Origin of the sequence: Pseudomonas multiresinivorans (genome assembly GCF_012971725.1) — a bacterium.
Classification (GTDB): Bacteria; Pseudomonadota; Gammaproteobacteria; order Pseudomonadales; family Pseudomonadaceae; genus Pseudomonas; species Pseudomonas multiresinivorans.
Genome location: NZ_CP048833.1, coordinates 1,640,767 through 1,698,437 on the forward strand (window position 1 = coordinate 1,640,767; position 57,671 = coordinate 1,698,437).

The following is a 57,671-nucleotide window of genomic DNA, read 5'->3' on the forward strand; positions in this document are numbered from 1 at the left end:
GCGGCTTTCGATGAAGTGGATGTCTTCGGTGACGTAGCTTTCGCTGGCGGCCTTGTAGGGCAGGAAGGTTTCCACCATGTCCTGCGCCACGCTCGGGCCCATCAGGCCGGACAGGTTCGCCTCGATCCGGTCGCGCAGACGTCGCATGGCGTAGGGCCGGCGCTCGTCGAAGGGCAGGTGCAGGTCACGCAGGGCTTGTTCCACTTCACGTTGTGCGGTTTTCGCGCCCAGCGGCTTGGCCAATTGGCTGGCGAACTCCTGCGGGGAGTGGGCGAGCAGTTCGCGGCGCTGCGGGCGGCGGACGTTATCCACGGCGCAGGCTTCGGCGGCGCCTTTTTCTTCGTCGCTGGCCTCGGTGAACAGCGACACCAGGGTGAACACCAGCACGTTGGCGGCCAGCGAGGCGAGTGCGGCGAGGTGCCAGGTGGTGTCGTCCAGCACGTAGAGCGAGTTGAACAGCGGCAGATAGATGCTCTGCATGTTCGCCACCAGCGGGACGAGCATGGTCGCGCCCCACACCAGCATTCCCGCTACCAGACCGGCAATGAAGCCGCGGCGATTGGCGGTGGGCCAGTAGAGCACCGCCAGTGCGCCCGGCAGGAATTGCAGGGTGGCGACGAAGGAAACGATGCCCAGGTTCGACAGGTCCTGCTCGGCGCCCAGTAGCAGGTAGAAGGCATAGCCGGCCATGATGATCGCGGCGATCAGTGCGCGGCGTGTCCATTTCAGCCAGCGGTAGATGTTGCCCTCGGCCGGCGGCTGGTAGAGCGGCAGCACCAGGTGGTTGAGCACCATGCCCGAGAGCGCCAGGGTCATCACGATGATCAGGCCGCTGGCGGCGGAGATGCCACCGATGAAGGCGGTCAGCGCCAGCGCCGGGCTGTCCACCGAGATGCCCAGGCCGAGGGTGAAGTATTCCGGGTTGGTCGAGGCGCCCAGGTGCAGGCCTGCCCAGAGGATCGGTGGCACCGCCAGGCTCATCGGCAGCAGGAACAGTGGCAGGCCCCAGCTGGCGCTGAGCAGTGAGCGCGGGTTGAGGTTTTCGGTGAAGGTCATGTGGAACATGTGCGGCATGACGATGGCGGCGGCGAAGAACACCAGCAGCAGCGTGCGCCACGGCCCTTCGGCTAGCGGCGTGTGCAGAGTGCTCAGGGCTTCCTGGTTCTGCAGCAGCCAGACTTCCAGGCCGTCTGGGCCACCGAAGACGCCATACAGGGCGAACAGACCGATGGAGCAGAGTGCCACCAGCTTCACCAGCGACTCGAAGGCGATCGCCATCACCAGCCCTTCGTGGCGCTCGCGGGTGGCGATATGGCGCGCGCCGAAGAGAATGGCGAACAGCGTGATCAGCGCGCAGAACGCCAGCGCCGCGCGGTTGGGCTCCGACTCGCGGGTGAGGATGCTGATGGAGTCGGTGACCGCCTGGATCTGCAGCGCCAGCATTGGCAGCACGGCGATCAGCATGAACAGCGTGGTCAGCGCTCCGGCCCAGGTGCTTCGGAAGCGGAAGGCGAACAGGTCGGCCAGCGAGGACAGCTGGTACGCCCGCGTGATGCGCAGGATCGGATAGAGCAGCACCGGGGCGAGCAGGAAGGCACCGGAAACGCCCAGGTAGATCGCCAGGAAGCCGTAGCCGTACTGGTAGGCCAACCCGACCGTGCCATAGAAGGCCCACGCGCTGGCATACACGCCCAGCGACAGGGTGTAGATCAACGGGTGGCGCACCAGCCGGCGCGGGATGAAGCCGCGCTCGGTGATCCAGGCGACACCGAAAAGGACCATCAGGTAAGCGGCGCTGATCAGGATCAGCTGGGTGAGGCTAAAGCTCGTCAGCATCGCGCTGGCTCTGCAGGATGAAGGTGACGACGATCAGGATCAGCCACAGCAGATACGGGCGGTACCAGGCGCCGTGGGGATCGATCCACCAGTCCATGATGGCCGGTGAGAACAGGTAGATGCCCACGACCAGGAGCAACACCAGTCGGTAGATGTACATGTCGTCTCTCTCTTGGTTCGGCGGGCAGGCTACCTGTGCGCACAGTTGCCGGCAAGCCGGCCCGGCTCTTGCCGAAGGACTGGCAGTCCTTGTTGGAGCGAGCTTGCTCGCGAACCGCTTGATGCCGGCGCCGCCGGAAATCTTGTTCGCGAGCAAGCTCGCTCCTACAGAAAAGCTGTCGCCCGTGTGCCCTGTACGAGCAGTCTAGAGCTGCGCGTCTTCCAGCGTCAGGCTATGGGGGATGGCGTCGGCATTCCAGTGCGCGATGCCCCAGGCGAGGACTTCGCGCGGCGCGCTTTGCGCCAGCCCAGCGGGCGGGTTCTGACCCAGCGCCTTCAGCGCGCGCACCAGCAGCGGGGCAGCCTGTTCGGCCTCCAGCGGCGGCGAGCGGTAGGACTTGCCCAACTTGTGGCCATCGGGCTGGATGATCAGCGGGACGTGCAGGTAGCGCGGCGCGGCGATGCCCAGCAGTTCCTGCAGATAGAGCTGGCGCGGGGTGTTGTCCAGCAGGTCGGCGCCGCGGACGATATCGGTGACACCCTGCCAGGCATCGTCCAGCACCACCGCCAGTTGATAGGCGAACAGCCCGTCGCGGCGGCGGATGATGAAGTCACCCACTTCGCGGCCCAGGTGCTGGTGGAATTCGCCCTGCAGGCGGTCGGTGAAGCGATAGTCCAGTTCCGGCACGCGGATGCGGATGGCGACGTCGCCGTGCCAGTCATGTTGTGCGTCGCGGCAGGTGCCGGGATAGATGCCGTTGCTGCCTTCGAGCTGCTTGCGCGAGCAGGTGCAGGCGTAGGCCAGGCCGCTGCGCAGCCATTGTTCGACTTGCGCGGAGTAGGTTGCGTGGCGGGCGCTCTGGCGCTCCACCGGGCCGTCCCACTCGAAGCCGTAGCGTTCCAGGGTTTCCAGGATGGCCGCCTGGGCACCGGGCATTTCCCGTGGCGGGTCGAGGTCTTCCATGCGCACCAGCCACTTTCCACCCACCGAGCGCGCATCCAGGTAGGAAGCGACAGCGGCCACCAGCGAGCCGAAGTGCAGGTAGCCGCTGGGCGTGGGGGCGAAGCGTCCGATGTACTGGGTGGCGGGCATGGCGGCTCTTCAGATGGCAGCAGAAACGAAACGGGGCGCCGCAGCGCCCCGTTCGGGATCAACCAGGCTCAGGAGCCCAGCTGCTTTTCCTTGATTTCCGCCAGGGTCTTGCAGTCGATGCACAGGGTGGCGGTGGGGCGGGCTTCCAGACGGCGGATGCCGATCTCGACGCCGCAGGAATCGCACCAGCCGTAGTCGTTGTCTTCGATCAGTTGCAGGGTCTCGTCGATCTTCTTGATCAGCTTGCGCTCGCGGTCGCGGGCGCGCAGCTCGAGGCTGAACTCTTCTTCCTGGCTGGCCCGGTCGGCCGGGTCCGGGAAGTTCGCCGCTTCGTCCTGCATGTGGTGCACGGTGCGGTCCACTTCTTCCATCAGCTCAACTTTCCATTTGTTGAGGATGGAGGTGAAGTGCGCGCGCATGCGATCACTCATGTACTCCTCGCCCTTGGTTTCCTGGTAGGGCTCGAAGCCACGAATCAGTTGGCTGCTCTGTTGTTTTGCTTTGGTGGGCATGGATGACCGCCTCTCACTCTCGCTAATCCTCTCGCGGATGGTCCCTCTCCGGCACCGCCGGCCCCGCGCTCGCAGCGGGCGAACTTACCAGAACGATTACCGGGACGCTACTCCCGGTTGTCGAGCCTGACAGTGCCCGCACATACCTGACCGCCAGCTTGCCGACCCACTGGTCACGACCAGCGGGTTTCTCGGCAAACCTTTGCAGGATCGCTGGCGTTTGCCCGACGAAGCCTGCAAATTCCCAGGCGCCGCGCCATCTGTGCGCGGCCGCCCAGTATTTATCAGTGGCCTGTTAGAATCCCGGCTCTGTCGCAAAGTTCGGAATATTGCATGGCCACCACCTTCAGTGCGCGTAGCCGCGCCATCGAACCCTTCCACGTCATGGCGCTGCTGGCGCGGGCCAACGAGCTGCAGGCCGCGGGCCACGACGTCATCCACCTGGAAATCGGCGAGCCGGACTTCACTACCGCGGCGCCCATCGTCGAGGCCGGGCAGCAGGCCCTGGCAAATGGTCACACGCGCTATACCGCCGCACGTGGCCTGCCGGCGCTGCGCGAAGCCATCGCGGGCTTCTACGGCCAACGTTACGGTCTGTCGATCGACCCGCAACGCATTCTCGTCACGCCCGGCGGCTCCGGCGCCCTGTTGCTCGCCAGCAGCCTGCTGGTGGATCCGGGCAAGCACTGGTTGCTGGCCGATCCGGGTTACCCATGCAATCGCCACTTTCTGCGCCTGGTGGAAGGCGCCGCGCAACTGGTGCCGGTCGGCCCGGAGAGCCGTTACCAGCTCACCCCGGAGCTCGTCGAACGGCACTGGGATCAGGACAGTGTAGGCGCTCTGGCCGCATCGCCGGCGAATCCTACGGGCACCCTGTTGCACAAGGATGAACTCGCCGCGCTGTCGTCCACGCTCAAGGCGCGTGGCGGCCATCTGGTGGTGGACGAGATCTATCACGGCCTGACCTACGGCATCGACGCGTCCAGCGTCCTGGAGGTGGATGACGACGCCTTCGTCCTCAACAGTTTCTCCAAATATTTCGGCATGACCGGCTGGCGCCTGGGTTGGCTGGTGGCGCCGCCGGATGCAGTGGGGGAGCTCGAGAAGCTGGCGCAGAACCTTTACATCAGCGCGCCGAGCATGGCCCAGCACGCCGCGCTGGCCTGCTTCGAGCCGGCCACCCTGGCGATCCTCGAGGAGCGCCGCGAAGAGTTCCGCCGCCGCCGCGACTACCTGCTGCCGGCATTGCGCGAGCTGGGCTTTGGCATCGCCGTGGAACCGGAGGGTGCCTTCTACCTGTACGCGGACATCAGCGCTTTCGGCGGCGACGCCTTCGCCTTCTGCCAGCACTTCATCGAGACCGAGTACGTGGCCTTCACGCCCGGTGTCGACTTCGGGCGTTACCAGGCGTCGCACCATGTGCGTTTCGCCTATACGCAGAGCGTCGAGCGCCTGCAGCAGGCGGTGGAACGCATTGCCCGCGGCCTCAAGACCTGGCGCCCCTGATGCGCTTCGAGCCGGCGCTGGAGGAGGCGCGTCTGATCAAACGCTACAAGCGCTTCCTGGCGGACATCGAGACCGCCAGCGGCGAGTTGCTGACCATCCACTGCCCGAACACCGGCTCGATGCTCAACTGCATGAGCGAAGGTTGCCGCGTCTGGTTCAGCCGTTCCGATGATCCCAAGCGCAAGCTGCCCGGCACCTGGGAACTGGTGGAGACGCCGCAGGGCCGCCTGGCTTGCGTTAACACCGGGCGGGCCAATCGGCTGGTGGAAGAGGCGTTGCTGGCCGGCACGGTAACCGAGTTGGCCGGTTTCGATGAACTGCGTCGGGAGGTTGCCTACGGGCAGGAAAACAGCCGCGCCGACTTCCGCCTGATGTACGCCGGCAAGCCGGTGTTCGTGGAGGTGAAGAGCGTGACCCTGGGCTTCGAAGACACCACCGTCGCCGCCTTCCCCGATGCCGTCACCCAGCGCGGCGCCAAGCACCTGCGCGAACTCGCGGCCTTGGCGCGCGACGGTATGCGCGCGGTGCTGCTATATGCGGTGAGCCTGTCGGAGATCGAAGCGGTGCGCCCGGCGAAGGAGATTGATCCGGCCTATGCGGCGGCGCTGGCTGAGGCGCGTACTGCGGGGGTGGAAGTGCTGGCGTATGGGGCGCGGATTGATACCCGGGAGATTTGCCTCGATCGGCGGCTGAAGGTGTTGCTCTAGCCGCTCGGCTGCTGCTCTGGCGTTGGGCTGTTCGCGAGCAAGCTCGCTCCTACAATAAAGCGCGATGCCAGCCTGTAGGTGCGAGCCCGCCCGGAACCGTTCCTATTCCTGAGCGTTCTCGTCCAGCCAGATACCCTGCTCGTCTTCCCGGCAGGGCAGCGCTTCCAACACTTCACCCAGACACGGGCCCTGGATGCACTCACCGGTCTCGATCAGGAACAGTGCGCCATGATGGCCGCATTGCAGCAGGCGGCCGCTGGCATCGAGAAAATTCTCGGCATCGTAGCCCAAGGGGATTTCCCGGTGCGGGCAGCGGTTGCGGTAGGCGTACACGCGGCCTTCGCGGCGTACGGCGAAGAGGTTCAGGCCGGCGGCCTTGAAGCCCCGGCTCTGGCCTTCGGCCAGGTCATGCGGGGCGCAGAGCAGGATCATTCGACACGGTCTCCATCAGGGCGGCCATTATCCGCGCGTGGATGGCAGGACCGGAAGAGGGTGCACTTCCGTGTGCTGAAGTCTGTGCTCGCCGGGAGCCCCGGCGAAATCGGCGCCGACCTTAAGCCTCTCTGCAATCTAATGCAAATAATTATCAAATAGATTTCCTAATTTTCCTGTGGCAAGGTTCGTCCATGCTGCCGCACCGCGGCAGGCCACCTTTCGAACGAGGAACTCTGCAATGACGACCCTGACTGCGCCGGCCTCCGAGCTGTACCGCGCCTGGCAAGCCCTGCGCGCCGAGAAACCGCGCCTGCGCGCCCGCGATGCAGCGCACCACCTGGCCGTGAGCGAAGCCGAGCTGACGGCCAGCCGCCTGGGGGTGGACGCCGTGCGCCTGCGCACCGACTGGGCCGAGCTGCTGCCGGCACTGGGCGAGCTGGGGCAGATCATGGCGCTGACCCGCAACGAGCATTGTGTGCACGAGCGCAAGGGGCCGTACCGCGACGTGACCGTTTCCGCCAATGGCCAGATGGGTCTGGTGGTTTCCCCGGACATCGACCTGCGCCTGTTCCTCGGCGGCTGGGCCAGCGCCTTCGCCGTCAGCGAGGAGACCGCCCACGGTACCCAGCGCAGCATTCAGGTCTTCGACCGCCAGGGCACCGCTGTGCACAAGGTCTTCCTCACCGAGCAGAGCGACCTCGCCGCCTGGGACCCGCTGGTGCGCAGCTTCACTGCTGCCGAGCAGCGCGCCGACCTGGAGCTGGTACCGCTCGAGCCCAAGGCGGCTGCTCTGGTCGACGGCGAAATCGACGTTGCCGCTTTGCGTGAGGGCTGGGCGGCCCTGAAGGACACCCACCATTTCTTTGCCTTGCTGAAGAAGCACAAGGTCCAGCGCACCCAGGCGCTGCGCCTGGCCGGCCGTGAGTGGGCCGAGCCCCTGGACAATGCCGAGCTGCCGCGCCTGCTGGAGGCGGCCGGTGCAAGCCAGTTGCCGATCATGATCTTCGTCGGCAACGCCCATTGCATTCAGATCCACACCGGCACCGTGGAAAACCTCAAGTGGATGGACGACTGGTTCAACGTCCTCGATCCGCTATTCAACCTGCATCTGAAGACGCCGGGTGTGGTCGAGTTGTGGCGCGTGCGCAAGCCGAGCAGCGATGGCGTCATCACCAGCTGGGAAGCCTTCGATGCCCATGGGGAGTTGGTGCTGCAGGTGTTCGGCGCACGCAAGCCAGGAGTTCCGGAGTTGCAGGGCTGGCGCGAACTTGCCGAATCCTTCCCGGCACTCTGAGGGCCGACACGATGAAGAAAGCTTCCATGACTGCCCGTCCGCTGCTGGCCGGGCTGCTCACCGGCCTCTGCCTGACTGCCACCAGCGCGCTGGCCGATACGCTGCCGCAGCGTTGGGTGAGCGCTGGTGGTTCGCTCAGCGAATGGGTTGTTGCCCTGGGGGGCGAGGCCAAGCTGGTCGGCGTCGATACCACCAGCCTGCATCCGGCTTCGCTGCAGGCGTTGCCGAAGATCGGCTACCAGCGACAGCTCGCCGCCGAAGGCATCCTGGCGCTGAAGCCGGATATTCTGCTGGGCAGTGAGGAAATGGGCCCACCGCCGGTCCTGCAACAGTTGCGCGCCGCTGGCGTGCGGATCGAAACACTGTCGGCCAAGGCTGACGAAAAGACCGTGCACGACACCATCCAGCGCCTGGGCGAACTGCTCGGCGCGGTGGACAAGGCGAAGCGGGTCGAGTCGGACTTCGATGCACGCCTTGCCGCGCAGGACGCCTGGGTGAAGAAGGCCCAGGCCGCACAGGCCGCTCCCGGTGTCGTGCTGCTGGTCGGGCATGCCGGCGGCAACCTGCTGGTGGCCGGGCAGGACACCTCCGGCGACTGGCTGATCCAGCATGCTGGCGGCCGCAACCTCGCGACCCATACCGGCTACAAGACGCTCTCCACCGAGGCCCTCACCGCGCTGAACCCGCAAGTGGTGGTGCTCAGCGACCGCGCGCTGGACGGCGACAAGGCACGCGCCGCATTGACCCGGCAGAACCCCGGCCTTGCCGCGACCAGCGCAGTGCGCGACGGTCGCGTGCTGGTGCTCGACCCGACCCTGCTGGTCGGTGGCCTTGGTCCGCGCATCCCCGACGGGCTGGCTAGCCTCGCCCAGGCCTTTTATCCTTCGGCGCAGGCCCTGAACACGGAAAGTCGTCCTTGACCCGGATCGTTACCGCTCGACCGTTGTTCCTGTTCCTCGGTTTTCTCCTGCTGCTGGTCGTCTGGCTCTCACTGGCCCTCGGGCCGGTGAGCCTGCCGCTGGGCGATACCCTGCGCGCGCTGGCGCACATGCTCGGGCTGCCGGTGTCCGTCGACGGGCTCGGCCAGGCTGAACTGATCGTCGGGCAGATTCGCCTGCCGCGCACCTTGCTGGGCATCGCCACCGGCGGCGTGCTGGCGCTGGCCGGTGTGGCGATGCAGGGCTTGTTCCGCAACCCGCTGGCCGATCCGGGCCTGATCGGAGTTTCCAGCGGTGCCGCGCTGGGCGCCGCCATCGCCATTGTCTTCGGCGCTTCCATCGGTGGGCTGCCAGAAGCCTTTGCTCCTTATTTGTTGTCCGCCTGCGCCTTTGTCGGTGGCCTGCTGGTGACGGCGCTGGTGTATCGGCTGGGTCGCCACAACGGCCAGACCAGTGTGGCAACCATGTTGCTGGCCGGCATCGCGCTGACGGCATTGGCCGGCGCGCTGATCGGGCTGTTCACCTACCTCGCCGACGACGCCACGCTGCGCACGCTGACCTTCTGGAACCTCGGCAGCCTTAATGGCGCGAGCTACCCACGTCTGTGGCCATTGCTGCTGATCACACTGCTGGTAGCCTGCTGGTTGCCGCGTCGGGTGAACGCCTTGAATGCGCTGTTGCTGGGCGAGTCCGAGGCGCGCCACCTGGGCTTCGACGTCGAGCGACTGAAGGTCGAGTTGATCCTCTGCACTGCCCTCGGTGTGGGCGCGGCGGTGGCGGCGGCCGGGATGATCGGCTTCATCGGCCTGGTCGTGCCGCACCTGCTGCGGCTGATCGTCGGCCCGGATCACCGCGTGCTGCTGCCGGCATCGATGTTCGGCGGTGCGATCCTTCTACTATTGGCCGACCTGATCGCTCGCCTGGCGCTGGCGCCGGCGGAGCTCCCGATCGGCATCGTCACCGCGCTGATCGGCGCGCCGTTCTTCCTCTACCTGCTGATCCGGGGACGCTCCTGATGCTGTGCGCAGACAAGCTGCTGGTGAAGCGCGGCTCCCAGGTCGTCCTGCAGGATGTGAGCGTGACGCTGCAGCCGGGCGAAGTGCTCGGCGTGCTCGGCCCCAACGGCGCGGGCAAGAGCACGCTGCTCGGCGCCCTGAATGGTGAATTGCCTCTTACCAGCGGAGCGGTGAGCCTTGATGGTCGCCCGCTGGAGTCGTGGCAGGGCCCCGAGCGCGCGCGGCGGCTGGCTGTTCTGCCGCAATCGTCTTCGCTGAACTTCGCCTTCTCCGTCGAGGCGGTGGTGGGTTTCGGCCGGCTGCCTCACGACACAGGCCGCCAGCGCGATGAAACGATCATCCGCGAAGCGATGCGCGCCGCAGATGCCTCGCACCTTGCCGGGCGCAGTTACCTGGCGCTGTCCGGTGGCGAGCGCCAGCGCGTGCACCTGGCCCGAGTGCTGGCGCAGCTCTGGCCGGGTGGAGAGGAGCAGATCCTGCTGCTGGACGAACCGACGTCCGCCCTCGACCCGTTGCATCAGCACACCACGCTGCAGGCTGTGCGAGAGTTCGCTGGGCGCGGCGCGGCAGTGCTGGTCATCCTGCACGACCTGAACCTTGCGGCGCGCTACTGTGACCGCCTGTTGCTGCTCCACGAGACGCGCGCACATCTGCTCGGCACGCCGCGTGAGGTGCTTCAGGCCGAACCCCTGCGCACGGTCTTCGGCCTCGACGTGCTGGTGCAGGAGCACCCGGAGCGCGGCCATCCGCTGATCATCGCGCGCTGATAGGAGTCGCCATGAAGAAGGTCCTGCTCGTCCCACTGCTGGCGTTGCTCGCTGCCTGCCAGGGCCAGGTGGCTGCGCCGCCGCTGCCAACCTGGCAAAGCCCGGAAGGGCGCGACAGCGCCGAACTGGGGGTGATCCGCGATCTGCGCAGCGGCGAGCAGCTTTCCACCGCGCAGCTGCTTGATCGACTTGCAGCGGCACCGCGGGTAATCGTTGGTGAGCAGCACGACAATCCGGATCACCATGCCCTTGAGCTCTGGCTGGTGCGCGCCCTGGCCGAGCGCCGCCCGAGTGGCAGCGTGCTGCTGGAAATGCTCGGTCCCGAGCAGCAGAACGCCGTCAGCGCCGCCCAGGCATCCGCCGCGAAGGGCGACATGCCGAGCGACCTGATCGCTGCGCTGCGCTGGCAGCCAGGCTGGGACTGGTCGCAATACGGCCCGCTGGTGACCTGGCTGGTGAAGCAGCCGGCGCCATTACTGGCGGCCAACCTGGATCGTGACGAGATCATGGAGATCTACCGGACCAAGCCGCAGCTGCAAGGCTCGGCGTCCACAGCGGCGTCAGTGCGCAATGCATTGCTGGAGGACATCCGTGATTCCCATTGTGGCCTGCTGCCCGAGAGCCAGTACCCGGCGATGCTGGCGGTGCAGCAACAGCGCGACCGGCGCATGGCCGAAAGCTTCAAGGCAGCGCCCGAGCCCTCCGTGCTGATCGCCGGCGGCTTTCATGCGCGGCGCGATCTGGGAGCGCCGCTGCACCTGAAGGACATCGACGCGGCGCAAGGGCTGCAGGTGGTGATGCTGGCGGAAGTCGGCAAGCCCGTGGAGCCCGGCCAGGCGGATTACCTGTGGTACACGCCGGCCCGGCCACCCACGGATTACTGCGCGCAGATGCGCGGCAGCCTATGAGTCACACGACGGAGCCGGAAGGCTCCGTTTTTCATAGGCTCGCTGTCAGACCGACGCGCAAGAAATCGCGGGCAAAAAAAGACCCGGCAAAGTGCCGGGTCTAAAACCGTGATTAGCCTGATGAGGAGATAATCTGAAGAGTCCGACTGCGTGGTCTCTCTAGCTTATCCAACTGGCCTCGCAGCCAGTGGTTGTAATAATAACCATTATCATTTGAGAGTCAACAGCTTTTCTGCAACTGATGCGAAGTTTTTTCTGCGGATTGGCGATGGGGCGGAAAGGTAAAAACCGGGGCAAAAAAAAGACCCGGCAAAGTGCCGGGTCGAAACCGTGATTAGCCTGATGAGGAGATAATCTGAAGAGTCCGACCGCGTGGTCTCTTGAGGTTATCGATCTGGCCTCGCGACCAGATGACTCAATAATAATCATTATCATTTGAGAGTCAACCTCTTTTCTGCAGATTTTTTCTCATCGCCGAATTACCTGCCGCTGCAACGAAAAAGCCCGGCGCAGGGCCGGGCTTTCTATAGGGGTAGAGGCTCAGTCCGGCTGGCGCTGCAAGCGCAACTGGGTGACTTCCTTGTTCAGCAGGTCGATGCGGCGCGCCATGCCCTCGATGAGGCTGTGGGCGATGCGCGGGTTGCTCTGCATCAGGCTGAGGAACTGGTCCTTGGGGATCACCATCACGGTGCACGGCTCGCTGGCGATGACCGACGCGCTGCGCTTCTCGCGGGTGAACACGGCCATGGCGCCGAAGATTTCGTCCTTCTGCACGTCACCGACCTTCTGCCCATCGACGAAGGCCTCGGCGTGGCCTTCGATGATGATGAACACGTGCTCGGCGTCATCACCCTGCTGGATCAGCTGCGCGCCGGCAGCGAAGTGCTGGAAGCCGGTGGCCGGGCGGATTTCCGGTTGCTTGAGGTGCGCCAGCGCGTCGGACAGCAGCGCGGTGTGGCCGATCAGGTAGTGCAGGAACTGCTCCTGGCGCTGCTCGTCGCTGTGGATATGGCGGAACACTTCGCTGCGCGAATAGGGGATCAGGCACAGTGGTTCTTCGCTGACGTAACGGCACGGTGGCAGCTCGATACCCTGGCGCAGGCCGACCAGGTCGCCTTCCTGCAGGTAGAACAGCGGGCGCTCATCCACCAGCGCATGGACCAGGCCATTCTCGATGAGGAACAGATGCTTGCCGGGCAACTCGCCTTCCAGGTCGTCGGATCGCTCCAGGCGGATGGCTTCGCCAGCGGGTTCCAGGCCGGCGAGCAATTGCGCCGGAATGCCCTGCAGGCGATTGATCAGTCGATCGGCGTAGGCAGGTTGTTCACCGAGTAGGTACATGGCCGTAATTCCTTGATATGGCGACGGTCGAGGGCGCACGAAGGGCCCTGAGACCATAAGCGGACAGGCACCTTGCGTAAACATTTTCCCACAGAGCTTGTGAGCTAGCTCTTGTTACGTGCGGGAAATGTCTCAAGCTCGCCGAGAAGGGCTGCCTTGTGCGCGGGCGGCAGGTCGTTCCAGTGCACATCCAGCAGGGCGCCCTCGATGGCGTAAAGGAGCACCTTGGAGGCACGGAAGCCCCGGGCGCGCACGGCCCGGTAAGCGCCGACCGCCCCCAGACGGCGCAGGTCGCCAGCGTTGTGGATGCCCACGGCGTGGAGCCACTGGGCAGAGGTCTTGCCGAGGTTCTTCAGGTGCAGCAGTTCGTCGTTCATCGTCGGTCCTTGCGATGGGCACGATGGGTGTCAGGTCTTGAAAAGGCCGAGAACTGCTCGTAGCGGCCGGACACACCCTGGAAAGTGTAGCGGTGGATGAGAAAAGCGTGGCGTTGTGACATCGCCCTGAAAGCGGGGCAGGGCGATGTGGCGCAGGCAGGGCGCGCCGTGCGGCGCTGCCCGCCGGCCGGAGTCACCGCGCGGCGGCGATTCCGGCCGACAAACGGTGGATCAGAGGCCCGGCAGGCGCTGGCGGATGCTGGCGACCAGGGCGTCGAGGCTGGCGGCGTCGGGGGTGTCGACGCGCTTGCTGTGTTGCTGCTCCTCGGCGCTGAGGGCGTCGCGGCTGGCCTGCTGGGCCTGGATCACTTCCAGGGTCGCGTCGGAGGGGTCATTGCCTTCGGCCTGGCGCTGGCCGAGCCAGCCGGTGATCACGGCTTCCGGCGCGTGGCAGTCGAGGATCAGGAAGGGCACCCCGGTTTCCTCGGCAATTTCCCAGGCAGCGGCGCGTTGCTCTCGCTTGAGGAAAGTCGCATCCAGCACGACCGGGTAGCCGGCACGCAGGATATCCACGGCCAGTTCGTTGAGGCGCTGGTAGGTCGCAGCGGTGGCGTCGCCAGCATAGATGCCGCCCTTCAACTGGCCTTGCTGGTCGGCCTGCTGTTCGCCGAACAGGCGCTTGCGCTCCACGTCCGAACGCAGGCGAATGGCGCCCAGTGCTTCTACCAGCCGCAACGCGACCTGGCTCTTGCCGACGGCGGAAACGCCGACAGTTACCGCCAGGAAGCGCGAGGGAATGGCGCTGTAGCTCTCCGCCAGGTTGGCGTAGTTGCGGTACTGGCGCAGCGTCGCCGCCTTCTGCACGGCGTCGGTCTGGTGTGCCAGGCTGAACAGCGCGATCTTGGCGCGGACCAAGGCACGGTAGGCCTTGTAGAAGTTCAGCACGGCCAGCGACTGATAGTCCCCGGTGTATTCCAGGTACTGGCTGACGAAGCGCCGCGACAGGCACTTCAGGCCACGGTCTTCCAGGTCCATGGCAAGGAAGGCGTAGTCGGCGGTGACATCGGTGAAGCGGAACGGCTCGTTGAACTCGATGCAGTCGAACAGCACTACCTTGCCGTCGATGATCGCGGCGTTACCCAGGTGGATGTCGCCGTGGCATTCACGGATGAAGCCATTGGCCTTGCGCTGCTCGAACACGCCGTGCAGGCGCTCGAAGCTGGACTCCGCCCAGGCTTCCAGGGCATCCAGTTGCAGCAGGTCGGCCTTGTCCGAGAGCAGCGGGCGGATCTGTTCGAAGTTCTGCCGCACCGGTGCCATGCAGGCATCCGGCGTGCCCAGTGGATGCTCGGTGGGGACGACCGGGGTGCGCAGGTGGAAGTCGGCGATCTGGTGGGCCAGGCCGTCGATATGCTGGGCGCTCAGTTCGCCGCGGGCCTGCACTTCGCTGAGCAACTGGCTCTGCGGGAATTCGCGGCACTGGATCATGTATTCGATGGCCGGGCCGTCGCCGCCGATCTGCGGGGCGGATTCGCTGCCGGTAATCGCGATGACATCGAGGTACAGGCCCTCGGTCAGGCGCTGGTTCAGGCGCAGTTCTTCCTCGCAGAAGTGCTTGCGCTTGGCGAGGTCGGTGAAGTCGAGGAAGCCGAAGTTCACCGGCTTCTTGATCTTGTAGACATGGGAGCCAGTGAGCAGCACCCAGGAAATGTGGGTTTCGATGACCCGGAAACCGTCGACCGGATGGGGGAAGAGGGCGGGGTTCTGCAGGGCTGCGAGTAGGGTCTGGCTCACTTGATGTCCTTTCCGGTCGAATTTTCTAAAGGCAGGCATTATGGCGGCTGGGTCGGCAGGTGCAAACTCTGCAGCCGGCCGGCAACCAAATGGCCATCGCGGGGTCATAGCTCGGCCACTGCCACTCTCGTTGGATGCGCGGCAGTTCGCATCAAGCCCGGACGCCCGCTGGAGCGGCGTCTGTCTCCTGTGGACAAAGTACGTATAATGCGCCGCCATGACGCGTCCCCGATCTTCCAAACCTCGTAAAAAAAGCGGCAAATCGTCGCCTGCCATGCGCAAGTGGCTGGGCTGGGCTCTCAAGCTCGGCCTGGTTGGTGTCGTGGTGTTGGCCGGTTTTGCCGTGTACCTCGATGCGGTTGTCCAGGAGAAATTCTCCGGCAAGCGCTGGACCATTCCCGCCAAGGTCTATGCCCGGCCGCTGGAGCTGTTCGTCGGCCTGAAACTGGGCAAGGACGACTTCCTGCGCGAGCTGGATGCGCTGGGCTATCGCCGCGAGACCTCGGTCGCCGGTCCTGGCGCCGTGTCGGTGTCCGGCAACGCCGTCGACCTCAATACCCGTGGCTTCCAGTTCTATGAAGGCGCCGAGCCTGCACAGCGCATTCGCGTGCGCTTCTCCGGCGACTACGTGGCTGGCCTGAGTCGCTCCAATGGTGGCGATCTCGCTGTCGCGCGCATGGAGCCGCTGCTGATCGGTGGCCTGTACCCGGCGCATAACGAAGACCGCATCCTGATCAAACTGGACCAGGTGCCGCCGTACCTGATCGATACCCTGGTGGCCGTGGAAGATCGCGACTTCTGGACCCACCACGGGGTCTCGATCAAGTCCATCGCCCGGGCCGTCTGGGTCAACGCCAGCGCCGGCCAGTTGCGCCAGGGCGGCAGTACGCTGACCCAGCAGTTGGTGAAGAACTTCTTCCTGACCAACGAGCGCAGCCTGTCGCGCAAGCTCACCGAAGCCATGATGGCGGTGCTGCTGGAGCTGCATTACGACAAGCGCGAAATCCTCGAGGGCTACCTCAACGAGGTGTTCCTCGGCCAGGACGGGCAGCGCTCGGTGAACGGCTTCGGCCTCGCCAGCCAGTACTTCTTCAGCCAGCCGCTGTCCGAGCTGAAGCTGCCCCAGGTGGCTTTGCTCGTCGGCATGGTGAAAGGGCCTTCCTATTACAACCCGCGTCGGAATCCGGAGCGTGCGCTGGAGCGCCGCAACGTGGTGCTCGACGTGCTCGCCGAACAGGGTGTGATCACCGCTCAGGAAGCGGCTGCCGCCAAGCAGGCGCCGCTGGGTGTGACCACTCAGGGCAGCATGGCCAACAGCTCCTATCCGGCCTTCCTCGACCTAGTCAAACGCCAGCTGCGCGAGGATTACCGCGACGAGGACCTGACCGAAGAAGGCCTGCGGATCTTCACCAGCTTCGACCCCATCCTGCAGATGAAGGCCGAGTCCGCCGTCAGCGAAACCTTCAAGCGCCTGGAAGGCCGCAAGGGCGTCGCCGAGACCGAAACCGCGATGGTCGTGACCAATCCGGAAACCGGCGAGATCCAGGCGCTGCTCGGCAGCCGTGACCCGCGCTTCGCCGGCTTCAACCGTGCGGTGGATGCCGTGCGGCCGATCGGTTCGCTGGTCAAGCCGGCGGTCTACCTGACCGCGCTTGAGAAGCCGAGCCAGTACACCCTGACCAGTTACATCCAGGACCAGCCGTTCCAGGTGAAGGGCAAGGATGGCCAGGTGTGGACGCCGAAGAACTATGAAGGAACTGCCAACGGCACCATCTTCCTCTACCAGGGGCTGGCCCGTTCGCTGAACCTGTCCACTGCCAGGCTGGGTCTCGACCTGGGTGTGCCGAACGTTCTGAAGACGCTGGAGCGCCTGGGCGTTTCGCCGAACTGGCCGGCCTATCCGTCGATGCTGCTGGGCGCGGGCGCGCTGAGCCCCATGCAAGTGGCGACCATGTACCAGACCATTGCCAGTGGCGGCTTCAACACCCCGTTGCGCAGCATCCGCAGTGTGCTGGCGGCAGACGGGCAGCCGCTCAAGCGTTATCCGTTCCAGGTCCAGCAACGCTTCGATCCGGGCGCCATCTACCTGCTGCAGAGCGCCATGCAACGCGTGATGCGCGAAGGCACCGGGCGCTCGGTCTACAACCAGTTGCCGGCGTCCCTGACGCTGGCGGGCAAGACCGGCACCACCAACGATTCCCGCGACAGCTGGTTCTCCGGTTTCGGTCAGGACCTGCTGGCAGTGGTGTGGATCGGCCGCGACGACAACGGCAAGACGCCGCTCACCGGTGCTACTGGTGCGCTGCAGATCTGGACCAGCTTCATGCGCAAGGCCAATCCGGCGCCGCTGGACATGCCGATGCCGGATAATGTCGTGCAGGCCTGGGTCGATCCGCATACCGGGCAGGGCACTGACGCCAACTGCCCGGGTGCTGTGCAGATGCCTTATATTCGTGGAAGCGAGCCTGCGCTGGGCGCAGGTTGCGGAAACCAGACGCCGGCCGGCGAAGTCATGGACTGGGTGCGCGGCTGGTTGAACTGATGCAAGAGGATTGGAAGTGAGAAAAGCTTGGTTTGCAGCGTCGGCGACTCTGGCGCTTCTGTCCGGTTGTGCGTCCCCGCAGCAGGGTGCGATTCCCGTGCAGGACTCCGGTACCTCCGTCTCCAACTCGGAGCGCGTCGGCCGCGCCGGTGGCAACGCCCAGGCGCCGGTGCGTGCCGGTGCCGGCCAGAGCATCCCGCAAGGTGACTCCGGCGTTACCGTGATGGTCCCGCAGGACGCCGGCATGGCGCCGATCCAGACCTTCCCGGCGCAGAGCGGCGCCGCGCCGATCAGCACCTCGCCGATGACCACGGCGCCGGGAGCAACGGGATCGAGCTACTCGCAGCAGCCAATCTCCACCAGTGGTGGCATCACCTCCAATGGTGGTTTCCAGTCGCAGACCTACCAGCAGTCGATCAATCAGGCTCAGCAGGTTGCGCCGATCACGCAGAACTACCAGGGGCCTTCCGGCATCCCATCGAGCAACTCCGGCCTCTCGGCGGACGAGCAGCTGGATGGGCCGGTGCTGGCGCTGCTCACCTCCGCCTCGCAGCAGCAGGGTGGTGGTGATCTCAACGGCGCTGCCGCCAGCCTGGAGCGCGCTCAGCGCATTGCTCCGCGCGAGCCGCAGGTGCTCTACAAGCTGGCCCAGGTCCGCCTGGCCCAGGGCGATGCCGCGCAAGCCGAACAGGTGGCGTTGCGTGGCCTGTCGCTGGCCAACGGTCGCCCGACCATGCAGGCCAGCCTGTGGGATCTGATCGCCAAGTGCCGTGACCAGCAGGGCAATGCCGCTGGCGCCGCCGAGGCACGGCAGAAAGCCAAGGTGACTCTGTAATGGACGGGCGCGTGCTGGCCGTCGCCGATCAGTTGCTGCTGATCGAGCGGGAGCTGCGTGCAGTCGGTCTGTGGGGAAGCGAAAGCCCGTCGACGGACAGGCTTTCCAGCGTCGAACCCTTCTGCGTGGATACGCTGGCGCTGGAAGAGTGGCTGCAGTGGATATTTCTGCCACGGATGAAGCAGATCATCGAGAGCGGCGCGGACCTGCCCAATGCCTCGGGGATCCGTGCCATTGCGGAAATGGCTTATGCCAATGAGGGCGCGCGGGTGGCTGGTCTGCTCGATGCGCTCGGCGCGTTCGACCAGCTGATCAGCCCGACGCCCTGAGCGGGCGTCAGTTGCAGTTCTCGCGGATGTTCTTCTCGCTGGCTGCGATGCGCGCCTGACGTTCTTCTTCGGTGATCCGGCGAACGTCGCCATTGCCATCATCCACTCGAACGCGCGGGTTGTTCTTGAGCTGCGCCAGGTTGGTACGCTCCAGTTCGCACTGTTTGATGCGCTCGGCTTCTTGTTGCGCCACTTCCTGGCGCACCTTCTCGTCCGCTGCCTTCTGCTTTTCGTCGTCGCTGGGCGCCAGTGTTGGTTTGGCAGCGGCGGGTGGCGGAAAGTTGCTGGCGGCCTTGGGCTGGGCGGAATTGGTGTTGAGGGCAGAGGCGTTCGCGCCCTCCGGCGGCTGTGCCCCGAAGTGGGTGATGCCCTGGGCATCTACCCATTTGTAGACCTGCGCGGCCATCACGGTCGGGGCCAGTGCGAGCAGCAGGCTGCCCATGAAAATCGTCCGTCGCATGCTTTGTCGATCCTTGGGGTGCGGAGTCTGTCGGTAACTATAACCAAATCGTGCGCTTATTCACTCTGAGAAAGTTCACATCCCTGCTTCATTCAAAGCCATATATGGCTTGACTTGGCCGCTTCGTTTCAGAAGAATCCAAGGTTCGCTGCAGTGGGCCGGCCGCAAGCTGGTTTTACTCGGCAGACAAGAGGTGCTACCCGCGCCGCAAAGTTTCACCCTGTTTCGCGTTACCTCGCGCTGGGTGGAGGCTCTCCGTAACACAAACAGGAGTGTCTCCAGGTTCTGCTCAATCGGCAGTCGACGTAGCCGGCGATTACATTCGCCCATGTCTGCCGGGCAGCCATCCAAGTCGGTCCCCCACGTTGGGGGTTTCCGTATATAGCGTTCTAGAGGTGACAACGTGGAACTTTTATCCGGCGCTGAAATGGTCGTCCGCTCCCTGCGTGACGAAGGCGTTAAGTACATCTACGGGTACCCGGGCGGTGCCCTCCTGCATATCTACGACGCTCTCTTCAAAGAGAACGAAGTAACCCACATCCTGGTTCGCCACGAGCAGGCCGCCACCCACATGGCCGACGGCTATGCGCGCGCCACCGGCAAGCCGGGCGTGGTGCTGGTGACCTCCGGTCCCGGCGCGACCAACGCCGTTACCGGCATCGCCACTGCCTACATGGACTCCATCCCGATGGTGGTGATCTCCGGCCAGGTGGCGAGCAACATGGTCGGCACCGACGCGTTCCAGGAAACCGACATGGTCGGTATCTCCCGTCCGATCGTGAAGCACAGCTTCATCATCAAGCACCCGTCGGAAATCCCCGAGGTCATCAAGAAGGCCTTCTATATCGCCCAGTCCGGCCGTCCCGGCCCGGTGGTGATCGATATTCCGAAGGACATGGGCGACCCGACCCAGAAGTTCGAATACAACTACCCGAAGAAGGTCAAGCTGCGCTCCTACAGCCCGGCGGTCCGTGGCCACTCCGGCCAGATCCGCAAGGCCGCCGAGATGATGCTCGCCGCCAAGCGCCCGATCATCTACGCCGGTGGCGGCGTGATCATGGGCAATGCCGCCGAGCCGCTGACCGAAGTCGCGCGCATGCTCAATGTGCCGGTCACCAATACCCTGATGGGCCTGGGTGGCTATCCGGGTACCGATCGCCAGTTCGTCGGCATGCTCGGCATGCACGGCAGCTACACCGCGAACCTCGCGATGCACCACGCTGACGTGATCTTTGCCGTCGGTGCGCGTTTCGACGACCGCGTGATCAACGGCGAGACCGCAGCCAAGTTCTGCCCGAACGCCAAGATCATCCACGTCGACATCGACCCGGCCTCGATTTCCAAGACCGTCAAGGCCGACATCCCGATCGTCGGCCCGGTGGACAGCGTCCTGACCGAAATGGTCGCGATCCTCAAGGAAATCGGCGAGACCCCGAACAAGGAAGCCCAGGCTGCCTGGTGGAAGCAGATCGAAGAATGGCGCGGCACCCGCGGCCTGTTCCCCTACAGCATGGGCGACGGCAGCATCATCAAGCCGCAGACCGTGATCGAAACCCTCTGCGAAGTCACCAACGGTGATGCCTTCGTCGCTTCCGACGTAGGTCAGCACCAGATGTTCGCGGCGCAGTACTACCGCTTCAACAAGCCCAATCGCTGGATCAACTCCGGTGGCCTGGGCACCATGGGCTTCGGCTTCCCGGCCGCCATGGGTGTGAAGCTGAACTTCCCCGATGCCGACGTTGCGTGCGTGACCGGTGAAGGCAGCATCCAGATGAACATCCAGGAGCTGTCCACCTGCCTGCAGTACGACCTGCCGGTGAAGATCGTCAACCTGAACAACGGTGCGCTGGGCATGGTCCGCCAATGGCAGGACATGCAGTACAACAGCCGCTACTCGCACTCCTACATGGAATCGCTGCCGGACTTCGTCAAGCTGGCTGAAGCGTATGGCCACGTCGGCATGCGCATCACCGACCTGAAGGATCTGAAACCGATGATGGAAGAGGCCTTCGCGATGAAGAATCGCCTGGTCTTCCTCGACATCCAGGTCGATACCAGCGAGCACGTCTACCCGATGCAGATCCGCGGTGGTGCGATGCGCGACATGTGGCTGAGCAAGACGGAGCGTACCTGATCATGCGACACATCATTTCCCTGCTGCTGGAAAACGAACCCGGCGCGCTGTCCCGCGTCGTCGGCCTGTTCTCCCAGCGCAACTACAACATCGAAAGCCTGACCGTCGCCCCGACCGAGGACCCGACGCTGTCGCGCCTGACCCTGACCACCGCCGGTCAGGATGAAGTCATCGAGCAGATCACCAAGAACCTCAACAAGCTCATCGAGGTGGTAAAACTGGTGAATCTCTCGGAGAGCGCGCACATCGAGCGCGAGCTGATGCTGGTGAAGGTGAAGGCCACCGGCGCCCAGCGCGCCGAGGTCAAGCGCACCACCGACATCTTCCGCGGACAGATCGTCGACGTCACCAGCAGCGTCTACACCGTGCAGCTGGCCGGCACCAGCGACAAGCTGGACAGCTTCATCCAGGCCATCGGCACCGCGTCGATCCTCGAAGTTGTCCGCAGCGGCGTCACCGGCATTGCCCGTGGCGACAAGACTCTCAGCATCTGATTTGAAATACGGCCCACGAGGCCAACTGACAGGGGATTACCCAAATGCGCGTTTTCTACGATAAAGACTGTGACCTCTCCATCGTTCAGGGCAAGAAAGTTGCCATCATCGGTTACGGTTCCCAGGGCCACGCCCATGCCTGCAACCTGAAAGACTCCGGCGTCGACGTCACCGTCGGCCTGCGTGCGGGTTCTTCTTCCGTTGCCAAGGCTCAGAACCACGGCCTGAAAGTCGCCGAAGTGGCCGAAGCCGTTGCCGCTGCCGACCTGGTCATGATCCTCACCCCGGACGAGTTCCAGGGCCGCCTGTACAAGGACGAGATCGAGCCGAACCTGAAAAAAGGCGCCACCCTGGCCTTCGCCCACGGCTTCTCCATCCACTACAACCAGGTCGTTCCGCGCGCTGACCTCGACGTGATCATGATCGCGCCGAAAGCCCCGGGCCACACCGTACGCTCCGAATTCGTGAAAGGCGGCGGCATCCCTGACCTGATCGCGATCTACCAGGACGCTTCGGGCAATGCCAAGAACGTCGCCCTGTCCTACGCCTGCGGCGTTGGCGGCGGCCGTACCGGCATCATCGAAACCACCTTCAAGGACGAGACCGAAACCGACCTGTTCGGCGAGCAGGCCGTTCTGTGCGGCGGTTGCGTCGAGCTGGTGAAAGCCGGTTTCGAAACCCTGGTCGAAGCCGGTTACGCTCCGGAAATGGCCTACTTCGAGTGCCTGCACGAACTGAAACTGATCGTTGACCTCATGTACGAAGGCGGCATCGCCAACATGAACTACTCGATCTCGAACAACGCCGAATACGGCGAGTACGTGACCGGTCCGGAAGTGATCAACGCCGAATCCCGTCAGGCCATGCGCAACGCTCTGAAGCGCATCCAGGACGGCGAATACGCCAAGATGTTCATCTCCGAAGGCGCCACCAACTACCCGTCGATGACCGCCAAGCGCCGCAACAACGCCGCTCACGGCATCGAAGTCATCGGCGAGCAACTGCGCTCCATGATGCCGTGGATCGCCGCCAACAAGATCGTCGACAAGGCCAAGAACTAAGGTCCTTTCGACAAACGAAGAAACGCGGCGCTTGCCGCGTTTTTTCGTTCTGGGGTGGTGATCTGGTATAAAGCGGGAGTGCCGGGCCTGTCCGCGCCGTAGCGTACCCCGGCGAATTTCAGCCTCAACGAGTTCTCAAGGAATCGTCCATGAGTGAAGGTCACGAGGAGCCCAACAAGGCTTCCGACACCGAAGAAAGTCTGCTGCCCATCGATGAACACATCGAAGAAGGCCATGACGCCGAAGGCCGCAAGGTTCGTCATCGCGGCATTTACCTGCTGCCCAACCTGTTCACCACCGCGGCACTGTTCACCGGCCTGTACGCCATCATCAATGCCATGAGCGGTGATTTCTCCAATGCCGCCATCGCAATCTTCGTTGCCATGGTTCTGGATGGTCTGGACGGTCGTGTAGCTCGCCTGACCAACACCCAGAGTGCCTTCGGCGCCGAGTACGACTCGCTGTCCGACATGGTGGCCTTCGGTGTCGCGCCGGCTTTGGTCGCCTTCGAATGGGCGCTGAGCAGCCTGGGCAAGGTCGGCTGGATGGTCGCCTTCATCTATGTGGCCGGTGCCGCGTTGCGCCTGGCCCGCTTCAATACCCAGGTGGGCAAGGCTGACAAGCGCTACTTCATCGGTCTGGCCAGTCCGGCTGCTGCGGCGCTGGTTGCCGGTACGGTGTGGGCATTCGCTGACTTCGACGTGCAGGGTGCCAAGGTTTCCCTGCTGGTTGCCCTGATGGTCGCTGCCGCCGGCATGCTGATGGTCAGCAACATCAAGTACTACAGCTTCAAGGATCTCGATCTGCGCGGCCGTGTGCCGTTCATGGCGATCCTGGTGGTGGTGCTGGCATTTGCTGTGGTCTTCACCGACCCGCCGCGTATCCTGCTCCTGCTGTTCCTTGCATACGCGGCCTCCGGCCCGGTGCAATACTTGTTGCAATTGCGCCGTCGCAAGCAGCCGCCTGCCGTGTAATTTCCAGCGGGCTCCGCAGTCTACTGGCGCATACAGCCAGTTGTTGCGGAGCCCGTCATGCTGATCAAGTCGTCCCGTCTTTCCGATTGTCACGAGTCGGAAGTCACGCCCGAATCCCTCTATCTGTCTCGTCGCCACTTTCTCGGTGGTGCGATGGCGGCTGCCGCTCTGTCCGGATTGCCGCGTCTGAGTTTTGCCGAGGGCGGTCGCTATGCCGACGTAGCCGAAGCGGCCGCTCCTTCCTGGCTCACGGAAAAGCTCGCCGCTACTCGCTGGGACGCTGTCACGGTAAAAGATGAAGCCATCACGCCGTTTAGGGATGCGACCACCTACAACAATTTCTACGAATTCGGCCCGGACAAGGGGGATCCCGCTGCCAATGCGGGCGCCCTGAAGACCGAGCCCTGGTCCGTGGTGATCGATGGGGAGGTGGGTAAACCCGGCCAGTACGCGCTCGAGGACTTCATCAAGCCTTATCAGTTGGAGGAGCGCATCTACCGATTGCGCTGTGTCGAGGCCTGGTCGATGGTCATTCCGTGGATCGGCTTTCCGATCTCCGAGCTGATCAAGCGGGTCGAGCCGACCAGCAAGGCGAAATACCTGCGCTTCGAAACCCTGGTGGATCGCAAGGATATGCCGGGTGTGCAATCCAACTTCGCCCTGATCGACTGGCCCTATGTGGAAGGGCTGCGTATGGATGAGGCGATGCATCCCTTGGCGATTCTGGCAGTTGGCATGTACGGCCGGGTACTTGCCAATCAGAACGGTGCGCCGCTGCGTCTGGTGGTGCCGTGGAAGTACGGCTTCAAGGGAGCCAAGTCCATTGTGCGGATCAGCTTCGTCGAGGAGCAGCCAAAGACTACCTGGCAGAGTCTGGCCTCGGACGAGTATGGCTTCTATGCCAACGTCAATCCGACGGTGGACCATCCGCGCTGGAGCCAGGCGCGCGAGCGTCGCCTGCCCAGTGGACTATTCAGCCCCAATGTTCGTCCTACCCTCATGTTCAACGGCTATGCCGATGAGGTCGCTTCGCTTTATGCAGGCATGGATCTGAGGAAGGACTACTGATGCGCTATCCGTTCTGGCGGGCCGGCGTGTTTCTGGCTGCGCTGCTTCCGCCGCTCTATTGGCTGTACCAAGCGTGGATCTTCGATCTCGGTCCGGACCCGGGCAAGGTATTGGTAGATCGGTTGGGGCAGGGCGGGCTGATCCTGCTGCTTATTACCCTGTCGATGACACCGCTGCAGAAGATCACTCGCTGGGGAGGTTGGGTGCAGGTCCGTCGCCAGCTGGGGTTATGGTGCTTCACTTATATAGTGCTGCACCTGGGCGCCTATGCTGTCTTCATCCTAGGGTTGGACTGGGGGCAGCTGGGAGTCGAATTGCGCAAGCGGCCTTACATCATCGTCGGATTCATTGCCTTCCTTGGACTCCTCTCCCTGGCACTGACCTCCAACCGCTACAGCATGCGCAGACTGGGGGCGGGCTGGAAGAAACTGCATCGCCTGATATACGTCATCCTCGGTTTTGGATTACTGCATATGCTGTGGGTCGTACGGTCCGATCTGGAGCGTTGGGCGATCTATGCGGCCATAGGCCTGCTCCTGCTGCTTTTGCGGGTGCCGTCTGTGGCTCGGCGGCTACCGTCGCTACGGGGCCGCCTGGCGGCTAACTGAAGAAAGTTTAAATTAGTCGTTGACGCTCGATTTAAACTCCCTATAATGCGCACCACTCCCGGCGGCGAAACGCTGAAAGAACTTAAAAATCAAGTACTTACAGAGATTCTAGTTGGGAGTGGTGGTCAGGCAGGTGATTCACTTGCCGCTCTTCATTAGCTGCTCCGGCGGCGAGCTGAAAAGAAGATCGCCGAGGTGCTTGACAGTGAGTTTGATCGCTGTAGAATACGCCTCCCGCTGATGAGAGGTTTGACTTCTCGGAAGCCCAAGCGATTGAGTAGAAAAGAAATTTTCGAAAAATAAAGCTTGACGAAAGATGAGGTTAGCGTAGAGTGCGCGCCTCGGTTGAGACGAAAGAATCAACCAACTGCTCTTTAACAAGTTGAATCAAGCAATTCGTGTGGGTGCTTGTGATGTAAGACTGATGATCGACTGATTATCAGCAGCGCAAGTAACACTCGTGAATTCGAGAGTTTTAGCTCTTTAAATAGAGCATGCGATTGCTGAGCCAAGTTTAGGGTTTTCTCAAAACCCAAGCAGTATTGAACTGAAGAGTTTGATCATGGCTCAGATTGAACGCTGGCGGCAGGCCTAACACATGCAAGTCGAGCGGATGATGGGAGCTTGCTCCTGGATTCAGCGGCGGACGGGTGAGTAATGCCTAGGAATCTGCCTGGTAGTGGGGGACAACGTTTCGAAAGGAACGCTAATACCGCATACGTCCTACGGGAGAAAGCAGGGGACCTTCGGGCCTTGCGCTATCAGATGAGCCTAGGTCGGATTAGCTAGTTGGTGGGGTAAAGGCCTACCAAGGCGACGATCCGTAACTGGTCTGAGAGGATGATCAGTCACACTGGAACTGAGACACGGTCCAGACTCCTACGGGAGGCAGCAGTGGGGAATATTGGACAATGGGCGAAAGCCTGATCCAGCCATGCCGCGTGTGTGAAGAAGGTCTTCGGATTGTAAAGCACTTTAAGTTGGGAGGAAGGGCAGTAAGTTAATACCTTGCTGTTTTGACGTTACCAACAGAATAAGCACCGGCTAACTTCGTGCCAGCAGCCGCGGTAATACGAAGGGTGCAAGCGTTAATCGGAATTACTGGGCGTAAAGCGCGCGTAGGTGGTTTGGTAAGATGGATGTGAAATCCCCGGGCTCAACCTGGGAACTGCATCCATAACTGCCTGACTAGAGTACGGTAGAGGGTGGTGGAATTTCCTGTGTAGCGGTGAAATGCGTAGATATAGGAAGGAACACCAGTGGCGAAGGCGACCACCTGGACTGATACTGACACTGAGGTGCGAAAGCGTGGGGAGCAAACAGGATTAGATACCCTGGTAGTCCACGCCGTAAACGATGTCGACTAGCCGTTGGGATCCTTGAGATCTTAGTGGCGCAGCTAACGCGATAAGTCGACCGCCTGGGGAGTACGGCCGCAAGGTTAAAACTCAAATGAATTGACGGGGGCCCGCACAAGCGGTGGAGCATGTGGTTTAATTCGAAGCAACGCGAAGAACCTTACCTGGCCTTGACATGTCCGGAATCTTGCAGAGATGCGAGAGTGCCTTCGGGAATCGGAACACAGGTGCTGCATGGCTGTCGTCAGCTCGTGTCGTGAGATGTTGGGTTAAGTCCCGTAACGAGCGCAACCCTTGTCCTTAGTTACCAGCACGTTATGGTGGGCACTCTAAGGAGACTGCCGGTGACAAACCGGAGGAAGGTGGGGATGACGTCAAGTCATCATGGCCCTTACGGCCAGGGCTACACACGTGCTACAATGGTCGGTACAGAGGGTTGCCAAGCCGCGAGGTGGAGCTAATCCCATAAAACCGATCGTAGTCCGGATCGCAGTCTGCAACTCGACTGCGTGAAGTCGGAATCGCTAGTAATCGTGAATCAGAATGTCACGGTGAATACGTTCCCGGGCCTTGTACACACCGCCCGTCACACCATGGGAGTGGGTTGCTCCAGAAGTAGCTAGTCTAACCGCAAGGGGGACGGTTACCACGGAGTGATTCATGACTGGGGTGAAGTCGTAACAAGGTAGCCGTAGGGGAACCTGCGGCTGGATCACCTCCTTAATCGAAGATCTCAGCTTCTTCATAAGCTCCCACACGAATTGCTTGATTCACTGGTTAGACGATTGGGTCTGTAGCTCAGTTGGTTAGAGCGCACCCCTGATAAGGGTGAGGTCGGCAGTTCGAATCTGCCCAGACCCACCAATTGTTGTGGTGTGCTGCGATCCGATGGGGCCATAGCTCAGCTGGGAGAGCGCCTGCTTTGCACGCAGGAGGTCAGGAGTTCGATCCTCCTTGGCTCCACCATTAAATCGTCGAAAGCTCAGACATGAATGTTCAAGTTGAACGAACATTGATGTCTGGTCTTTGTGCCAGAACCGTTCTTTAAAAATTTGGGTATGTGATAGAAGTAGACTGAATAATCTCTTTCACTGGTGATTATTCAAGTCAAGGTAAAATTTGCGAGTTCAAGCGCGAATTTTCGGCGAATGTCGTCTTCACGTTCGAGACAATAACCAGATTGCTTGGGGTTATATGGTCAAGTGAAGAAGCGCATACGGTGGATGCCTTGGCAGTCAGAGGCGATGAAAGACGTGGTAGCCTGCGATAAGCTTCGGGGAGTCGGCAAACAGACTTTGATCCGGAGATCTCTGAATGGGGAAACCCACCTGGCATAAGCTAGGTATCTTGTACTGAATACATAGGTGCAAGAGGCGAACCAGGGGAACTGAAACATCTAAGTACCCTGAGGAAAAGAAATCAACCGAGATTCCCTTAGTAGTGGCGAGCGAACGGGGATTAGCCCTTAAGCTTCTTTGAATCTAACAGAACGCTCTGGAAAGTGCGGCCATAGTGGGTGATAGCCCCGTATGTGAAAGGTTCTTTGAAGTGAAATCGAGTAGGACGGAGCACGAGAAACTTTGTCTGAATATGGGGGGACCATCCTCCAAGGCTAAATACTACTGACTGACCGATAGTGAACCAGTACCGTGAGGGAAAGGCGAAAAGAACCCCGGAGAGGGGAGTGAAATAGAACCTGAAACCGTATGCGTACAAGCAGTGGGAGCCTACTTTGTTAGGTGACTGCGTACCTTTTGTATAATGGGTCAGCGACTTATATTCAGTGGCGAGCTTAACCGTATAGGGAAGGCGTAGCGAAAGCGAGTCTTAATAGGGCGTTTTAGTCGCTGGGTATAGACCCGAAACCGGGCGATCTATCCATGAGCAGGTTGAAGGTTAGGTAACACTGACTGGAGGACCGAACCCACTCCCGTTGAAAAGGTAGGGGATGACTTGTGGATCGGAGTGAAAGGCTAATCAAGCTCGGAGATAGCTGGTTCTCCTCGAAAGCTATTTAGGTAGCGCCTCACGTATCACTCCAGGGGGTAGAGCACTGTTTCGGCTAGGGGGTCATCCCGACTTACCAAACCGATGCAAACTCCGAATACCTGGAAGTGTCAGCGTGGGAGACACACGGCGGGTGCTAACGTCCGTCGTGAAAAGGGAAACAACCCAGACCGTCAGCTAAGGTCCCAAAGTTATGGTTAAGTGGTAAACGATGTGGGAAGGCTTAGACAGCTAGGAGGTTGGCTTAGAAGCAGCCACCCTTTAAAGAAAGCGTAATAGCTCACTAGTCGAGTCGGCCTGCGCGGAAGATGTAACGGGGCTCAAACCATACACCGAAGCTACGGGTGCATCGCAAGATGCGCGGTAGAGGAGCGTTCTGTAAGCCTGTGAAGGTGAGTTGAGAAGCTTGCTGGAGGTATCAGAAGTGCGAATGCTGACATGAGTAACGACAATGGGAGTGAAAAACTCCCACGCCGAAAGACCAAGGGTTCCTGCGCAACGTTAATCGACGCAGGGTTAGTCGGTCCCTAAGGCGAGGCTGAAGAGCGTAGTCGATGGGAAACAGGTTAATATTCCTGTACTTCTAGTTACTGCGATGGAGGGACGGAGAAGGCTAGGCCAGCTTGGCGTTGGTTGTCCAAGTTTAAGGTGGTAGGCAGAGATCTTAGGTAAATCCGGGGTCTTAATGCCGAGAGCTGATGACGAGTCATCTTTCAGATGATGAAGTGGTTGATGCCATGCTTCCAGGAAAAGCTTCTAAGCTTCAGGTAACTAGGAACCGTACCCCAAACCGACACAGGTGGTTGGGTAGAGAATACCAAGGCGCTTGAGAGAACTCGGGTGAAGGAACTAGGCAAAATGGCACCGTAACTTCGGGAGAAGGTGCGCCGGCGAGGGTGAAGCATTTACTGCGTAAGCCCATGCCGGTCGAAGATACCAGGCCGCTGCGACTGTTTATTAAAAACACAGCACTCTGCAAACACGAAAGTGGACGTATAGGGTGTGACGCCTGCCCGGTGCCGGAAGGTTAATTGATGGGGTTAGCGAAAGCGAAGCTCTTGATCGAAGCCCCGGTAAACGGCGGCCGTAACTATAACGGTCCTAAGGTAGCGAAATTCCTTGTCGGGTAAGTTCCGACCTGCACGAATGGCGTAACGATGGCGGCGCTGTCTCCACCCGAGACTCAGTGAAATTGAAATCGCTGTGAAGATGCAGTGTATCCGCGGCTAGACGGAAAGACCCCGTGAACCTTTACTGTAGCTTTGCACTGGACTTTGAGCCTGCTTGTGTAGGATAGGTGGGAGGCTTTGAAGCGTGGACGCCAGTCTGCGTGGAGCCATCCTTGAAATACCACCCTGGCATGCTTGAGGTTCTAACTCTGGTCCGTTATCCGGATCGAGGACAGTGTATGGTGGGCAGTTTGACTGGGGCGGTCTCCTCCTAAAGAGTAACGGAGGAGTACGAAGGTGCGCTCAGACCGGTCGGAAATCGGTCGTAGAGTATAAAGGCAAAAGCGCGCTTGACTGCGAGACAGACACGTCGAGCAGGTACGAAAGTAGGTCTTAGTGATCCGGTGGTTCTGTATGGAAGGGCCATCGCTCAACGGATAAAAGGTACTCCGGGGATAACAGGCTGATACCGCCCAAGAGTTCATATCGACGGCGGTGTTTGGCACCTCGATGTCGGCTCATCACATCCTGGGGCTGAAGCCGGTCCCAAGGGTATGGCTGTTCGCCATTTAAAGTGGTACGCGAGCTGGGTTTAGAACGTCGTGAGACAGTTCGGTCCCTATCTGCCGTGGACGTTTGAGATTTGAGAGGGGCTGCTCCTAGTACGAGAGGACCGGAGTGGACGAACCTCTGGTGTTCCGGTTGTCACGCCAGTGGCATTGCCGGGTAGCTATGTTCGGAATAGATAACCGCTGAAAGCATCTAAGCGGGAAACTAGCCTCAAGATGAGATCTCACTGGGAACTTGATTCCCCTGAAGGGCCGTCGAAGACTACGACGTTGATAGGTCGGGTGTGTAAGCGCTGTGAGGCGTTGAGCTAACCGATACTAATTGCCCGTGAGGCTTGACCATATAACACCCAAACAATTTGCGTGTTGTACGGTGAAGACGTAACGAACCGAAAGTTCGTGTGAACCGCAAATTACCTGTCACATACCCGAATCTGGATGAGCGTGTGCAACTGCCACGAGCGTCCATAAAGAATTGCTTGACGACCATAGAGCGTTGGAACCACCTGATCCCATCCCGAACTCAGTAGTGAAACGACGCATCGCCGATGGTAGTGTGGAGTTTCTCCATGTGAGAGTAGGTCATCGTCAAGCTCCTATCCCAAAGCCCCGGTCAGCTTCGCTGTCCGGGGCTTTGCCTATTAGTGTAAGCACATGATTTGTGCTTGCTGCTGACGAGGGTCGAGACTCTCAGAAGCCAGGCGATTGAGTAGAAAAGAAATTTTCGAAAAATAAAGCTTGACGAAAGATGAGGTTAGCGTAGAATGCGCGCCTCGGTTGAGACGAAAGAATCAACCAACTGCTCTTTAACAAGTTGAATCAAGCAATTCGTGTGGGTGCTTGTGATGTAAGACTGATGATCGACTGATTATCAGCAGCGCAAGTAACACTCGTGAATTCGAGAGTTTTAGCTCTTTAAATAGAGCATGCGATTGCTGAGCCAAGTTTAGGGTTTTCTCAAAACCCAAGCAGTATTGAACTGAAGAGTTTGATCATGGCTCAGATTGAACGCTGGCGGCAGGCCTAACACATGCAAGTCGAGCGGATGATGGGAGCTTGCTCCTGGATTCAGCGGCGGACGGGTGAGTAATGCCTAGGAATCTGCCTGGTAGTGGGGGACAACGTTTCGAAAGGAACGCTAATACCGCATACGTCCTACGGGAGAAAGCAGGGGACCTTCGGGCCTTGCGCTATCAGATGAGCCTAGGTCGGATTAGCTAGTTGGTGGGGTAAAGGCCTACCAAGGCGACGATCCGTAACTGGTCTGAGAGGATGATCAGTCACACTGGAACTGAGACACGGTCCAGACTCCTACGGGAGGCAGCAGTGGGGAATATTGGACAATGGGCGAAAGCCTGATCCAGCCATGCCGCGTGTGTGAAGAAGGTCTTCGGATTGTAAAGCACTTTAAGTTGGGAGGAAGGGCAGTAAGTTAATACCTTGCTGTTTTGACGTTACCAACAGAATAAGCACCGGCTAACTTCGTGCCAGCAGCCGCGGTAATACGAAGGGTGCAAGCGTTAATCGGAATTACTGGGCGTAAAGCGCGCGTAGGTGGTTTGGTAAGATGGATGTGAAATCCCCGGGCTCAACCTGGGAACTGCATCCATAACTGCCTGACTAGAGTACGGTAGAGGGTGGTGGAATTTCCTGTGTAGCGGTGAAATGCGTAGATATAGGAAGGAACACCAGTGGCGAAGGCGACCACCTGGACTGATACTGACACTGAGGTGCGAAAGCGTGGGGAGCAAACAGGATTAGATACCCTGGTAGTCCACGCCGTAAACGATGTCGACTAGCCGTTGGGATCCTTGAGATCTTAGTGGCGCAGCTAACGCGATAAGTCGACCGCCTGGGGAGTACGGCCGCAAGGTTAAAACTCAAATGAATTGACGGGGGCCCGCACAAGCGGTGGAGCATGTGGTTTAATTCGAAGCAACGCGAAGAACCTTACCTGGCCTTGACATGTCCGGAATCTTGCAGAGATGCGAGAGTGCCTTCGGGAATCGGAACACAGGTGCTGCATGGCTGTCGTCAGCTCGTGTCGTGAGATGTTGGGTTAAGTCCCGTAACGAGCGCAACCCTTGTCCTTAGTTACCAGCACGTTATGGTGGGCACTCTAAGGAGACTGCCGGTGACAAACCGGAGGAAGGTGGGGATGACGTCAAGTCATCATGGCCCTTACGGCCAGGGCTACACACGTGCTACAATGGTCGGTACAGAGGGTTGCCAAGCCGCGAGGTGGAGCTAATCCCATAAAACCGATCGTAGTCCGGATCGCAGTCTGCAACTCGACTGCGTGAAGTCGGAATCGCTAGTAATCGTGAATCAGAATGTCACGGTGAATACGTTCCCGGGCCTTGTACACACCGCCCGTCACACCATGGGAGTGGGTTGCTCCAGAAGTAGCTAGTCTAACCGCAAGGGGGACGGTTACCACGGAGTGATTCATGACTGGGGTGAAGTCGTAACAAGGTAGCCGTAGGGGAACCTGCGGCTGGATCACCTCCTTAATCGAAGATCTCAGCTTCTTCATAAGCTCCCACACGAATTGCTTGATTCACTGGTTAGACGATTGGGTCTGTAGCTCAGTTGGTTAGAGCGCACCCCTGATAAGGGTGAGGTCGGCAGTTCGAATCTGCCCAGACCCACCAATTGTTGTGGTGTGCTGCGATCCGATGGGGCCATAGCTCAGCTGGGAGAGCGCCTGCTTTGCACGCAGGAGGTCAGGAGTTCGATCCTCCTTGGCTCCACCATTAAATCGTCGAAAGCTCAGACATGAATGTTCAAGTTGAACGAACATTGATGTCTGGTCTTTGTGCCAGAACCGTTCTTTAAAAATTTGGGTATGTGATAGAAGTAGACTGAATAATCTCTTTCACTGGTGATTATTCAAGTCAAGGTAAAATTTGCGAGTTCAAGCGCGAATTTTCGGCGAATGTCGTCTTCACGTTCGAGACAATAACCAGATTGCTTGGGGTTATATGGTCAAGTGAAGAAGCGCATACGGTGGATGCCTTGGCAGTCAGAGGCGATGAAAGACGTGGTAGCCTGCGATAAGCTTCGGGGAGTCGGCAAACAGACTTTGATCCGGAGATCTCTGAATGGGGAAACCCACCTGGCATAAGCTAGGTATCTTGTACTGAATACATAGGTGCAAGAGGCGAACCAGGGGAACTGAAACATCTAAGTACCCTGAGGAAAAGAAATCAACCGAGATTCCCTTAGTAGTGGCGAGCGAACGGGGATTAGCCCTTAAGCTTCTTTGAATCTAACAGAACGCTCTGGAAAGTGCGGCCATAGTGGGTGATAGCCCCGTATGTGAAAGGTTCTTTGAAGTGAAATCGAGTAGGACGGAGCACGAGAAACTTTGTCTGAATATGGGGGGACCATCCTCCAAGGCTAAATACTACTGACTGACCGATAGTGAACCAGTACCGTGAGGGAAAGGCGAAAAGAACCCCGGAGAGGGGAGTGAAATAGAACCTGAAACCGTATGCGTACAAGCAGTGGGAGCCTACTTTGTTAGGTGACTGCGTACCTTTTGTATAATGGGTCAGCGACTTATATTCAGTGGCGAGCTTAACCGTATAGGGAAGGCGTAGCGAAAGCGAGTCTTAATAGGGCGTTTTAGTCGCTGGGTATAGACCCGAAACCGGGCGATCTATCCATGAGCAGGTTGAAGGTTAGGTAACACTGACTGGAGGACCGAACCCACTCCCGTTGAAAAGGTAGGGGATGACTTGTGGATCGGAGTGAAAGGCTAATCAAGCTCGGAGATAGCTGGTTCTCCTCGAAAGCTATTTAGGTAGCGCCTCACGTATCACTCCAGGGGGTAGAGCACTGTTTCGGCTAGGGGGTCATCCCGACTTACCAAACCGATGCAAACTCCGAATACCTGGAAGTGTCAGCGTGGGAGACACACGGCGGGTGCTAACGTCCGTCGTGAAAAGGGAAACAACCCAGACCGTCAGCTAAGGTCCCAAAGTTATGGTTAAGTGGTAAACGATGTGGGAAGGCTTAGACAGCTAGGAGGTTGGCTTAGAAGCAGCCACCCTTTAAAGAAAGCGTAATAGCTCACTAGTCGAGTCGGCCTGCGCGGAAGATGTAACGGGGCTCAAACCATACACCGAAGCTACGGGTGCATCGCAAGATGCGCGGTAGAGGAGCGTTCTGTAAGCCTGTGAAGGTGAGTTGAGAAGCTTGCTGGAGGTATCAGAAGTGCGAATGCTGACATGAGTAACGACAATGGGAGTGAAAAACTCCCACGCCGAAAGACCAAGGGTTCCTGCGCAACGTTAATCGACGCAGGGTTAGTCGGTCCCTAAGGCGAGGCTGAAGAGCGTAGTCGATGGGAAACAGGTTAATATTCCTGTACTTCTAGTTACTGCGATGGAGGGACGGAGAAGGCTAGGCCAGCTTGGCGTTGGTTGTCCAAGTTTAAGGTGGTAGGCAGAGATCTTAGGTAAATCCGGGGTCTTAATGCCGAGAGCTGATGACGAGTCATCTTTCAGATGATGAAGTGGTTGATGCCATGCTTCCAGGAAAAGCTTCTAAGCTTCAGGTAACTAGGAACCGTACCCCAAACCGACACAGGTGGTTGGGTAGAGAATACCAAGGCGCTTGAGAGAACTCGGGTGAAGGAACTAGGCAAAATGGCACCGTAACTTCGGGAGAAGGTGCGCCGGCGAGGGTGAAGCATTTACTGCGTAAGCCCATGCCGGTCGAAGATACCAGGCCGCTGCGACTGTTTATTAAAAACACAGCACTCTGCAAACACGAAAGTGGACGTATAGGGTGTGACGCCTGCCCGGTGCCGGAAGGTTAATTGATGGGGTTAGCGAAAGCGAAGCTCTTGATCGAAGCCCCGGTAAACGGCGGCCGTAACTATAACGGTCCTAAGGTAGCGAAATTCCTTGTCGGGTAAGTTCCGACCTGCACGAATGGCGTAACGATGGCGGCGCTGTCTCCACCCGAGACTCAGTGAAATTGAAATCGCTGTGAAGATGCAGTGTATCCGCGGCTAGACGGAAAGACCCCGTGAACCTTTACTGTAGCTTTGCACTGGACTTTGAGCCTGCTTGTGTAGGATAGGTGGGAGGCTTTGAAGCGTGGACGCCAGTCTGCGTGGAGCCATCCTTGAAATACCACCCTGGCATGCTTGAGGTTCTAACTCTGGTCCGTTATCCGGATCGAGGACAGTGTATGGTGGGCAGTTTGACTGGGGCGGTCTCCTCCTAAAGAGTAACGGAGGAGTACGAAGGTGCGCTCAGACCGGTCGGAAATCGGTCGTAGAGTATAAAGGCAAAAGCGCGCTTGACTGCGAGACAGACACGTCGAGCAGGTACGAAAGTAGGTCTTAGTGATCCGGTGGTTCTGTATGGAAGGGCCATCGCTCAACGGATAAAAGGTACTCCGGGGATAACAGGCTGATACCGCCCAAGAGTTCATATCGACGGCGGTGTTTGGCACCTCGATGTCGGCTCATCACATCCTGGGGCTGAAGCCGGTCCCAAGGGTATGGCTGTTCGCCATTTAAAGTGGTACGCGAGCTGGGTTTAGAACGTCGTGAGACAGTTCGGTCCCTATCTGCCGTGGACGTTTGAGATTTGAGAGGGGCTGCTCCTAGTACGAGAGGACCGGAGTGGACGAACCTCTGGTGTTCCGGTTGTCACGCCAGTGGCATTGCCGGGTAGCTATGTTCGGAATAGATAACCGCTGAAAGCATCTAAGCGGGAAATTAGCCTCAAGATGAGATCTCACTGGGAACTTGATTCCCCTGAAGGGCCGTCGAAGACTACGACGTTGATAGGTCGGGTGTGTAAGCGCTGTGAGGCGTTGAGCTAACCGATACTAATTGCCCGTGAGGCTTGACCATATAACACCCAAACAATTTGCGTGTTGTACGGTGAAGACGTAACGAACCGAAAGTTCGTGTGAACCGCAAATTACCTGTCACATACCCGAATCTGGATGAGCGTGTGCAACTGCCACGAGCGTCCATAAAGAATTGCTTGACGACCATAGAGCGTTGGAACCACCTGATCCCATCCCGAACTCAGTAGTGAAACGACGCATCGCCGATGGTAGTGTGGAGTTTCTCCATGTGAGAGTAGGTCATCGTCAAGCTCCTATCCCAAGACCCCTGGTCAGCTTCGCTGGCCGGGGGTTTTGCTTTTGCGCGCGAGAAAGTCTGGTTCATCTGGGCTGGGTCTGTCGCTCGGTTTCCAGAGTTTTCGAGATAATTTCCGGGCACCGAATCGAGGGTGGTGTCGTCTACAATAGCGACAAATTTTCCCTGAGTGCCTACATGCCCGATATCGAAGGACATGCGCTGCGGGATTTGCCTCTGGAGGAGCTGACGGCCTGCCACGAGTGCGACCTGCTGATGCGCCGCGAGCCCGTTCCGCTCGGGCATCGATCCGTATGCCCACGCTGCGGCTACGAGCTGGAAATCCATCGCCCCCACATGATCCGCCGCGCTTTGGCATTGGTGCTGACGGCGTTGCTGCTTTATATCCCGGCGAACTTCCTGCCGATCATGCACATCACCATTCTTGGCCAGACCAGCATGGATACGGTGTGGAGCGGCGTCATCGGGCTGTACGAGTCTGATATGCAGGGCGTTGCAGTGGTGGTCTTCCTCTGCAGCATGGTGATCCCGCTGGCCAAACTGTTGTGCCAGTTGTTCGTCCTGCTGACGATTCGCTTCAAGGTCTGGCGCGAACACGGAATGTTGTTGCTCCGCGGTTACCAGCACCTGCGCGAGTGGGGAATGCTGGAGGTCTACCTGATGGGGATTATCGTCGCCATCGTCAAACTGATCGACATGGCCGAGTTGCATGTCAGTGTCGGCCTCGCATGTTTCATCGGCCTGCTGTTCACTCAGGTATGGCTCGAGGTCACCATGTCTCACCACCAGGTCTGGGGCGAACTGTCCGGGGAGTTCGATGATGCGAGCCATTGATGCCGATATTCTGGTTTGTGGCGAATGCCATCAGCTCAATCGCCGCGAGGTGGACGACGAGACCCATTGCAGCCGCTGCGGCGCCGTGGTGCATGACCGCCGTCCAAACAGCCTCACGCGCACCTGGGCCTTGCTGATCACGGCGGCGGTGCTCTACATCCCCGCCAACCTGCTGCCGATCATGACGGTGAACTTCCTCGGCAACGGCATGCCGGCCACCATCATGGAAGGCGTGGTCGAGCTGATCAACGCGGACATGTTCCCGGTGGCGGCCGTGGTGTTCATCGCCAGTATTCTGGTACCCACGTTCAAGCTGGTGGGTATTGCCCTGCTGCTCTACTCGGTGCAGCGGCACCAGCCGATGTCTGCCAAGCAACGCATCATCATGTATCGCTTCATCGAGTGGATCGGCCGTTGGTCGATGCTCGACATCTTCGTCATCGCGATCCTGGTGACGCTGGTGAACTTCGGCAATCTGGCCAGCATCGAGGCGAACCTCGGTGCAGCCGCCTTTGCCTGCGTGGTGGTGCTCACCATGCTGGCGGCAGTGACTTTCGATCCCCGGCTGATCTGGGATAACACGGACGCGGAAAACGACGATGAGTGATCTCCCCAAACCCAAGATGCGCAAGACCACCAACTGGTCGGCAATCTGGATCCTGCCATTGATCGCGCTGGCGATCGGTGCCTGGCTGGCCTGGCGCGCATACGACCAGGCGGGGATCATGATCAACATCCAGTTCGAGAGCGGCGAGGGTATCCAGGCCAACAAGACCGAGGTGATCTTCAAGGGGATCGGCGTTGGCAAAGTGGTCGACCTTCACGTCAACCAGCCCACCCTTGGCGTCACCGCAACCGTGGAGATGCGCAAGGAGGCTGCCGAGTACCTCAGCAAGGGAACACGCTTCTGGCTGGTCAAGCCACGTGTCTCGATTGCCGGCGTCACCGGCCTGGAGACCCTGGTATCGGGCAACTACATCGCCATCGATCCGGTGAAGGGCGAACAGCAGAAGGACTTCACCGCGCTGAAGGAGCCGCCCCCACTGTCCGACTCCCTACCGGGCCTGCACCTGACCTTGAAGGCCGAGCGTCTCGGTTCGCTGGAGCAGGGCAGCCCAATCTACTACCGGCAGATCCAGGTTGGCCAGGTGAAGAGCTACCGCCTGGCGGAGGACCAGAAGACCATCGAGGTGAAGGTCCACATCGAGCCGGCCTACGCCAACCTGGTGCGCAAGCACACACGTTTCTGGAACGCCAGCGGCATCACCCTGTCCGGGAGCCTCAGCGGCCTTAAGCTGCGTACCGAGTCGCTGGCGAGCATCGCGGCCGGCGGTATCGCCTTCTCGACGCCTGACAACTATCCGGACAGCCCGCCCACCGACCCGACCAAGCCGTTCCGCCTGTATGAGGACTTTGACGCCGCTCAGGCCGGCCTCAGCGTCAAGGTGAAGGTCAGCGACGTCAGCGGCCTGACCCCGGGCAGTACGCCGGTGATGTACAACGGCGTGCAGGTCGGTACGGTGAAGAGCATCGACATGGACAAGGATTTCAATGGCGCCACCGCCACCTTGTCCATGGACCCGCGCACCGAGGATTTCCTCAACAGCAAGACCGAGTTCTGGATGGTCAAGCCGAGCATCTCGCTGGCGGGCATCACCGGACTGGAGGCGCTGGTTAAGGGCAACTACCTGAGTGTGCGATTCGCCAGTGGCGGCGATCCGACCCGTGATTTCGTCATCCGGCCGAAAGCGCCACCCCTGAACCTCGACGCGCCGGGCCTGCACCTGGTACTGACCACGGATCAACTGGGTTCGCTGGAGGTCGGCACACCGATCCTCTATCGCCAGATGAAAGTGGGCAGCGTGCAGAGTTACCAGCTCTCCCGCCGTGACCCCTCGCGGCTGATCATTGGTGTCCACATCGAGCCTGAGTACGCCAAGCTGGTGAACACCTCTTCGCGCTTCTGGAACATCAGTGGCGTCACCATCAGCGGCGGCCTGGACGGGATCAAGCTGAAGAGCGAATCGCTGCAGACGCTGATCGCTGGCGGCATCGCCTTCGATACCCCGGACCCGAAGGCAGCGCCGGTGACCAAGGTGCGCCGCTTTGCGCTGTATGACAGCGAGGACGATGCGCACCTCAAGGGCCAGATCATCGACCTGCGCGCCGATACGGCGGACGGTCTGAAGGAAGGCACCGTCCTGCGCTACAAGGGGCTGGAGGTTGGCCGCATCGAGCAGGTCGATCTGAGCAAGGACCTGCAGTCCGTGCAACTGAAGGCGCGCCTCACCCGTGGGGCGGATCGCATCGCCCGGCAGGGTACGCGTTTCTGGGTAGTGGGTCCGCAGGTAGGCCTTTCCGGCGTGTCCAACCTGAGCACCATCGTCAGCGGTCAGTACATCGAAGTGTTGCCGGCACCCAAGGCCGGCCAGGCGCAGACCAGCTTCAGCCTGCTGGGCGGCGAACCCAATCGCCTGCTGGATGCTGACGGCCTGCGCCTGACCCTGAGTGCGTCTCGACGGGGTTCGCTCAAGGCCGGGGTTCCGGTGACTTACCGCGAGGTGCAGGTCGGCAAGGTCACTTCCTTCGAGTTGGGCGAGACGGCAGACCGCGTGCTGGTCCACATCCTCATCGAGCCACGTTATGCGGCGCTGGTGCGGACGGGCAGTCGCTTCTGGAATACCAGTGGCGTCGGTGTCGACGCAGGTTTGTTCAAGGGGGTGAAGCTGCGTACGGAGTCGATGGAAACCATCCTCGCCGGCGGCGTGGCCTTCGCGACGCCGAACAACGACGAAATGGGCTCGCCGGCCAAACCCGGGCAGACCTTTGCGTTGTTCGACGAGTACGACGAGAAGTGGCTGGACTGGGCGCCGAAGATTCCGCTTGGTAAGGCGAACTGAGTTTCAGCCGTACAGGAAAAGGGCCGCATCAGCGGCCCTTTTCATTCCACAGGTTCGGTGGATGCGCGAGCAGCGTTTGTAGGAGGGGCGTGGTGCGCACCGGTACCCATCAGGATCGTCGCTGGAGGCCTGGGTATCGAATAGGTTTCGGCGTTATGCGGTTCGCGAGCAAGCTCGCTCCTGCAAGTGCAGGGCCGCCGCGCGGAGTCGGAAAGGAAAAAGCCCCGCATGGCGGGGCTTTTTCGTTAACGCTGCGAGAGCGTCACGCCGGTTCGGCGCTGGCTTCCACGTCGTTGTGCGCAGCCTTTTCAGTGTCGCGACGACGGATGTACTTCCAGTCCGCCTCGTCGATGTAGATGCCGTTCGGACCGCTGCCGCCTTCCAGGTCGATGGCCACCTGGGCCGAGACCTGTGGCTTCACGCTCGCCAGGATCGGCACGAAGCCCAGTTGCAGGCTGGTCTCCAGCAGTGCCGACTGGTTGCGTTCGTCGATGTCCGCCGCCTCGTCGAGGTAGTAGGGCAGACGAATGCGGCCGGCCTGCTCGCGGTCCATCAGGTGCAGCAACAGGTACATGTTGGTCAGCGCCTTGATGGTCATGGTGGTGCCGTTGGATGCCGCACCGTCGATATCGGTGTGCATGATCGGCTGGCCGCCCATCTTGGTGATCTCGAACGCCAGCTCGAACAGGTCCTTCAGGCCCAGCTGGTTGTTGTTCGCCGCCACCAGGCGCGACAGGTAGTCCTTGGCTTCCTCGTTCTTCGCATCCTGTTCGGCGCTCTGGGTCAGGTCGAAGACGGAGAGATTCTCGCCTTCCTCGTACTGGCCGGCGCTGTGGATGATCTGGTCGATGTGCTTGAGTGCGTCCTTGTTCGGCGCCAGCACGATGCGGAAGCTCTGCAGGTTCGACACCTGGCGCTTGTTGATCTCGCGGTTGAACAGCGCCAGCTGGTGTTCCAGGTTGTCGTAGTCGCTGCGAATGTTGCGCAGGGTCCGGGCGATGTCGGTCACGGCTGCACGGCGCGCTTTGGCCAGGGTCATGGCTTCGTCGGTGCGGTGTGCATAAGCGTTGATCAGCAGTTGCAGGCGACGCTCCGGATCGTCCTCGCTGTCGAACTTGGCCACGCCCTTGAGGCGAACCTGGGCGTACAGCGCCTCGATCTGACCGTCCACACGCTGCAGCGACTGCCAGGTGTCCTGGTAGTCGTTGAGCAGCGGCAGCAGGTTGTCCATGGAGTCGTCGACCGGGTCCATGAACGGGATGCCGAAGGGCAGGTTCGCCGGCAGCAGTTGGCGGCGGCGCAGGGCGTCGTCGAGGGTGCGCTGCTTGGCTTCCATGTCGGCCAACTGGCGGCCGATCAGCTGCAACTTGGCGGAGAGCTGCTGGACTCGTTCGGTAAAGGCGTCGGCGGAGCGCTTGAGCTCGTCCTGGGTCGCTTCGAGTTGGGCGAGATGCTCCAGCTTGCCTGGCTCCTCGGCGCTCAGGGTCTGGCTGCGGCGGAAGTCTTCCAGCGCCTTCTGCGCGTCGAGCACGTCCTGGTATAGCTTGTCCGCCTGCGCCTTGCTGGCGTTGCGGTCGGCGGCGACGGCCTGCTGGGTCTTGAGCTGCTTGAGCTCCTTCTCCAGGCGCTCCTTCTGGTCGCGCAGCGCGGCGCGGTCGGCCAGGGCCTGCAGGGCCGGCGGCTCGATGGTGGAGATATCGATGGAGAGGCCGGGCACCTCGAAGCGCTCGCCCTTGAAGGCATCAAGAATCTTCTCGACGCTGCCGACCCACTGGCCTGCTTCGTCGAGGTCTACGCCTTTTTCGCCCAGCGGCAGGCTGAACAGCGCGCCGTTGAACAGACGCATCAGACGCTCCACGTCCTGCTGGGAGAATTCCTCGCGCAGGCGGGCATAGCTGTTGTTGTCGGCATGTTCGAGCTGCTGGCGAACGCCCTTCAGGCGTTTCTCCAGGTCGCGCATGCGTTCTTCCAGGTCTTCGCTGGAGAACTGCCGGGAGTGCGCCAGGGCGCCGGCCAGTTCGTCGTGGGCGTCCTTGGCGGCGAGCAGTTGCTGCTCCAGGACCTTGACGTCGTCGACCAGCGCGAAGCGGTTCTTCAGTACGGCCAGTTCGCCCATCCAGCGCTGGATCTCGCTGATCTCGCGCTCCAGGCGCATCAGCTCGGCGGTGCTGCCGCGCTGTTCGCTCTGCAGGCCATCCTGCTCGCGCTTGTAGTGCTCGGCCTGGATGACCAGCTCTTCCTTGCGCGCACCGGAATAGTCTTCCCAGGTACCCAGCAGGTTATCCAGCAGCGGCGAGAGGCGGTGCATCTTGCCGCGCAGCAGTTCGCGCTGCTGCACGCCGTTGGCCAGGGCCTCGACCAGCGGGCCGGCGGCCACCAGGGCCTGGTAGTCGCCTTCCATGCGGCGTACGTCGCGGAAGGCTTCGTCGCAGGCGGCGATGTAGTCGACGCTGCCCGAACGCAGGCTGTGCTCGAAGGCATCGAGGAACAGCTGCTTGAGCTTGGCGGCGGTGATCTCGCGCATGTGCAGCAGGTTGATGAACAGCGAGCGGAAGGTCTTCAGGCTCTGTTCGCTGGTGGAACGCAGCGGGATCAGGGTCAGGTCCAGCGGGATCGAGGTGTGGCCGCCGACCAGCAGGCGACGCAGCTCGTCGGGCTTCAGTTCATAGGACTTGATGCCCTCGCGCTCGAGGTTGGCATACAGCTCGCGCAGGCGCAGGCAGGTGCCGTTCTTCTGGTAGTGCTCCAGGTCCAGCTCGCCCTGGTAGGCGAAGAACTGGTGGCCGAAGCCGCCGCCCGGACCACGGCCGCCGACGCCGATCACATGGCGGCCGTTGGGCAGGTCCAGTTCGATGAGGATGTAGCTGGTGTCGGTGGCGAAGTAGAACTTGCGCGAGGCTTCCAGGCTGTACTTGCCGAAGCTCATGTCGGACATGCGCGCGAGGATCGGGAACTGCAGCGCGTTGATCGACGCCGACTTGCCGAGGTTGTTCGCGCCGTAGACCGACAGCGGCTGTTCCAGCGGGAAGATGCCGAGGCTGTAGCCGGCGGTGTTGAGCAGGGCGAAGCGGCGGATGCCGTAGCGTTCCTGGGTCATGCCTGGGCCTCCTGTTCTTCGGCGATGGCGCGGGCGAGGGCGTCTTCTTCGCTCTCTTCTTCCGCGATGGCAGCGGGTTCGTCGATCACCACGATGGCGTCTTCGCTGTCTTCCAGTGGTTCGTTGGCGTAGGACTCGAGGATCACCACCGGCTCATCGTCCTCTTCCATCAGCGCGGGCGCAGTGAACTGCATTTCGCTGGCGTGCAGGTTGCTGGCCAGGTCGCGGTCCTGCTGGACCGACAGGCAGACGTCGAGGAAGCGGTGGATCGGCGGCAAGAAGCGGTACACGCCGTTGTCCTCGGCGGCGAAGCCGAGCTGGGTGAGGCGGCGCATGACCTTCTCTTCCAGTTCTTCCTGGGTGGTCACTTCGGCCTGCAGGAACAGGTCGCGGTACTTCTCCAGCAGTGGCGGCAGCTCGTCGCGGCCGATGCTGCCGCCGTCGAGCACGGCCAACGGGTCGCGGCCCTGGTCGGCGAGGTGTTCGACCAGGATGAAGGTGAACAGCGCCAGGCGCTGGGCGGTCTTGTTCACCTGGGCGCCGGTCTGCTCGGGGACGAAGTAGTAGAAGCCGCGGGTATCGCAGACCAGTTCATAGCCCAGGCTGCGGAACAGCGCGCGGTAGGCGTCCTGCTGGTTGGACAGCTGGCTGTACAGCTCCGGGTCGCGGCGGCTGATGTGGAAGCCCTTGAACAGCTCGCGGAAGATCGGCGCGAGCTGGGTCATTTCGGTGAGATTAATCTGCATGCGATTCGCTCTTGCTGTCCTTGCCAGCGGTCGGGCCGGCGATCAGGGCGAAGGAGCACAGGCTGACGCTGTGCTGGAGAGTGTCGTATTGCGCGCGCTCGAGGCGGTCGCGCTGGAAGCGGGCATCACGGGAAAGGCGCGAGAACCAGTAGAGCAGCTCGTCGGTGGCGCCTTCAGGCTCCTGCTCCAGCAACCATTGCATCAGGTCCGGCAGGGGCAGTGCGGCCTGGCAGCGATCGAGCATTTCCCGTGCGGTGCGCGGCGAACGCTGCGGGCCGTCGCTCTTGCGATTGCCACTGGCCTTGGGGAAGTGCGCCGGCTTGGGCTGGAAGTTGGCGAGGGCGAAGACGTAGCTCTCGACCTGCGAGGCGGTGCCGAGGAAGTTGCTCTGCGGCCGGGTGAACATCGGCATCGCCGCCTGGGGCACGGCGTCGATGCCCTTGCGACGGATGACCGACAGCGCCAGGGCGGCGCCGCGGGTGATCGCGTTGTGCCGGCGCGCTTCCTCGCGCAGCGGCAGCAGCAGTTCGCGGGCGCGGCGCAGGGTGAGCTGGGCAGTTGTCTGCATTTCCAGGATGCGCGCGTGGGTGCGCAGCAACTGGTCGTCATCCACCAGTTGGCCGAGGCGAGCCTGTTCGCTGAGCAGGCGCAACAGTACCTGCTCCACACGGTGCACGCCCTGTTCGAAGGCGCCGTCGGCGGAAACCAGCTGGATCATCGGTTCGACGTATTCGTCCCAGGTCGCCAGGACTTCCGCGTAGCGCTGGCGCAGCGGAATCTGCCGGTCCTGGGTCTTGGCCCGATCGGCCACGGCGACCAGCGCCTGTTCGTCGTTCGCGAGCTTCTTCAGCACGTCGCGCACGCGCATGTCGAGCAGGCGCAGTTGCCGGGCCAGGTCGTTGCCGTCGCGTGCCTCGAAAGCCTCGCGGATGTAGCCGGCCAGGCGCTCGAGGTGGCGCAGGTAGGCTTCGATCTCCAGGCACAGGCCCAGGCGGTGTTCCTGGCGCAGGTAGGCGAGGAAGTCGTGGATCTGCGCGTTCAGCTCGAAGCGGTTGGGGCTCTTGGCCACCGGGACGAGGATGTCCAGGCGGACCCACTGGTCGAGCAGGGCGGTGATATCCACCGGGGTGCTGTCGGGCAACTGGCTGGTGAGCTGGATACGCAGCTCCACCAGGCTCAGGGTGCCGGCGTCGAAGCGCTCGCACAGCGGTTCGAGCAGCACCCAGTGTTCGGCGAGGGCGCGGAGTACGCGTCGTGGGTCGATCATCGGCTTGGTTGGGCCCGGAATGAACAAAGGGAGCGATTGTACTGCAAAGGTCCCCCCCTGGCCGACAGGGTGACGAAACGCGTCAGTTTGCGACCGCGACAGCGCCCCAGGTGTGCGCTGGTTCACGGAAAATCAGGGCTAACTCACTGAATTTTCTGGCAAGTTTTTTGCCATAGCCTGTTATCAGAGCCGGGATATCGAAAGGCTGATCGCTGCCATGACCTACGACGCCGCACTTGCCAAAGCCCGCTGGGCTGAACTGGAACGCCAGAACGACCTCGACTGGGACCTGGATGCGATCACCGATCGCAACGAAGCCATCGCTTTCCTGCAGCGCTTCGAAAATCGCTTGTGCATTTATTCGTCCTACGTCGAGAAGCTCTACAGCAACTACAGCTTCGTGATTCCGGAGAGCCAGGAGGGTGGCATCACCATCCTCCCGGACGAGCAGGCCTGGTTCGATACCTTCCATGACATTCCCGGCGATGCGGTGGAGCCCACCGGCATCCACATCCTGCCCGGCGAGACCATGGGCTACAGCGGCCTGTACCTGAAGATTCCCGGCGAGCACCGGCTGGTGGCGTCGCGGGAGCTGCCATTCCAGGACGGCCTGAAGCTCCTGATCAACCGTTACCGCATGCGTGGTGACATCTTTCTGCCGGTGCTGGTGAAGGGCGACCTGCGCGAGTACGAGGCGCGCATGCCCTCGCTGCACCTGCATCGCCTGAACACTGCCAAGCTGCAAGCCCATTCGCGGCTGAACCTCGACGCCATCAAGGGCGCGATCGCCGAGCACCTGATAGGCCTGTTCCGCCACCAGTGAGCTTTCGGCCGCCCGAGGCTGTCACCCGGGTGTGACGATGGGTAACAACCGGGCCCGGACTTTCCTTTCTTCGTCTATCGTTCGGAGCGATTTACTCGACTATGGGTCGGCCCGCCGTGGCGGGTGAATTCCTATAGTGGCATCACGGCGCCGAGTCTCGACCTGTTTCCTGACCCGATAAGCCCGACGAATAACAACAGGCTCCCGCGAACAGGGGGCCAGGAAAGGAGAGTGCCATGCGTCAGTCCTCCGGTCCGCTCATGCGTGCCTTTGCCTTGTTCTGCGGCGGCCTGCTGGCCTTTTCCGCCCAGGCGCGCATGCAGTCGATGGACGATGAAGAGCTGTCCGCCATCTCCGGCCAGGGCGCGATGCTCACCGTCGACGCTTCCACCTACCAGAACTACCAGTACACCCGGCTCAACTTCGGCGCCGACATCAGCCTGCTGACCAACATCGACCAGTTGAGCCTGGGCAACTACAGCCGCACCGGCTCTACCACCGTATCCGGCCAGCCGGCGGACATCCTGATCAACAACTTCGCCCTGGGCCGGGTGGACAACGCCAATTCCGCCGATGCCAAGGTGGTGCCGTTCCAGATCCAGGATCCGTACGTCGAGTTCGCCTTCCAGACCAACAACGGCGTGCGCCAACTGGTGGGCGCGCGGGTCGGCTTCGGCAAGGCGCAGGGCGATCTCTCCGGTGACATCCTGTCGATCACCGGCAACCTGCAGGGGCAGATCTACGGCCCGGCATCCATCGCCTACGACTACTACACCCGCAACGGCTGCCCGAACCTGATCAACTGCCTGGCGCTGGCTGTTGCCGGGGACACGCCGGTATACGCCGACGTGGTTCTGCTCAAGGCCGGCACCGGCGAGGCCACCATCAACGGCCAGCCGATCAACCGCGCGACCCAGATCGGCATCGCCAAGGGCGACTCGTTGCATTCGGACGCCGGCGGCCTGATCGCCTCGCTGATCCCGACCCTGTCCACCACCAGCAATTGCCAGGCGCTGGGGTTGACCACCTGCTTCGACCTGACCAACTACAAGACCATCTACATCGGCAAGCCCGGCTCTACCGACATCAATACCGGCGCCCAGGGCATCTTCTTCTCCCTGCAGAACCAGAACGTGCCCTGGCAGGACCTGGCCAACGCCGGCAATTTCGTCAACACCCAGTCCGGTGCCTTCGCCAACTTCCCGAAAGTGGGGAGCGGCGCGGATGCGGTCTACCCGATCCTGATCAACCTCTACGACGCCCTGCGCGGCCTGCCCCGGCAGTCGACCTGCATGGGCTCGCAAGCGGCGGGTTGCTGATATGAGGAGCGCTGACATGAGCTGGCGCGCGACAGTATTCGCCTGCCTGGCCGGTTGCCTGGTCAGCCTGCCGGCGCTGGGCATGAAGGCCCTGGATGATGATCAGCTCGAAGAGGTCAGCGGTGCGGGCCTGGGCTTCTTCATCGATGGCTTCAGCTACGACCAGGCCGCTGCGACCTCGAAGATCACCGGCGTGAAGAACAGTGCCAACCAGGACGTGCAGGTGGACATCACCGGCGCCTACATCAAGGGCGCCGGCAGCCAGCGCGGCACGCTGGACACCAAGGCCTACCTCGGCACGCCCATGCACCCCTTCACCCTCGGGCCGATCAAGTACAAGGCCGGGCTGAATATCCCGGCCAACCAGGAAGCGCTGCAACTGATGACGCCGACCTGGACCGACCCGATCAACGATACCCACAAGTTCGGCCTCTGGTCCTACTACCAGGGCTGCCTCTACGGTGATGCCGGCTGCACCAACCCGGCCCAGGCCACGACCAGGATCAACAGCGAGCTGAGCGCACTGAAGACCCAGCGCGACACGCTGCTCACGACCTATTCGAACAACATGGTGAGCCTCAAGTCCGGCATCGACGCCGACATGGCGGTGGTCAACCAGCGCGAGACCCAGGTCGATGCGGCCCAGGCGGTGCAGAAGACCAACTACAACGCCATGAACACCCGTTACACCTCGGCGCCTGCCCAGGTCTGCGGGCTCTGGTGCGTGGACCGCCCGGCGCTGGGGACGAAGTACGACTGCGGCATCCTCGCCGCCTGCAACAACAACACCGCGGTGAAGAACTACAACGCCTCGGTGGACACCTACAACACCAGTACCAGCGACCTCACGGCTGCCCAGCAGAACCTCAGTGCCGCCTGGTCCGTCAGTCGCAATGGCGTCACCCTCAGCCAGCGCGCCAGCGACTACGACAAGTTCGTCCAGCTCTGTGGTGCGCAAGGCGGCAGCGCCACCACCTGCGTCAGCGGCACCATTACGCGCACCGAGAAGAACGTCTCCACAGTGCAACTGGTGGCCGGCGCCATGCAGACCTCCTCCGGCACGCGTATTCAGGGACTGGATATCGGCATTGCCACCAAGTTCACCCTGCCCAGCACGGCCTACAACAGCAACGGCTCGGCTGGCGCGACCACCACGCGCACGGACTTCTTCTCCATCGCCCTGGAGAACTTCACCCTCAACGGCTCCTACCTCAACCTGTGGGGCGACGCAGCCGGGCTGAAGGCCTCCATGAGCCTGCAGATGTATGCCGACAAACTGATCATTGCCGGCTGCGAGAACTGCGCGGACAGCAACAAGGTGGTGGCCAAGAACGTCTACTTCGACCTCAACCTGGGCGATGCCAACTACCAGCCGGCAACGCTCTCCGTGGCCAGCAACGGCGACCTGGTGCTCAGTGCGCCGGGCGTTACCTGGGCCAACCACGAAGCCTTCTACCAGAACGTGCAGAAGAGCAATATCAGCATCGGCAACCTGAACATCAGCGGCACCGACGTCGGCTCCCAGGCCATCCGCGGCCTGCGCATCGATTATCTGAACGTTAGAACCGTGAACCTGCCGCGCTAGCGCATGAGGAGACTCGCCGTGAAAACTGCACGCCTTTCGAGCCGACTCCTGGCCCCCCTGTTCCTGTTGGCCGCCGCCGCCCACGGCGAGATGCGCGGCCTGGACGACAGCGAAATGGCCGATGTCAGCGGCCAGGACGGCGTCAGCCTGAGCGTCAACTTCAACCTCGCCGCCAACACCGCCGATACCCGCTGCACCGGCGGCTGCGGTGCGCGCCTGGCGATCCAGCCACTCAACAGCACCGGCTATATCGTGCTGGACAATATCAAGGGCACCTTCAGTTTCGACGGCATGTCCATCGACATGGTGACCATCAACAATGGCTTCAACGGTGACGGCGCGCTGTTCAACCGCCAGGCCATGAAGATCGGCCTGACCAACGCCAGCGCCACCAACCTGCAGTTCACGCTGGGCGGCGCCAACCAGGGCAAGGTTTCCGGCAGCGGCCTGCAGCAGACCAACCTGCTCACCTACCAGGCCACCGGTGCGGTCAAGCTCACCGGCAACGTCTACGTCTTCGGCACTCCGTAAGCGAAACGCGCGAGCTGTCCGCCCGCCGGCCTTTCCCCCCAGCGCGTTTCACGCGACAATCCCGCCTCGTCGTGTCGGCCTGCTCGTGCAGGCACCACTCACAGGTAAACGCCCCTTGATCGAAGAAGCCCGTCGCCGCGCCTACCTTGGCGCCATGCAGGTCGCCAGTTGGCTGCCGCGCGTGGTGCTGCCGTTCGCCGCTCCGTCGCGCCCGGAGTTGCTGGAAACGCCTGCGCCCGTCGTAGCCGAGCCGATTGCTCCTGCGTCCGTTGCGGTAGCTCGCGAGGCCGTCGCCCCGGTTGCCGCCCCCGCGCCTGCTGCACCGGCAATGCCTGCAGAACCCGGCTCGATCGCTGCGCGCCTGCTGCCCAAGGTCGGCGCTGCGGCCAAGCCGGCCGCTGTGGTCAAGGCCGAAGAGCCGGCCGAGGCGGAAGCCGAACCGGCTGTCCGCGCGCCGGTCGCGCCGCCGCCGCGCTTTGCTCTGCAACTGTTGCGTGCCGGTGAATGCACCTTGCTGGTCGAACTGCCCACCGGCGAGCCGCTGGCCAGCCGCGATCCAGCCTACCTGCTGCTCAAGGACCTGCTGCGCGCCGCCGGCCTGCCGGACAGCCCGCAACTGATGGGCGAGCCGGTACGCTGGCCGCTGTTCTCCCGCGGCAACATGGACCAGGGCCCGCAAGCCGCCCGCGAGTTCGTCCAGGGTTTCGTCGCCGCTCGGCTGGAGGAGGGCGCTCCGTGTTCCTGCCTGTGGCTGGTCGGCATGCCCGCCGTGCGCTTCGCCGGCGAGGGCGATGAAGAGTCCCTGCTGCGCGAGCTGCAGGTCGAAGGCCTGGGCGTAGCCTGGGCACTGCCGGGCCTCGAGCGGCTGGCCGAAGAACCCACTTTGAAAGCCGACCTCTGGCGCGCCATGCGCCGAGTGCGGCAACGCTGGATGAGTCAGGCACCTGCATGAGCGACGCTGTTTCTTTCCGCCCGATGACCGAGGCGGACCTCGATGCCGTACTCAAGATCGAATACGCCGCCTTCAGCCACCCCTGGACGCGCGGCACCTTCGCCGATGGGCTTAAAAGCTATGAATGCTGGGTGATGTTCGAAGGTTCCCAGCAGGTCGGCCACGGCGTGATCCAGCTGATCCTCGATGAAGCGCACCTGCTCAACATCACCGTCAAGCCGGAGAGCCAGGGCCGTGGCCTGGGGCTGGCGCTGCTGGAACACCTGATGAAGCGCGCCCACGAGCGAGGCGGAGTGGAATGCTTCCTCGAAGTCCGCGCCTCCAACGGTCCCGCCTATCGCCTTTACGAGCGCTACGGCTTCAATGAAATCGGTCGTCGCCGCGATTACTACCCGGCGGTCGGCGGCCGTGAAGACGCGCTGGTGATGGCCTGCACGCTGGTCGACTGAGCGCCCACCACGCGGGCTTCTTCGCACTGACCAGGAAGTAGGATGGTGTGGAGCGAAGCGATACCCATCGATCGGTGCGTCTGCGGCATGGGCATCGCTCCTCTCCACCCATTCTGCGAGAACTTCCCCAGACTCCCCGAGACGCCGCACGCCGGAATCCAGGGCTGCGTGGGAGCGGACTCTGTCCGCGATCGTCTCTCCGCCGCGCTGTTCGTCCGGACCTGTCCAGATCACTTCCATTCCGGGATAGCCCAGGCTAGAGCCCTCGACATTTCATCCCCCGCAAAGCCTGGAAATTTCCCACGATTCGGGTTTCTCCGAGGGCGATTCCTGGCTTACGCTTAAGCCCAATAACAACAAGAACATAAGGTCGCAGACATGAATCGCAGCGATGTGATCGTGGTGGGCGCCGGTATTTCGGGGCTGACCGCGGCCTGGCGTCTGGCGCAAGCCGGGCAACGGGTCAAAGTGATCGAAGCGAACAAGCGCGTCGGTGGGCGCACCCTCAACCATCGCTTCGCCAGCGGCGAGGTGGTCGAGGTGGGCGGCCAGTGGGTCGGCCCGACCCAGGAACGCATCCTTTCCCTGCTGGCCGAACTCGGCCTGTCGACCTATCCGCAGTGGAACCAGGGCGACAACCTGACCCTCTTCGGGAACCGCCTGAGGCCCTATCGCGGCGCTATTCCGAAACTTCCTCCCCACGTTCTGCTCGATGTCCTTCAGGCTCATGTACGCCTGGACCGCATGGCGCGGGAAATCCCCCTGAGCGACCCCAGCCTGCACCCCAAGGCCGAGCTCTGGGACAGCCTCACCTTCGCCGAATGGCTGCGGCGCAACGTGCGCACCGCCACCGGGCGCAAGGTCTTCGAGCTGATGAGCGGCGCCGTGCTTGCCGCCAGCCCCCATGACCTCTCGTTCCTCCATGTGTTGTTCTACATCCACAGCGGCACCAACCTCGACACCCTGCTGGGCGTCGAGGGCGGCGCCCAGCAGGACCGCATCCTCGGCGGCTCCCAGCGGATCAGCGAAGTGCTCGCCGAGCGTGTCGCAGACGTTATCACCGGCGAGCCGGTGCGCACCGTGCGGCAGAACGGCAGCAGCGTCGAGCTGATCACTGACCGCGGTACCCACCAGGCCGCCCGTGTCATCTTCGCTGTGCCTCCCACCCAACTGCTGCGGATTACCCAGGAGCCGCTGCTGCCCAGCTGGCGCGACCAGCTGCTGCAACGCCTGCCGCAGGGCTCGGTGATCAAGTGCATGGCGCTCTATGACACCCCGTTCTGGCGCGACAAAGGCCTCTCCGGCCAGGCCACCAGCGAGATCGGCCCGGTTCGCCTGACCTTCGACAACAGCGTCCCCGGCTCCGGGCGCGGCGTGCTGCTGGGCTTTATCGAAGGCGACGAAGCGCGCCAGTGGAACGCCCGCCTTGCCGACGAGCGCCGCGGCCAGGTGCTGGAGTGCTTCGCCCGCTACTTCGGTGAGCAGGCGCTTCAGCCGAAGGACTACGTAGACAAATCCTGGGCTGAGGAACCCTTCGCCCGGGGCTGCTATGCCGCCCTGTTCCCGCCGGGGCTTTGGAGCAGCGGCGCGGCGCGCCTGCGCGAACCCTTCGGGCGTTTGCACTTCGCCGGCACAGAAACGGCAACGCGCTGGATGGGCTATTTCGACGGGGCCGTGGAGGCCGGGGAGCGTGCGGCGCGGGAAGTGCTGGGCGCGCGGGAAGATCACGGGGAGGAAGACTATGTGCGACACCTTGGTATTGCGTAGCGGCGGGGCCACCTGGTTCGCCAAGAACAGCGACCGCGAGCCTGCCGAAACGCAACGCCTGATCCGCCTGCCCGCTGTGAGCGGCGACAGCGCGGCCAAGGTGCGCACCACCTATCTGGAGATCCCCCAGACTTCCCATCGCCATGGCGTCATCCTCAGCCAGCCGGCCTGGCTGTGGGGTGCCGAGATGGGCGTCAACGACAAGGGCGTGGCCATCGGCAACGAAGCCGTGTTCACCAGACTGACCCAGCGCGACGGCGAAGCCTTGCTCGGCATGGACCTGCTGCGCCTGGGGCTGGAGCGCGGCAGCAGCGCCCGCGAGGCGTTGTCGGTCATCACCGGACTGCTGGAGCGCCATGGGCAGGGTGGCCCCGCCGGCTATCGCAACAAGCGCATGCGCTACGACAACAGCTACCTGATCGCCGACCGCGACGAAGCCTGGGTGCTGGAAACCGCCGGGCGTCTGTGGGCGGCGAAGAAGGTCGAGCGCTGGGCCATCTCCAACGCCCTGACCCTGGGCCATGACTACGACCTCGCCAGCCCCGACCTGGAAACCCAGGCGCGCCGCTTTGGCTGCTGGAACGGCCGCGGCGATTTCCACTTCGCCCGCGCCTTTGACGGCCGTGTGCTGCCCTGGGTCGCCGGCGCCCACCAGCGCCGCCAGCTCAACGAAGACTTCCTCGCCCACTGCCCGGCACAGGTCGACTGGCTGGCGCTGGTCGTCGCCCTGCGCAGCCACGGTCACCGCGGGCACCGCCTCAACCTGCACGACAACCGGCAGATCTGCCTGCATGCGGGCAGCTTCTGGCGCCCCTCGCAGACCACCGCCAGCCTCATCGCTCGGCTCGACGGTGAATCTCCGCGCCTGGCCGCCACGGGTACTTCTGCACCCTGCCTGTCCATGTTCCAGCCGCTGGGTTTCGAAGAGCGCGCCGGGGAAGGCCTGCTCAGCCGCGAAACCGACGCCGTGGAGGACTCGCTCTGGTGGCGCTTCGAGACCGTGCACCAGCGCGCCCTGGCCGATCCCGGTTTCGCCGATGCCTTGCGCGCCGGCCACGGCTGGCTGGAAACCGAGTTGCTCAGCGCCCTGGATCGGCGCACGCTGGAATGGCCGCGCCTCGCCGCAGAAGGCCAGGCCTGGCATGACGCCTGGCACCAGTTGGCGCTGCAGCAGGCGCCGCGCCCACCGCGCTGGTGGCGGCTCAACGCCGTGCACTGATGCAGCTTGTCAGTCACGCCCGCGCTGCGTAAGGTGCCGCCAGCCAATGATGAGGAGCCGAACATGAGCGATCTGCAGGAACTGTTCGACAACAACGCCCGCTGGGCCGAAGCCATCAAGGAGGAGGACCCCGAGTTCTTCGCCAAACTGGCCCGCCAGCAGACTCCCGAATACCTGTGGATCGGCTGCTCCGATGCACGCGTGCCGTCGAACCAGATCGTCGGCCTGCTGCCTGGCGACCTGTTCGTCCATCGCAACGTCGCCAACGTCGTGCTGCACACCGACCTCAACTGCCTGTCGGTTATCCAGTTCGCCGTCGACGTGCTCAAGGTCAAGCACATCCTGGTCACCGGTCACTATGGTTGCGGCGGCGTGCGCGCCGCGCTGCAGCACACCCAACTCGGCCTGATCGACGGCTGGCTGCGCACCATCCGCGACCTCGCCTACGAATACCGCGACCACCTCGGCCAGTTCGAGAAGGAAGAGGAGCGCGTCGACCGCCTCTGCGAGCTCAACGTCATCCAGCAGGTGGCCAACGTCAGCCACACCAGCATCGTCCAGAACGCCTGGCACCGTGGTCAGAAGCTCTCCGTGCACGGCTGCATCTACGGGATCAAGGACGGCATCTGGAAGGACCTCAACGTCACCGTCAGCGGCCTCGACCAACTGCCGCCGCAGTACCGCCTGCGCCCGCTCGGCCAGTCTTGAGCCGACGCCTTTGCGTCATCCCCGGTGACGGCATCGGCCGCGAAGTCGTGCCCGTCGCCGTGGAAGTCCTGCGACACCTGCTGCCTGACCTGCAGGTAGAAGAAGCCGAAGCCGGCTGGGACTGCTTCCAGCGCCACGGCACTTCGGTGCCCGACACTACCTATGACAGCCTGCGCGCCTGCGGCGCCGGATTGTTCGGCGCCGTTTCCTCGCCCAGCCACAAGGTCGAAGGCTACCGCAGCGCCATCCTCAGCCTGCGCCAGACGCTGGCGCTGAACCTCAACCTGCGCCCCGTCCGTTCGCGCCCGGTAGTCTCGCCCCGTGCGGGCATCGACTTGCTGGTCCTGCGGGAAAACAGCGAAGGCCTCTACAGCGGCCGCGAACACTGGGAAGCCGAAGGCGTCGCCATCGCCGAACGGGTCATCAGCCGCACCGCCTGCGAACGCCTCGCCGCTGGCGCCGCTGAGCTTGCCCGCCTGCGCCACGCACGGCGCATCACCCTCGTGCACAAGGCCAACGTCCTGCCGATTACCTGCGGCCTGTTCCGCGACACCTGCCGCGACCGGTTGGCCGAAGACGGCTGGAGCGATGTGCTCGACGAACGTTTGGTCGATGTAGCCGCCCTGCAACTGGTCGAACGCCCGGAGTCTTTCGACCTGATCGTCACCACCAACCTCTTCGGCGACATCCTCTCCGACCTCGCCAGCCACTGGGGCGGCGGCCTGGGCCTTGCACCTTCGCTCAACCTGGGCGCCGGCAACGCCCTCGCCGAACCCGTCCACGGCAGCGCCCCGGACATCGCCGGCACTGGCCGCGCCAACCCTCTCGCGGCCATCCTCAGTGCCGGCATGCTGCTGAGGCATTACTGGCAACTGCCGGAGCTGGCGGATCGGATTGACTCGGCAGTGGATGAGTTTCTGCGGGAGGAGGGGAGTGTGGACTTTGCCGGGGAGACGACGCGGGTGATTGGGCAGGGTGTATTGGAGCGGTTGGGCGCAACGTCGAATCATTGAGCGTGCTTGCTCGCGTGCTAGCATTTTCTGTCCCTAAAGACGCATCACTGAGCACGCATGAAGCTGCTGATACTCGCCCTCGCGCTCTTCGTCCCGCCAATACTTCTGTTCTGGCGGGCTTCAAGTTTTATCTGGCCGGTGCGCTACCTGCTCGCTGTCATACCGGCAGCCTATACCTGCATCGGCTGGCAGCTGGGCTCTTGGGGATATACCCACTTCAACTGCCTGGGCGGGACGAAGAACCTGCATGACTGTCTCGCCGGAGGCGCGGACCTTACCGCCTGGGTTGGCTACGGCCTGTTCCTGATGCTTCCCTTCCTATTCATCGGCGCGCCCCTGTCGTTGTGGTGCCTGATCGATACCGCTGCGAAGCACATCGGCCAGTCCCGCACGCAGCAGTGACGTCACCGGGCGTACCGGCGAACTAAGCTCAAGGCACCACTTTCCCCAGGGTGCCCGGCATGTGCGGACGCTACGTCAGCCCTGATGAGGCCGCTATCGAACGCTACTGGCACATCGGTGCGCGAACACCGCCGCGCTGGCTGACGGCCTGCTACAACGTCGCCCCGACCATGACCGTACCCATCCTGCGCCACGGCGAAAGCGGCCAGCTCGAACTGCTGCCTGCCCGCTGGGGTTTGATTCCCTCCTGGTGGAAGGACCCCGCTCCGCCTCGCTTATCCTTCAATGCCCGCAGCGAAGAAGCCGCCGGCAAACCCCTCTGGCGGCACGCCCTGCGCAGCAGTCGCTGCCTGATGCCCGCGCTGGGCTGGTATGAGTGGAACGAGAAGGAAAACCTGCGCAACCCGGCGGGCCGAAAAGTCCACCAACCTTACTTCATCCACTGTCCCGTCGATCCCATCATCGCAATCGCGGGCCTCTGGTCCCTGTGGATGAACCCCAACGGCGAGCCGGTTCTCTCCTGCGCCCTACTCACCAAATCCGCTGCGCCGAGCATCGAAAACATCCATCACCGTATGCCTGTGGTGCTGGCGCCGGAAAGCTTCGAGGAATGGCTGTCTACTGCCACCCGTAACGAGGCGGTCGACGATCTGATTCATCACGCGCGGGAAGACTTTGCGGGACACCGGGTTTCGTTGCGGGTAAACGACACGCGGAATGATGAGGATGGCTTGCTGGTCGAGGCTGAGTAGCCGGGGAAAGAATGACTTTTCGCAGACAAAGAAAAAGGGGTTTAGCTTTCGCTAAATCCCTTTTAAGAGATGGTGGCTACACCGGGACTTGAACCTGGGACATCAGCATTATGAATCGCATGAGGGCCGCCCCGCGCGCCCCCAAATCCCTGTAAACCGGGCCTTTCAAAGGCGACGAAACCTCATTTCAACCGGCTGTTTCTGACAATTGGCCTTATGTGGTCACCCCAGAGTCTTTACCAGTACTTGCACCTCTCGCTAGAGGCTGGACTATTTATGGAACGGTTGGCGTAAATGAGTTTTCGACTCCAGAGGCCGAGGAAGAGCGTGGCAAGCTCAAACGCTCCGGATACCTCCGAACCTACCCCATTTTCAACTTCATCACCCGCAGCACCGCGTTATCCTCAGCAAGGGTTACGACGTCATCCCGTTTTCCTGGCTCTTGCACGCATTTCCGCGCAAGAACTGTACCGCAGCCTCAAGCCATTGCGTGCTCAAGTGAGTGGATAGCAGTTCCAGATGCCCCTACGGTTGAGGTGCTTCACTACGGCTTCTTCGAAGCAGTTGGAGGTCCACTTTAAGCGGAACGAGTGCTAAGAATGGGGCAAGCTGGCGCTTTCCCAGAGGGGGATGCAGGGAAACCGACGAGGCAGCATGTGGCCGTCTTGCTTGGATTAGAGGCTTCTACAATCAGGTGATGGCGTTGTAGTATTGCGGAAATATGTGTAACAAAAAAGATAAAGATCATGGACAGAGCTAATAATTTTCACTGGATGCAGATCAGCGATTTTCATGGGGGACTCTCCGAAGCTAAACCTCGTTGGCCGCAAATAAGGCAGCAATGGTTTGATGATATTCGAGCTCATTGCGCTAAAAATGGGCC

Annotated in this window: 44 protein-coding genes, 4 tRNA genes and 6 rRNA genes (2 of these 54 only partly in view); 42 read left to right on the plus strand and 12 right to left on the minus strand. The window is 61.8% G+C overall.

Annotated features, from left to right (window positions below):
- From G4G71_RS07480 to dksA, 4 genes are all read right to left on the minus strand, one after another.
- On the minus strand, positions 1-1,836 hold the 5' portion of the coding sequence (locus G4G71_RS07480; protein ID WP_169936523.1) for a sensor histidine kinase. The gene continues 1,116 nt to the left of window position 1, outside the view; the window shows 1,836 of its 2,952 coding nt (coding positions 1-1,836); the start codon lies at positions 1,834-1,836; its stop codon lies off the left edge, out of view.
- Positions 1,820-1,996 (minus strand): hypothetical protein, encoded by a 177-nt coding sequence (locus G4G71_RS07485; protein ID WP_015478907.1) that lies wholly within the window; start codon positions 1,994-1,996, stop codon positions 1,820-1,822. Before G4G71_RS07485 ends, G4G71_RS07480 begins: the two co-directional genes overlap by 17 nt.
- A gap of 204 nt (positions 1,997-2,200) precedes the next feature.
- A complete protein-coding gene (gene gluQRS, locus G4G71_RS07490) occupies positions 2,201-3,088 on the minus strand; it encodes a tRNA glutamyl-Q(34) synthetase GluQRS (RefSeq protein ID WP_169936525.1) in 888 nt (295 codons plus the stop codon).
- Positions 3,089-3,156: 68 nt separating this feature from the next.
- Positions 3,157-3,600 (minus strand): RNA polymerase-binding protein DksA, encoded by a 444-nt coding sequence (dksA, locus tag G4G71_RS07495; protein WP_015478905.1) that lies wholly within the window; start codon positions 3,598-3,600, stop codon positions 3,157-3,159.
- Between the two features lie 333 nt (positions 3,601-3,933).
- Here dksA and G4G71_RS07500 point away from each other — a divergent pair, with 333 nt between their 5' ends.
- Both G4G71_RS07500 and sfsA read left to right on the plus strand, forming a co-directional pair.
- Positions 3,934-5,106, plus strand: coding sequence for a pyridoxal phosphate-dependent aminotransferase (locus G4G71_RS07500; protein WP_169936527.1), 1,173 nt, complete (start codon positions 3,934-3,936; stop codon positions 5,104-5,106).
- Positions 5,106-5,813 (plus strand): DNA/RNA nuclease SfsA, encoded by a 708-nt coding sequence (gene sfsA, locus G4G71_RS07505; protein ID WP_169936529.1) that lies wholly within the window; start codon positions 5,106-5,108, stop codon positions 5,811-5,813. Before G4G71_RS07500 ends, sfsA begins: the two co-directional genes overlap by 1 nt.
- Positions 5,814-5,915: 102 nt before the next feature.
- Here sfsA and G4G71_RS07510 read toward each other — a convergent pair whose 3' ends face one another.
- Complete coding sequence (locus tag G4G71_RS07510) at positions 5,916-6,245, minus strand: Rieske (2Fe-2S) protein (RefSeq protein WP_169936531.1); 330 nt, start codon at positions 6,243-6,245, stop codon at positions 5,916-5,918.
- A gap of 241 nt (positions 6,246-6,486) precedes the next feature.
- Here G4G71_RS07510 and G4G71_RS07515 point away from each other — a divergent pair, with 241 nt between their 5' ends.
- Genes G4G71_RS07515 through G4G71_RS07535 form a run of 5 tightly spaced genes read left to right on the plus strand, consistent with a single transcriptional unit; the run spans position 6,487 to position 11,171 of the window.
- Entirely contained in the window at positions 6,487-7,542 is a 1,056-nt protein-coding gene (locus G4G71_RS07515; protein ID WP_169936533.1) for a hemin-degrading factor, read from the plus strand.
- Positions 7,543-7,568: 26 nt separating this feature from the next.
- The gene (locus tag G4G71_RS07520; protein ID WP_169936535.1) at positions 7,569-8,462 is read left to right on the plus strand and encodes a heme/hemin ABC transporter substrate-binding protein; all 894 of its coding nucleotides are present in this window, start codon (positions 7,569-7,571) and stop codon (positions 8,460-8,462) included.
- Positions 8,463-8,512: 50 nt separating this feature from the next.
- Entirely contained in the window at positions 8,513-9,496 is a 984-nt protein-coding gene (locus tag G4G71_RS07525; RefSeq protein ID WP_169942548.1) for a FecCD family ABC transporter permease, read from the plus strand.
- Complete coding sequence (locus tag G4G71_RS07530; protein WP_169936537.1) at positions 9,496-10,263, plus strand: heme ABC transporter ATP-binding protein; 768 nt, start codon at positions 9,496-9,498, stop codon at positions 10,261-10,263. Before G4G71_RS07525 ends, G4G71_RS07530 begins: the two co-directional genes overlap by 1 nt.
- 11 nt (positions 10,264-10,274) lie before the next feature.
- Positions 10,275-11,171 carry a ChaN family lipoprotein gene (locus tag G4G71_RS07535; RefSeq protein ID WP_169936539.1) on the plus strand — a complete coding sequence of 299 codons (897 nt, stop codon included), beginning with the start codon at positions 10,275-10,277 and terminating at the stop codon, positions 11,169-11,171.
- 540 nt (positions 11,172-11,711) lie between these two features.
- Here the strand turns inward: G4G71_RS07535 and G4G71_RS07540 are convergent.
- The 3 genes from G4G71_RS07540 to G4G71_RS07550 form a co-directional block, all read right to left on the minus strand.
- Complete coding sequence (locus G4G71_RS07540; RefSeq protein WP_054910808.1) at positions 11,712-12,512, minus strand: cyclic nucleotide-binding domain-containing protein; 801 nt, start codon at positions 12,510-12,512, stop codon at positions 11,712-11,714.
- A 104-nt stretch (positions 12,513-12,616) separates the two neighbouring features.
- Entirely contained in the window at positions 12,617-12,889 is a 273-nt protein-coding gene (locus tag G4G71_RS07545) for a TfoX/Sxy family protein (RefSeq protein ID WP_024767178.1), read from the minus strand.
- Positions 12,890-13,120: 231 nt separating this feature from the next.
- A complete protein-coding gene (locus tag G4G71_RS07550) occupies positions 13,121-14,683 on the minus strand; it encodes a bifunctional aminoglycoside phosphotransferase/ATP-binding protein (protein ID WP_169936541.1) in 1,563 nt (520 codons plus the stop codon).
- 217 nt (positions 14,684-14,900) lie between these two features.
- On the opposite strand from G4G71_RS07550, the gene mrcB reads away from it, so the two are divergent.
- Genes mrcB through G4G71_RS07565 form a run of 3 tightly spaced genes read left to right on the plus strand, consistent with a single transcriptional unit; the run spans position 14,901 to position 18,389 of the window.
- The gene (gene mrcB, locus G4G71_RS07555; protein WP_169936543.1) at positions 14,901-17,225 is read left to right on the plus strand and encodes a penicillin-binding protein 1B; all 2,325 of its coding nucleotides are present in this window, start codon (positions 14,901-14,903) and stop codon (positions 17,223-17,225) included.
- Between the two features lie 16 nt (positions 17,226-17,241).
- The gene (locus tag G4G71_RS07560) at positions 17,242-18,060 is read left to right on the plus strand and encodes a tetratricopeptide repeat protein (RefSeq protein ID WP_169936545.1); all 819 of its coding nucleotides are present in this window, start codon (positions 17,242-17,244) and stop codon (positions 18,058-18,060) included.
- Positions 18,060-18,389 (plus strand): YqcC family protein, encoded by a 330-nt coding sequence (locus G4G71_RS07565; protein WP_169936547.1) that lies wholly within the window; start codon positions 18,060-18,062, stop codon positions 18,387-18,389. Before G4G71_RS07560 ends, G4G71_RS07565 begins: the two co-directional genes overlap by 1 nt.
- 7 nt (positions 18,390-18,396) lie before the next feature.
- Here the strand turns inward: G4G71_RS07565 and G4G71_RS07570 are convergent, their stop codons facing one another.
- Complete coding sequence (locus G4G71_RS07570) at positions 18,397-18,849, minus strand: DUF4124 domain-containing protein (protein WP_169936549.1); 453 nt, start codon at positions 18,847-18,849, stop codon at positions 18,397-18,399.
- Positions 18,850-19,252: 403 nt separating this feature from the next.
- Between G4G71_RS07570 and G4G71_RS07575 the strand changes: the two genes are divergently transcribed.
- The 19 genes from G4G71_RS07575 (at position 19,253) to G4G71_RS07665 (ending at position 40,158) form a co-directional block, all read left to right on the plus strand.
- Positions 19,253-20,983, plus strand: coding sequence for an acetolactate synthase 3 large subunit (locus G4G71_RS07575; protein ID WP_024767184.1), 1,731 nt, complete (start codon positions 19,253-19,255; stop codon positions 20,981-20,983).
- A gap of 2 nt (positions 20,984-20,985) precedes the next feature.
- Positions 20,986-21,477, plus strand: a complete 492-nt coding sequence (ilvN, locus tag G4G71_RS07580) for an acetolactate synthase small subunit (protein ID WP_017516326.1) — start codon at positions 20,986-20,988, stop codon at positions 21,475-21,477.
- 44 nt (positions 21,478-21,521) lie between these two features.
- Positions 21,522-22,538: a ketol-acid reductoisomerase gene (gene ilvC / locus G4G71_RS07585; protein ID WP_169936552.1), complete on the plus strand. Its 1,017-nt coding sequence runs from the start codon at positions 21,522-21,524 to the stop codon at positions 22,536-22,538.
- 149 nt (positions 22,539-22,687) lie between these two features.
- Entirely contained in the window at positions 22,688-23,512 is an 825-nt protein-coding gene (pssA, locus tag G4G71_RS07590; RefSeq protein WP_088416411.1) for a CDP-diacylglycerol--serine O-phosphatidyltransferase, read from the plus strand.
- Positions 23,513-23,569: 57 nt separating this feature from the next.
- Positions 23,570-24,580: a protein-methionine-sulfoxide reductase catalytic subunit MsrP gene (gene msrP / locus G4G71_RS07595; RefSeq protein ID WP_169936554.1), complete on the plus strand. Its 1,011-nt coding sequence runs from the start codon at positions 23,570-23,572 to the stop codon at positions 24,578-24,580.
- On the plus strand, positions 24,580-25,188 hold the full coding sequence (gene msrQ / locus G4G71_RS07600; protein WP_169936556.1) for a protein-methionine-sulfoxide reductase heme-binding subunit MsrQ: 609 nt from the start codon (positions 24,580-24,582) through the stop codon (positions 25,186-25,188). The genes msrP and msrQ overlap by 1 nt, the downstream gene beginning before the upstream one ends.
- A gap of 544 nt (positions 25,189-25,732) precedes the next feature.
- A 16S ribosomal RNA gene (locus G4G71_RS07605) occupies positions 25,733-27,269 on the plus strand.
- A 64-nt stretch (positions 27,270-27,333) separates the two neighbouring features.
- Positions 27,334-27,410: transfer RNA gene (locus tag G4G71_RS07610), tRNA-Ile, on the plus strand.
- A gap of 26 nt (positions 27,411-27,436) precedes the next feature.
- A tRNA-Ala gene (locus G4G71_RS07615) sits at positions 27,437-27,512 on the plus strand.
- 230 nt (positions 27,513-27,742) lie between these two features.
- Positions 27,743-30,634: ribosomal RNA gene (locus tag G4G71_RS07620) — 23S ribosomal RNA — on the plus strand.
- A 135-nt stretch (positions 30,635-30,769) separates the two neighbouring features.
- Positions 30,770-30,885: ribosomal RNA gene (rrf, locus tag G4G71_RS07625) — 5S ribosomal RNA — on the plus strand.
- Between the two features lie 382 nt (positions 30,886-31,267).
- A 16S ribosomal RNA gene (locus G4G71_RS07630) occupies positions 31,268-32,804 on the plus strand.
- A gap of 64 nt (positions 32,805-32,868) precedes the next feature.
- Positions 32,869-32,945, plus strand: a tRNA-Ile gene (locus tag G4G71_RS07635).
- 26 nt (positions 32,946-32,971) lie between these two features.
- A tRNA-Ala gene (locus tag G4G71_RS07640) sits at positions 32,972-33,047 on the plus strand.
- Positions 33,048-33,277: 230 nt separating this feature from the next.
- Positions 33,278-36,169, plus strand: a 23S ribosomal RNA gene (locus tag G4G71_RS07645).
- Positions 36,170-36,304: 135 nt separating this feature from the next.
- Positions 36,305-36,420: ribosomal RNA gene (gene rrf, locus G4G71_RS07650) — 5S ribosomal RNA — on the plus strand.
- Together the 16S, 23S and 5S rRNA genes with 4 tRNA genes alongside form the textbook arrangement of a ribosomal RNA operon.
- Positions 36,421-36,601: 181 nt before the next feature.
- Positions 36,602-37,258: a paraquat-inducible protein A gene (locus G4G71_RS07655; RefSeq protein WP_169936558.1), complete on the plus strand. Its 657-nt coding sequence runs from the start codon at positions 36,602-36,604 to the stop codon at positions 37,256-37,258.
- Positions 37,245-37,865: a paraquat-inducible protein A gene (locus tag G4G71_RS07660; RefSeq protein ID WP_169942550.1), complete on the plus strand. Its 621-nt coding sequence runs from the start codon at positions 37,245-37,247 to the stop codon at positions 37,863-37,865. Before G4G71_RS07655 ends, G4G71_RS07660 begins: the two co-directional genes overlap by 14 nt.
- Positions 37,858-40,158 carry a PqiB family protein gene (locus tag G4G71_RS07665; protein ID WP_169936560.1) on the plus strand — a complete coding sequence of 767 codons (2,301 nt, stop codon included), beginning with the start codon at positions 37,858-37,860 and terminating at the stop codon, positions 40,156-40,158. The genes G4G71_RS07660 and G4G71_RS07665 overlap by 8 nt, the downstream gene beginning before the upstream one ends.
- A 262-nt stretch (positions 40,159-40,420) precedes the next feature.
- Here the strand turns inward: G4G71_RS07665 and mksF are convergent, their stop codons facing one another.
- From mksF to mksB, 3 genes are read right to left on the minus strand one after another with little or no spacing between them, the layout of a single operon-like run.
- Complete coding sequence (gene mksF, locus G4G71_RS07670; RefSeq protein WP_169936562.1) at positions 40,421-43,255, minus strand: Mks condensin complex protein MksF; 2,835 nt, start codon at positions 43,253-43,255, stop codon at positions 40,421-40,423.
- On the minus strand, positions 43,252-44,001 hold the full coding sequence (mksE, locus tag G4G71_RS07675) for an Mks condensin complex protein MksE (RefSeq protein WP_054911230.1): 750 nt from the start codon (positions 43,999-44,001) through the stop codon (positions 43,252-43,254). The genes mksF and mksE overlap by 4 nt, the downstream gene beginning before the upstream one ends.
- Complete coding sequence (gene mksB, locus G4G71_RS07680) at positions 43,991-45,268, minus strand: Mks condensin complex protein MksB (protein WP_024766610.1); 1,278 nt, start codon at positions 45,266-45,268, stop codon at positions 43,991-43,993. Before mksB ends, mksE begins: the two co-directional genes overlap by 11 nt.
- Before the next feature lie 217 nt (positions 45,269-45,485).
- Between mksB and G4G71_RS07685 the strand changes: the two genes are divergently transcribed.
- From G4G71_RS07685 to G4G71_RS07745, 13 genes are all read left to right on the plus strand, one after another.
- Entirely contained in the window at positions 45,486-46,091 is a 606-nt protein-coding gene (locus G4G71_RS07685; protein ID WP_054911231.1) for a hypothetical protein, read from the plus strand.
- 236 nt (positions 46,092-46,327) lie between these two features.
- On the plus strand, positions 46,328-47,410 hold the full coding sequence (locus tag G4G71_RS07690; protein WP_169936564.1) for a hypothetical protein: 1,083 nt from the start codon (positions 46,328-46,330) through the stop codon (positions 47,408-47,410).
- A gap of 16 nt (positions 47,411-47,426) precedes the next feature.
- Positions 47,427-48,995 carry a hypothetical protein gene (locus G4G71_RS07695; protein ID WP_169936566.1) on the plus strand — a complete coding sequence of 523 codons (1,569 nt, stop codon included), beginning with the start codon at positions 47,427-47,429 and terminating at the stop codon, positions 48,993-48,995.
- A gap of 18 nt (positions 48,996-49,013) precedes the next feature.
- Complete coding sequence (locus G4G71_RS07700) at positions 49,014-49,526, plus strand: DUF6160 family protein (RefSeq protein WP_233300442.1); 513 nt, start codon at positions 49,014-49,016, stop codon at positions 49,524-49,526.
- Positions 49,527-49,641: 115 nt separating this feature from the next.
- The gene (locus tag G4G71_RS07705; RefSeq protein ID WP_169936570.1) at positions 49,642-50,478 is read left to right on the plus strand and encodes an energy transducer TonB; all 837 of its coding nucleotides are present in this window, start codon (positions 49,642-49,644) and stop codon (positions 50,476-50,478) included.
- Positions 50,475-50,927 (plus strand): ribosomal protein S18-alanine N-acetyltransferase, encoded by a 453-nt coding sequence (gene rimI / locus G4G71_RS07710; RefSeq protein WP_024766615.1) that lies wholly within the window; start codon positions 50,475-50,477, stop codon positions 50,925-50,927. The genes G4G71_RS07705 and rimI overlap by 4 nt, the downstream gene beginning before the upstream one ends.
- A gap of 378 nt (positions 50,928-51,305) precedes the next feature.
- Entirely contained in the window at positions 51,306-52,694 is a 1,389-nt protein-coding gene (locus G4G71_RS07715) for a flavin monoamine oxidase family protein (RefSeq protein WP_169936571.1), read from the plus strand.
- Entirely contained in the window at positions 52,669-53,913 is a 1,245-nt protein-coding gene (locus tag G4G71_RS07720) for a C69 family dipeptidase (RefSeq protein ID WP_169936573.1), read from the plus strand. Before G4G71_RS07715 ends, G4G71_RS07720 begins: the two co-directional genes overlap by 26 nt.
- A 63-nt stretch (positions 53,914-53,976) precedes the next feature.
- Entirely contained in the window at positions 53,977-54,621 is a 645-nt protein-coding gene (gene can / locus G4G71_RS07725; RefSeq protein ID WP_024766618.1) for a carbonate dehydratase, read from the plus strand.
- On the plus strand, positions 54,618-55,634 hold the full coding sequence (locus G4G71_RS07730) for an isocitrate/isopropylmalate dehydrogenase family protein (protein ID WP_169936576.1): 1,017 nt from the start codon (positions 54,618-54,620) through the stop codon (positions 55,632-55,634). Before can ends, G4G71_RS07730 begins: the two co-directional genes overlap by 4 nt.
- Positions 55,635-55,691: 57 nt before the next feature.
- Positions 55,692-56,036: a hypothetical protein gene (locus G4G71_RS07735; RefSeq protein ID WP_169936578.1), complete on the plus strand. Its 345-nt coding sequence runs from the start codon at positions 55,692-55,694 to the stop codon at positions 56,034-56,036.
- Positions 56,037-56,095: 59 nt separating this feature from the next.
- Entirely contained in the window at positions 56,096-56,788 is a 693-nt protein-coding gene (locus G4G71_RS07740) for an SOS response-associated peptidase (protein WP_169936579.1), read from the plus strand.
- Positions 56,789-57,534: 746 nt separating this feature from the next.
- Positions 57,535-57,671 carry the beginning of a metallophosphoesterase family protein gene (locus G4G71_RS07745; RefSeq protein WP_169936581.1) on the plus strand. It continues 979 nt past the right edge of the window, so 137 of the gene's 1,116 nt are visible here — the first part of the coding sequence; the start codon lies at positions 57,535-57,537; its stop codon lies off the right edge, out of view.

Excerpts from the sequence above, each read along its gene's own strand:
- G4G71_RS07535 (WP_169936539.1), top strand. The coding sequence starts at position 10,275 with ATGAAGAAGGTCCTGCTCGTCCCACTGCTGGCGTTGCTCGCTGCCTGC.
- pssA (WP_088416411.1), top strand. The coding sequence starts at position 22,688 with ATGAGTGAAGGTCACGAGGAGCCCAACAAGGCTTCCGACACCGAAGAA.
- G4G71_RS07540 (WP_054910808.1), bottom strand. The coding sequence starts at position 12,512 with ATGTACCTACTCGGTGAACAACCTGCCTACGCCGATCGACTGATCAAT.
- mksE (WP_054911230.1), bottom strand. The coding sequence starts at position 44,001 with ATGCAGATTAATCTCACCGAAATGACCCAGCTCGCGCCGATCTTCCGC.
- sfsA (WP_169936529.1), top strand. The coding sequence starts at position 5,106 with ATGCGCTTCGAGCCGGCGCTGGAGGAGGCGCGTCTGATCAAACGCTAC.
- G4G71_RS07740 (WP_169936579.1), top strand. The coding sequence starts at position 56,096 with ATGTGCGGACGCTACGTCAGCCCTGATGAGGCCGCTATCGAACGCTAC.
- msrP (WP_169936554.1), top strand. The coding sequence starts at position 23,570 with ATGCTGATCAAGTCGTCCCGTCTTTCCGATTGTCACGAGTCGGAAGTC.
- G4G71_RS07655 (WP_169936558.1), top strand. The coding sequence starts at position 36,602 with ATGCCCGATATCGAAGGACATGCGCTGCGGGATTTGCCTCTGGAGGAG.
- ilvC (WP_169936552.1), top strand. The coding sequence starts at position 21,522 with ATGCGCGTTTTCTACGATAAAGACTGTGACCTCTCCATCGTTCAGGGC.
- G4G71_RS07530 (WP_169936537.1), top strand. The coding sequence starts at position 9,496 with ATGCTGTGCGCAGACAAGCTGCTGGTGAAGCGCGGCTCCCAGGTCGTC.
- G4G71_RS07515 (WP_169936533.1), top strand. The coding sequence starts at position 6,487 with ATGACGACCCTGACTGCGCCGGCCTCCGAGCTGTACCGCGCCTGGCAA.
- G4G71_RS07485 (WP_015478907.1), bottom strand. The coding sequence starts at position 1,996 with ATGTACATCTACCGACTGGTGTTGCTCCTGGTCGTGGGCATCTACCTG.
- G4G71_RS07735 (WP_169936578.1), top strand. The coding sequence starts at position 55,692 with ATGAAGCTGCTGATACTCGCCCTCGCGCTCTTCGTCCCGCCAATACTT.
- dksA (WP_015478905.1), bottom strand. The coding sequence starts at position 3,600 with ATGCCCACCAAAGCAAAACAACAGAGCAGCCAACTGATTCGTGGCTTC.
- G4G71_RS07695 (WP_169936566.1), top strand. The coding sequence starts at position 47,427 with ATGAGCTGGCGCGCGACAGTATTCGCCTGCCTGGCCGGTTGCCTGGTC.
- gluQRS (WP_169936525.1), bottom strand. The coding sequence starts at position 3,088 with ATGCCCGCCACCCAGTACATCGGACGCTTCGCCCCCACGCCCAGCGGC.
- G4G71_RS07520 (WP_169936535.1), top strand. The coding sequence starts at position 7,569 with ATGACTGCCCGTCCGCTGCTGGCCGGGCTGCTCACCGGCCTCTGCCTG.
- G4G71_RS07685 (WP_054911231.1), top strand. The coding sequence starts at position 45,486 with ATGACCTACGACGCCGCACTTGCCAAAGCCCGCTGGGCTGAACTGGAA.
- G4G71_RS07545 (WP_024767178.1), bottom strand. The coding sequence starts at position 12,889 with ATGAACGACGAACTGCTGCACCTGAAGAACCTCGGCAAGACCTCTGCC.
- G4G71_RS07565 (WP_169936547.1), top strand. The coding sequence starts at position 18,060 with ATGGACGGGCGCGTGCTGGCCGTCGCCGATCAGTTGCTGCTGATCGAG.
- G4G71_RS07665 (WP_169936560.1), top strand. The coding sequence starts at position 37,858 with ATGAGTGATCTCCCCAAACCCAAGATGCGCAAGACCACCAACTGGTCG.
- G4G71_RS07660 (WP_169942550.1), top strand. The coding sequence starts at position 37,245 with ATGCGAGCCATTGATGCCGATATTCTGGTTTGTGGCGAATGCCATCAG.
- msrQ (WP_169936556.1), top strand. The coding sequence starts at position 24,580 with ATGCGCTATCCGTTCTGGCGGGCCGGCGTGTTTCTGGCTGCGCTGCTT.
- can (WP_024766618.1), top strand. The coding sequence starts at position 53,977 with ATGAGCGATCTGCAGGAACTGTTCGACAACAACGCCCGCTGGGCCGAA.
- G4G71_RS07720 (WP_169936573.1), top strand. The coding sequence starts at position 52,669 with ATGTGCGACACCTTGGTATTGCGTAGCGGCGGGGCCACCTGGTTCGCC.
- G4G71_RS07510 (WP_169936531.1), bottom strand. The coding sequence starts at position 6,245 with ATGATCCTGCTCTGCGCCCCGCATGACCTGGCCGAAGGCCAGAGCCGG.
- mksF (WP_169936562.1), bottom strand. The coding sequence starts at position 43,255 with ATGACCCAGGAACGCTACGGCATCCGCCGCTTCGCCCTGCTCAACACC.
- rimI (WP_024766615.1), top strand. The coding sequence starts at position 50,475 with ATGAGCGACGCTGTTTCTTTCCGCCCGATGACCGAGGCGGACCTCGAT.
- G4G71_RS07500 (WP_169936527.1), top strand. The coding sequence starts at position 3,934 with ATGGCCACCACCTTCAGTGCGCGTAGCCGCGCCATCGAACCCTTCCAC.
- mksB (WP_024766610.1), bottom strand. The coding sequence starts at position 45,268 with ATGATCGACCCACGACGCGTACTCCGCGCCCTCGCCGAACACTGGGTG.
- mrcB (WP_169936543.1), top strand. The coding sequence starts at position 14,901 with ATGACGCGTCCCCGATCTTCCAAACCTCGTAAAAAAAGCGGCAAATCG.
- G4G71_RS07570 (WP_169936549.1), bottom strand. The coding sequence starts at position 18,849 with ATGCGACGGACGATTTTCATGGGCAGCCTGCTGCTCGCACTGGCCCCG.
- ilvN (WP_017516326.1), top strand. The coding sequence starts at position 20,986 with ATGCGACACATCATTTCCCTGCTGCTGGAAAACGAACCCGGCGCGCTG.
- G4G71_RS07715 (WP_169936571.1), top strand. The coding sequence starts at position 51,306 with ATGAATCGCAGCGATGTGATCGTGGTGGGCGCCGGTATTTCGGGGCTG.
- G4G71_RS07690 (WP_169936564.1), top strand. The coding sequence starts at position 46,328 with ATGCGTCAGTCCTCCGGTCCGCTCATGCGTGCCTTTGCCTTGTTCTGC.